This is a genomic window from uncultured Brachybacterium sp. (assembly GCF_947500705.1).
Lineage (GTDB): Bacteria > Actinomycetota > Actinomycetes > Actinomycetales > Dermabacteraceae > Brachybacterium.
In genome coordinates, this window is record NZ_CANMSY010000014.1 from 1 (window position 1) to 53,856 (window position 53,856).

Genomic DNA, 53,856 nt, shown 5'->3' on the forward strand with positions numbered 1-53,856 from the left:
GGGGTGCTGGATCGGGGGATCTTGACGCACTGGTGGGGGAGGAGCACACCCGGCTCGCTGCGCTCGGCCGGCGGTCCCCGACAAGATGCCGACGCGCTGCGCTTATTTCGCCGGAATCTTCTCGGATGCTCACCGGCTGCCCGGGCTCTCGCCTACGGCTCGACCCTTCGGGGTGCACCACCCCCACCAGCGCATCCCCCGCTCCTTGTCAGCACCCACCGAACAGCGGAACGAAGGAGCACACCATGAGCATCACCGTCTACGCCAAGCCCCACTGCGTCCAGTGCGACGCCACCAAGCGAGCCCTCAACAAGTCCGGCATCGTCTACGACCTCGTCGACCTTACTGAGGACGAGCACGCCCTCCAGCAGGTCAAGGCTCTTGGGTACGCGCAGGCGCCGGTGGTCGTCACCAGCGACGACCACTGGTCCGGGTACCGACCCGACAAGCTCAAGGAGCTCGTCTAACAGTGCGGGCGGGAGGCAACCCCTCCCGCCCGCACTGTTGCCACTAACTGCACCGCTTGCACTGTCTGCACTAGTCCGATAGGCTGGGGTCACCATCGACCAGGGAGGACAGCATGGACCGCTTCACCGCCTTCGAGGGGAACCTCGCCGCAGATCCCGAGCTCAAGGAGTTCGAGGACGGGAACGCCTCCGTGCGCTTCCGCCTCATCAACAACCCCACGCGCACTGACCGCCGCACCGGCGAGGTGGTCAAGGAGACGCCCATCGGCCAGTCCTGTGTCGCCCGCGACCCGTTCGCACGCACCATCGCCGCCAACGCCAAGAAGGGCACCCGGCTCCTCGTCTGGGGGGCCCTCAAGGCCCGCGAGTACACCGACAGGGACGGCAACCGCCGCACCGCCGAGTACCTCGACGTCAAGGCGGTCGGCGAGTCCTGGCGGTTCCTCAAGTCGTCCCCCCAGGCCGCCGCGGCTCCCGCTCCCTCCGAGGAGGCCGCCCCGCCGTGGCCGGAGGCCGCGCAGCCCGGATCGGGCTTCGCCGGCTGATCCCAGACCCAGAACGCCCCCGACCCGTGCTCCGGTCGGGGGCGTTCTGCTGTCACCACAGCGGGAGTTGATCCCGGTCGATCGGCCTAACACCATCCGCCATCACCCCATCGATGTCGGCGCCCTCCCGCGCTGCGTCGCGCAGCTCCCGTGCGCGGCCGCGGGCGCCGCGAACGTCCCGCAGCGCGCTCCCGAGCCGGTGCCGGCGAGCTGCCCACTCCCGCCGGTTCTCGCCGCTCGTGCTCGCCGAGAGGTGGGCCGGGTTCTGGCACAGCGGGTTGTCGCAGTCCCCGTGGGCCACGACGGGCGGCAGCTCGGCTCCCGGGTGTGCGATCGACCAAGCGAAGCGGTGGGCGATCACCACCAGGCCGTCGCCGATCCAGAACCTGCCGTGGCCCCTGCCTGAGATCGCCCCGGTCCACAGCCAGCATCCACCCTCGATCCGGCGGACCTTCTCGAAGTACCGGTCCCGGATGGCTGGATCGGCCGCAGCCGCGACGATGTCGAGCATAAGAGGACCCCTCACCGACTCCATTCGGCGGTGGCGAGGTCAACAGTGGCCTCGCCCTGCTCCTCGCCGTCCTGGTACAGCATGCCGTGCAGCTCGGTGCCGTCCGCAGAGGCCGGCGACAGTTGTCGGTGCACGTCTCCGTTCAGCTGGATCATGACGCCCTCGCGGACAAGCGTCGCCGCTTCGGCCTCGGCCTGCTCGTCACTCAGCTTCTTCACCGGCTTCTTCCCTTCCGTCCGCACCACACTTCGTGTCGAGATCCCCAGTCTCTCGCCGACCTCGCGCCGGTTGATCCCGAGCGCGAGCATCTCTCGCTGCAGCTCCTCGGCGCGCCGGCGCGCTTCTGCCGCGTCCTTCTCCGCTTGCTCGCGAGCCTCGGCGATTCTCGCCTCGGCCTGCTCCCGGATCTTCGCCACCTTCGCCTCGGTGGCGGCGTCGACGCCTTCGATCTCGAGCTGTGCTTCCTCGAACCGTTCCGCGATCCGCAGCAACTCCTGCTCGCGCTCGAGGAACCGATTCGCGCGCTCTCGCGCCCGCTCGCGGGCCGCGGCCGCCTTCGTGCTCTTCCGTGCCACTCCTGCTGTCTCCTTCACATCTTCCGAGTCGTGTGCTGTGCGCGGTTAGTCACCGCTTGCGCGCGGACGTTGGCCGGCGGCCCCTCCGCTTCCCTCGCTGCACTCGATCGCGCGACCGAACGCTCCGACCTCTTGGCGTTCTCGATCCGGCTGCTCACGCTCTCGAGACCAGATCCACGAGCTCGCTCGAGTCCTCGCGCGATGTGGTCGTTGATCTTGATCACGCGCTGCGAGACGACGTCCTGTTCCCAGGGCACCTCTCGCCTCCACGGAGCATCGCTTCCCATCGTCTTCCCCTCTCATCGTTCTCGACTTAGGTCAGCGCTCGGCCACCGCTGGAACGAATGTCCGGTGGTGGCTGGCGCGGGTTCTCGCGTTCGTAGAGGATCGCGCCGTCGACGCTCGTCCCGTATCGGCGCTGCGCGACCTCCCGCATCTCGCTCCTGATTGCCGCTCGGCTCCCCGGTGCGACTCCCGAGGCGTTGGCTGCGAGGCGCGCCCGCTCGAGATCGCCGGCGCTCGCGCGATCCCACCATCGAGGATCGCGAACCTGTGCGAGCGCCCTCTCGGCGCGGACGCGATCCGTTCGTTCCTGCACGCTCTCGAGCTCCCGTCGGTGCGGAGCATTGCCCGCCTTCGCGTTCGGCTTCCGACGAGCGCTGCGCTCGTCCTCTCTCAATTCATGAAGCGGGATCGCGCGCTGGCGTGCCGCAGTGCCGCGAGACTCAGCTTGCACTGCTGGTGATCGGTCAGGGTGCGGTCGAGCCCGGCGCACCGCTGCCGCTCTCTGACGAAGGCGGTCGACGTCGATCGCTCGTCTGGGCTGCTCGGGCCGTGTCTGCCGTCGGACTGGCTCATCCACTGTGGGGGTGCTCATGAAGGCCTCCTGGCCCGAGTGTACTTGCGCACTCCCGCGCGCGCGAGGCCTCGACCGCACCAGTGTCGCCATGGATCTGCCGGCCCGCACCGTCGGCCCGGATGAGCTGCGCTGCTCCCTGTGGACTGCGGATGTCTCCTAACACCACCCCCAGCCCACAGTCCACAGCGCAACTCACTGCTCATCGCTGACCACACTACGTGTGGACAGCGAGCATGCACGGCATGCGCCGATGCTTTAGGTCCGATCGGCAGATCGAGCAAGCTCGATCCAGAGGACGCTTCGCGCCTCCCCGAGGTTCGCTTCGCTCACGGCCGATCAGGACCACAGCAACGTCACACCTCTTGCATTATGAATGTCCTCGGTGTCGCTGACGCGAAGTGCGGGCTAGTATCAGCGCATGATGTCCGTGAGCAAGCTGTCCCATGGGGACGGCTATGCCTACTACTCGGCGATGACCGCGTCCGGCGATCAGCGCCGCCAAGATGGCCAAGAGCTCACGGACTACTACCTCGACTCCGGCACCCCCGAGGGCCGCTGGATCGGCAAGGGCACCGCCGCGCTCGGCGTCTCCGGCGCCGTGTCCGAGCAGCAGATGAAGGCCCTTTTCGGGGAGGGTCGGCACCCCAACGCCGACGCGATCGAGGCCTCGGTGATCGCCGGCGGCGGCTCGGCGAAGGACGCCGAGCGGGCGTCCCGACTCGGCCGACGGCCGTACAAGTACGACTCGTCGACGAGCGAGATCGGGCAGCGGATCCAGTCCGCCCGTGACGCTCAAGAGATCCGGCTGGGCCGCGAGCTCTCCGTGGACGAGATCCGCCAGACCCGGATGCGCGTCGCCTCCGAGGTCTACGAGGAACGCTTCTCCCACCGGCCGACGGACGACAAGGAACTCGCCACCTTCCTGTCCAAGGAGCTGTCCAAGGGGTCGAACTCCGTGGCCGGCTATGACCTGACCTTCTCCCCACCCAAGAGCGTCTCCGTCCTGTGGGGACTCGCCGACAAGGACACCGCCGAGGCCGTGGCGGCAGCTCATGAGGCTGCTATCGACGACGCCGTGGAGTACCTCGAGGAGCACGCCATCGGCACCCGCGCAGGCGCCGGTGGAGTCGCCCAGCTGGACGTCACCGGCATGATCGCCACCCGCTTCCGCCACCACGACTCCCGCGACGGAGACCCGCAGCTCCACGATCACGTCGTCGTTGCGAATAAGGTCTACGACGCCCACGGCGACCGGTGGAGGACTCTCGACGGCGCCGCGCTCTACCGCTCCGCCGTCTCCGCTAGCGAGCACTACAACCAGCGCCTGGTCGCCCATCTCTCCGCACGCGGATTCAGCTTCTCGCCCCGCTCCACCGGACCGGGCAAGCGGCCCGTGATGGAGGTCGACGGCATCGATCCGCGCCTCACGTCGCAGTCCGCGAAACGCTCGGCCGCGATCCGAGCGCGGACTCGCGAACTCGTCGACGCCTACGTGCGCGAGCACGGGCGAGAGCCCGACACGAAGCTGATGCACAAGCTGCGTCAGCAGGCAACCCTCGAGACCCGCACCCCCAAGGGACCGCACCGCTCCCTCGCCGAGATGCGCGAGCAGTGGCGCGCCGAGGCGGCGGAGATCATCGGCAGCACCGACGTGGAGGGGATCGCCGACGTCGCCCGGCAGGCCGCCGTCGGCTCTCGAGAGCGGGCCCTCGCGGTGCGGGACGGCCTGGACATCATCGGCGCCGGCGAGAACGTGATCGCCGAACTGTCGACCCGTCGCTCGACGTGGGCAGAGCGCGACATCCGCGCCGAGGTCGACCGCTGGGCAGCACGGAACGACGGCTGGATGCTCAGCGGATTCCAGCGCGAGGCGATCGCCCAGTACGCCCGCGACGTCGGCAGCGTCAACCTCACACCCCGCTCCGAGGCGCCGGTCCTCCCGGACCTGACCCGTGCCGACGGCACCTCCATCTACGAGCCGCGAGACCGGAACATCTACACCTCCGCACGGATGATCGACGCCGAGTACACGCTGCTCGACGCCGCCCGCGAGGAGGCCATCCCGGCAGCCGCCCCCGCCACCTTCGACGAGGTCCTCGCCCGCCAGGACGTGCCCCTCGACGACGGACAGATCGAACTCGCACGAGCCTTCGCCTGCGGAGAGCACGTGCTCGCCGTCGGCATCGGTCCCGCCGGTGCCGGCAAGACCACCGCCATGAAGCTCGCCGTCGAGACGGTCCAGGCCGGAGGCGGCCGCGTCGTCGGCCTGTCCGTCGCCGCCACCGCGGCCGCACAGCTCGAGGACGCCACGGGGGCGGAATCCACCACCCTCGCCCAGTGGCTGCACTGGCGCGGCCGCGCCCGCGAGGGCGACCCCGTCCCCGAGCGCTTCGCGCTCCGCAGCGGCGACGTCGTCCTCGTCGACGAGGCCGGGATGGCTGGCACCCTGAACCTCGAGCAGCTCGTGAGCGACGCCCGGACCGTCGGTGCCCACGTCCGCCTCATCGGCGATGACCGTCAGCTGCAGGCGGTCGAGTCCGGGGGCGCGCTGCGCATGATCGCCTCCGAGGTCGGCGCCGTCGAGCTCACCCAGCTGCACCGCTTCCGCCACACCGACGGCACGCGCAACGACGCCGAGGCCCAGGCCTCCCTCGCCCTCCGACAGGGCGATATCAGCTGGTACGAGTCCGCCGGCCGGATCCACTCCGGCCGCCACGAGGATCTCGTCGACCAGATCGTTCGCGCATGGGACGCCGACGACGCCGCCGGACGCGAATCGCTCATGATGGCCGACACCAACGTGCGGGTCGCCGAGCTGAACGGCCTCGCCCAGGAACGCCGGATCGCCCGCGGGCAGGTCGACCTCGGCGCGAGCACCGCCCTCCGCGACGGCCACGACGCCGGGATCGGGGACGTCGTGGTGACTCGGCGCGTGGACCGTACCCTCACCGTCAACGGCACCCGGGACTGCGTGAAGAACGGCGACGCCTGGACGGTGCAGCGCATCCACGACGACGGCTCGATCACCGCCGCCCGACTCACCGACGAGCGCCCCGTCCACCTCCCGGCCGAGTACGTGCGCGAGTCCACCGAACTGGGCTACGCGAGCACCGTGCACCGCGCCCAGGGCCGCACCGTCGACGTCGCCCGAGCCCTGGCCACCACCGCCACTAGCCGCGAGGGCCTCTACGTGGCCATGACCCGCGGCCGTCACTCCAACGAGCTCTTCGTCGGCACCGACGACCAGCCCCGCGACGTGGTCCTCTCGAGGATCACGCGCTCCGATCGCCGCGACGTCGCCGCCCGTGACGCGATGCTCACCGAAGCCGAGCGCGTGGACTCCCCCGCCGAGCTCGGCCGACAGCACCAGGACGTCACCAGCCGCGCCGACGAGCAGCGGTACAGCAGCCACCTCCGCGAGAGCCTCGGCGCCGACGCCGAGCGCGTGGTCACCTCCGACGCCCGCTCCGCCGTCGACGCCGCGCTGCGCAGCGCCGAGGACGCCGGCTACGACATCGACCGGCTCCTGCGCCGCCACAGCGACGTCCTCGAGCCTGACAAGGCCGAGGACCCCGGCAAGCTCCTCGCCTGGCGGCTGCGCAACGACCTCCGCCGGGGCTCCGAGCAGGCGCGCTCGGCCGAGCACAGGCCCCTGCGCGAGATGCCACGCGAGCGGCTCGTCGAGCTCAGCGCGGAGTCGGCCGAGCGCCGCGCGGCCGCCCGCGAGGCCGTCAACATCGCCGAGGCCCGCCACTCCCTCGACGCGAAGCCGATCGACCTCAAGGACCGCACGATCCCGGCCTGGACAGACCGTCCCCACGGCAGCCTCAGCGCGGGCGAGCTCTCCGACATGGTCGCTGCGGCGCGCGTCGTCGCGTCCGAGGACCAACACCAGCTGACCGACGCCCGCCGCGAGCTCCATGAGCTGCAGCGCGAGTGGAGCACGTACCGTCGCGCCGAGGTCAGCCTGCGAGACCCGCGCATGGAGACCACCGCGGCGAGGATCCAGCACGTCGAGGAGACCGTCTCCGCGCTGCGCGAGAAGCTGCGCGCCGGACACACCGACCTCACCGAGCTGCGCCGCGAACAGGGAATACGGCGAGCGATGCCCACGCGCAGCTGGGTCCTCGAGAACGTGCAGCGCGACGCCCAGCGACGCCACGGCCACACCGACCGCGAGCACATCCGTGCCCGTGCCGGCCACGTCCTGGACCTCGAGGACGCCCGCCGCATCCTCGAACGCGAGTCCACGCTAGACCGGACGATCCGCGCCGAGCAGCGACGTCGAGAGGTCGAGCCCGATCGCCCCGTGGTGGCGGCCGCCGACGGTCTTCCGCGCTGGCTGGCCCCTGACCGCGGCATGGAAGACCCGGCCCTGTCCCCGGCCTGGCGCGACCACCTCGCCGAACGCCGACGCCTCCTCGTGACGCGGCTGCGGTCCGACGGCCAAGCCCTGGCCCTCCGACGAGAGCCCTGGACGCGGGATCTCGGCCCGACTCCCGCCCAGGGCACCCCCGAGCGCGCGCGCTGGGAGGACACGGCCGGCCAGATCAAGGCCTGGCGACAGCTGCACGACTACTCCGACGAGCAGCGCGCCCTGCCCGAGCCCACCGAGGTCCCCGCGCACGACCGCGCCGACCTCGAACAGCTCCGCTCCCGGCTCGCGCCGGCGCCCGGGGCGCCGGCGAAGAGCCGCGGAGTTCCCCTGCCCTCGCTCAAGGAGCGCGTGGCCGCGCAGCGAGCGGCCGAGGGGACCTCTAGGCTCTCCGAAGGGCAAAAGCGCGCCGACGACCAGATGCGACAGCGCCTCGCGCAGCAGGCGCGCGATCGCGAGCAGGGGAAGGGACCGGTCCAGCGATGAGCGAGGTCGAGGGCGGCATCGACGAGCATCTCCGGCGCGAGGAACTGCGCGCCCGCCACCGCGATAGCGGCCTGTGGGACGACACCCTCCTGGAGCGGTACACGACCCGGCAGGATCTCGTCGCGTTCGTCGACGAAACCCATCGCGCAACCGAGGACGGTCAGGTCGGGTACTACGGCCTCAGCGCCGTGGTCTTCCACGCGGACGACCTGCCGGAGATCCGGCGCGACCTCGAGGAGATCGCAGGCGGCACGTTCTGGCACTCCAAGGAGGCCGTCAAGGACCAGCGGCTCCGCGGCCGCATCGGCGACATGAACGAGTACATCGCCGCGAAGACCGCGATGCCCGTGGTCGTCTTCGACGTCCGCGACCACGAGATCACCGAGGCGCAGGAGCGTGCCGTGCGAGATGTCTGCCTCAGAGGTGCGCTCAGAACACTCGACGAGCAGGGAATCACCGACGTCGTCCTGGACAACTTCCCGCAGGCCCAGCAGCGCAATGTCCGTCTCGACCAGGCGATCGTCCACGAGCTCCGCGAGAGGGGCGAGGTCAGCGAGCAGATGTGGATGCACCACGGGCGGATGAGCGAAGAGCACGCGCTGTGGAGCGCCGACACCGTGGCCTGGTCCGTGCAGCGCCACCACTTCGGGACGAAGGCGAGGGACTCCCAGCACGTTGCCCCCCTCAGCGGGCGCCTGCAGGAGGTGCACGCGCTGACCGGGAAGAAGCGCGAACTACGGACGGCAATGAGGGCCGACCTGGTGGGCCGTGAGGGGCAGCGAGAACGTCGCGCCCCCATCCACTCGCTCGCGCAGCGCGTCCAGCAGCTCCGCGCCCAGGGCAGCTCGCCGGTGTCCAGGCCCGCGGCGGCGCCGCGGCTGGACGCGCCGAAGGCCCCTCCGGTCCAGGGGCCGGAGGGGCCTTCACGCTCCCTCTAGGGGAGAAGCTGGGCGGCACCGGGGTTTGGCGGGCTCATCCGTCCCGCACAACCCCCCCGGCCTCCTGGGTTCACCCACTTGCGTGAGCTCCAGGCAGTTGCCGCACCGCCAGTATAGCGCCGCAGATTCACTCCGCCAAGGGGCTCGCCACCGACTCGCGGCCACGAGCAACGACCAGGCCAGCGTCGGTTCCAGATCATGTCTCGTCCTCTCCCCATGTGTCGTCGTCCTCAATCGCGCCGGAACTCTCGTCCGCTGGGAGAGGCTCGATCTCCGGCGCGTCCGGGTCCTGTCCGTCCTCGCTGGCGACCTCGAGCCCCTCCGGGAACAGATCGCGGTCAGTCGCGGCGTGCTCATCATCGGCCCTGTGACCGTTCGAGCACTTGAACAGCTTGGTGTCCTCGAGGCGCTGGAAGAACGGGAACAGGTGGTAGTCGTGGAACGCCGCCATCGCGTTGCCCTGCTCCTTGCTCTGCTCATCGGAGAGCACCGACGCGCGCCACGCGGAGCGGAGCCCCGCGAGGACGTGCACCAGCCCCGGATGGGCCGGCCAGCACTCCTGCACGCGGCGGGCGTGGGGCATGGAGTAGTTCGCGTTGAGCCAGTCCACCCAGTCCGCGAGCTCGTTCCAGGCCTGCACGCCCTGGTGTCGCGTGATCCAGTCCCGCGGGACGGGCGGCTCCTTCTCCTTCTCCTCGAGCCGCTCGAGGCGCACCTCGTGATCGGCGACCGCCTCGCCGAGCTCGTTGAGGTAGTGCTGCTCTACCTCGGTGAGGTAGGTGAAGTCGGTGTCGCCGGGGGCCGGCGTCGCATCCTCGGTCATCGTCGTCTCCTCCTCATGCCGCAGCGCGGCGTTGTCCCGCAGCGACGCGGGACTTCGCGGTGCGCTGGGTGGCCTTCTTGAGCTCGTCGCCGTCGGGCAGCTGCGTCCAGCCGGGCAAGCTGATCACGACGGCGGGAACGACTCCGGTCAGGAGCATCCCCTCTCCCACTTCGAGCCGGCCGATCTCCTCAGGACGCAGGATCCGCTTCTCCTGATCACTCACCGTCTGGTTGCCCCGGGACATGCCGTGGTCGCGGACCTGCGTGGAGAGGCCCTTCACCTCGACCATGCCGGTGAGCTTGGAGAGATCCTCGAGCTGCTCGGCGTCCTTGATCCCTCCGAGGATCAGCTGAGCGAAGGAGTTATCAACGATCATCTGGGAGCCTTCGGGGCCCCAGGTCTTCCGAGTCTGCGCACGGCCCTGCAGGCCGTAGATGATCTGGACCCCGTAGCCGCGCAGATCCGAGAGCATCTTGGGGAAATCGGGCAGCGGGCAGATGTTCGCGACCTCATCGAGCACCGCGCGCAGCGGGGGGCTCAGCCGGCCCGACTCCGTGTGCCGGGCCGCCGTCTTGGCCGCCTGGAACACCGAGTCCACCAGCACCGCGACCAGCGTGGTCACGTCGGTGGGGTCGTTGTCGTCCGCGATGATCGCCAGCGTGTCGGTCGACCGCACGAACTCGTCGGGATCGAAGGTGGGGATCTGCTCGTCCTCGACGAACTGCTGGTTGATCTTCTGCAGCGAGAGAGCGTCGAGAGCGTCGTCGAGCGTCTGGCGGATCGAGGAGACGGTGTCCGAGGCGCCGGTGACCGCCGAGCGCAGGCGGCGTGCGAGCAACGGGTCGGCGCCCGGGTGCTTGTCGAGGATCTTCAGCGCGGTGTCGTCGGTCTCGAGCTCAGCCGCCCACTTCAGCACGTCGTCGATCGAGTGGCCGCCCAGCGCGGCCGCGTGCAGGTACGACTGCAGGACCGTCCGGGCACGGCCGAGGAAGAACTCGGAGTTGGAGTCGCCACCGCCGGCTGTGTGGGAGTCCTTCTTGCCTCCCTTGACCAGCTGTCCCGCGCGAGCTCGAGCCACGACCGTGTCCTCGCAGCCGCGCAGGATGTTCCACCGCATCGACTCGGGCCAGGATACGAGGTTCAGCAGGTCGAACACCCACACCTTGCCCTTCTTCGCACGGGGTTCGGCGATCACATCCAGCAGATCCGCCTTCGTCGACGTCACCACGAGGGCACCGGGCGCGTTCAGCGCTGCCCGGCTCAGGACGCGGAACGTCTTGCCGCCCCCGGTCGGCGCAACGACCCCGAGATGCTGCTCCTGGCCGAGATGCGCCTCGACGGCACCGCGCGCGAAGGACGCGGTACCCACGCAGAACGTCCGCTCCTTCGCGGGGACCTTCGAGTTGGCGGGCCACAGCCGGCCGTCACGGTCCTCGGAGAGGATCGCTTCGCGGCCGAGCGCTCTCTTCACCTCAGCCTTCGTGGCCATGCCCTTGCCCGGTGCGCGCAGCCGCCATTTCGTCAGCAGTGCCGAGACGGCCACGATCACGACGGCGATCAGCGCGAGGAGGAGGCCTAAGAGCACGTAGGTCCAGGTGCCGCCGCCGGGGACCTCTGCCAGGCCCTGCCCACGGACCACGCCCACGAGTCCGGTCATGCTCACCTCGAAGTCGCCCCACTCCGCGGGCGTGGACAGCACCACTGCGGTGTGCCACACCCCCAGCAGGCCGGCGACGAGGATCAGCAGGAACGCCCACCAGTAGTCGGCGATCAGCAGCAGGAGCGTCGAGGGGGTCTTGTCGTAGCGACCTCGCTGAGCCATCAGGCATCTCCTTCGGTGGTGGCATCCATCGGGGACGGGAACGTCCACGCCCGGGCGAGCACGCCCTCGAGCGGGCGCACCGCCAGCAGCGTGCGGTGCTCGCGGTGTTCCCCCGCCCGCGCCCAGACGATCCGGAACGGCACCTGGTCGTCGTGGTAGGCAGGCGCCACTTCCCGCTCGATCACGGGCCCTGGACGGTCGGGGTCGGTGACCGCCGACCCGCGCAGGTAACCGCGTGTCCAGTGCGCCAGGAAGCCGGCGAGGTTCCGGGCGTTCGTCGTTCTGCGCGAGGCCGTGAGGATGTCCGAGGCGGCGTGCGCGACGTAGCGAATCGGCAGCGACGCCAGGACGGCCGGGGGCCGTAGAGGCGCTGCGACCTCCCCCAGAGACCCCTCGAGCAGCACGCCGGCACTGAGGCGGTCCTGCAGCTCGTCGCGCTCACGCAGGTCCAGTGAGCGCGTCGCCTCGTCCCGGAGCTGCTCCCACACGTCCAGGCGCAGCATCACCCCATCCAGGCGGCCGCGCCGCGCGATGTACAGCGGGGTGCGACCCGACTCGGAGGTCGGATCGAGGTAGGTCGAGGTGACCGTCGGGATTCGGGTCGAGGGCACAACTTCGGCGGCGCTCATGCGACATCACTCCCCGCACCCGCCAGGGCGAGATCCTCGGCGTCGTCCTGTTCCCCGGCCGTGAAGTCGTCACCCTGCAGCCCGACGCGCGCCTGCGACAGCAGCGCGCCGTCGGTGTCAGCCAGCTGCGCCTCAATGCTCGAGCGCGACGCGCGCATGAGCACGGCGGGCTTGTTGCCGATCTTCAGTAGGCAGCAGCCCTGCTCGAGGTTCATCAGCAGGTCGATCGACGACGGGGGCATGCCGAACAGTCGTTGGCACGCCTCGGCGTCCTCTCGGCGTGCCTGGCGGAACATCGCGATGGTGCCGGCCTCCTTGATCGTGGCGATGGCCGGCGAGTTCGCCGGCACATCGGAGAGATGCTGGTAGTTGGTCACGGTCGACAGGGCGAGTCCGCGAGACTTCTTCGTGTTCTGCTGGGACACCTTGGCGAAGGACCCGTCCACCAGGTGCCAACCCTCCTCGATCACGAAGAACGTCGGGACCGCCGACTTCTGCCGCAGGAGGGTGGCCCGCAGCCACGTGTTGATGATCGCCATGACCACCGGCACCGCCGGGCCGCTGTCCGGCAGCGCTGAGATATCGAAGACCGTCAGCCCCGCGTGGACACGGATCTCCTCACTGGTCTCCCCGTCGATCAGCCCGGCGAGCTCGCCTTCGATGCACTCCTCGAGCGCGAACCCGACGCGACGACCCCAGGTTGCGTAGTCGTCGACTCCGTAGCGTCCCAGCTGCGCCTCGACGATCTCCTCGTCCGGTTCCAGGAGGTACCTGGTGACGTCATGGATCGTCGCGACCGCGCCGCGCTCCCGCGCCCGCGTGACCGCGGCGTCCCGCGCGACCCGCAGGGCCTTGCGCTCGTCCGCGCTGAGGACCTCGCCGATCACCTCTTCGAGAATCGCCTTGAGCAGGTCGCTGTGGTTCGCCGTGAGTCGGTCGGATCCCGTGATCACCGGGTCCAGCGGGTTGATCCTCAGCCCTCCCTCTTCGCCGGTGAAGCGGATGGGCTCCACGCCAAGAGCGCGCGCCAGTGAGGCGTACTCGCCCTCGTGCTCGGAGTCTTCATCTCCGGCCGACTGCATCTTCTTGTCCACGATCACGACGCGGCGTCCCAGCATCAGGTTGCGCATCGTGACCCAGGTCTTGGAGAACGAGGACTTGCCGTACCCGACATCGCCGATCGAGACGCAGTTCGGCGATCCGATGACCTTGGACCGGTAGCCCTCGATCGGATCGTGGAAGACCGGCCAGCCGGTGATCAGGTCGTCTCCGGCGTAGAGGCCGAACGATGACGTCGGCGCCCCGGCCACTGCGAGATGCAGCGCCGAGGTCTGCGACGTCGTCGACCGCAGCATGGTGACCTGCTGGTCATAGGCTCCCAGGAAGTCGAGCCACCCCTTCCGGCGAGCCTCCTGCAGCCACGGCTCGGGAGGCTTCGTCTCTGCAGAGGAGGGCGGGGTGCCGCCCTTTCGCTTCTTCCGCTGCTTCACCTTCATCGGTGCTCTCCTCGTCTATGCCGCTCGCAAGTGGCGGCGGGGGCCTGTGGGCTTGCTGCGCTGGCGATCACGTCGGCAGCCACTTCTTCTTACGCCGGCGCACTCCGGTAGCCAGCGGCAGCGTCAGCGGCATCGCCAGGTGGTGCGCGTGGTCCTGCCAGTCGAGGTTCGAGATGTGCGACTCGGCAGCGGCCTCCTCGATCGCGTTGACCGCCCGCTCGAGCTCCTCGAGGTCGGGAGCCTGGATCGTCACGGCCAGTGCCCACTCCGCCCCGTGGACGCCCGATCCCGGCTGCAGGTCTTGCAGCCGTCGCTGCGACGCTGTCAGCTGGGCCTCGCTCGTCCCGTCCGAGACCTCCTTGGCCTTCTGCTGCACCGCCGAGCGGTCCATCGTCAGGTCGTCCCGGGCCTCGGCGCGGGCGGTCGTCGCCGGCACCACCGTCACGTGGGTACTCACGGTGCGTACCACTGCCGGGTTCACGCCCGTCAGGAGCGGCACCAGCATGTCGACCGGCAGTTCTCCCGCCGCGAACCCGTCGCGCGGCACCACGGCCGTGCGGGTGTACCACCGCTTCTGGCTCCCCTCGATCACCAGGTACCGGGAGGACTCCGAGCCGATCCACGGCAGCCACATCGAGAACCGGTCAGCGCCCTCGAGGCGATCCAACGGCTGATCGGGATCCTGCAGGCTGCGCGTCACCGCGGCGAGCCGTCGCTCGTCGAGCTCCCGGAACGAGAACCCGTTGGCGCGGCCCGCGGAGATGATCCGCCGCAGCTCGGTGGCCAGGACCACGGCCGTGCGGGCATCGGCCCGCTCCCGGTCACTGGCCTCGTTCATGTCGTCCGGGAGGACCACGCGATCGGCCGCCGCGTAGAACTCGCGACTCGCCGGCACACCGATCGTCAACCAGGTGCGGTTCTGCTCCTGCTCGCTGATCACTCCGTCCACGAGCTCGGCGTACGAACGCACGAGGATCTCCGGTGCGTTGTCCGGCAGCGCATCGATGAGCCATTGCACGTGATCGGCCGGGTCGAACGGCACGATCCGCGCCACCGGCTGCAGATGCCTCGCCAGCGAACCTTGACGTGCCATCACGGCCTGGAACTTCGCCCACCCCGCGTGGTTCCGTAGCCCCTCAAGCCCGTCGACAACACCAGACTGCTGTGCTCGGAACTCGAGCACCATCGTGAACTGGGTCTGGTCGTGGATCCGCTGACGAAGCACAGCCACACGTCCAGGATGCTCCGCCCCCGGCCACAGCTCGATCTCGAAGCCACGCAACGTCCCGACGGCAGCCGGCAGGTGAGGGACATTCCCCTCAGCGGCCTCGGCCGCCTCTCCCCCGACCGTGTCCAGCGTCTTCATCCGGCGGTTCCAGCGTCGACGCAGGGGGATCGCGAGCATCCCGACCACGGACTTGTGGCCGAAGCTCGGCCTCGGTGACCACACGAACACGGTCGTGGCCAGCAGAACAGCGCCCAGCAGGACGGTCCAGGACCAGCGCATCACCATCAGCTGCGCGACCACCAGCACTGCCAGGGTCGACCACATACCGATCCGCTCGAGGCGGTTGCGGCTGCTCCCGAAGATCGAGCGGCCCTGCAGCTCGCCACCGAGCTGCACATGCGTCACGGCCATCACTCGCTCCACTTCCGTCGATCATGCAGTGAGCTCTGCTGCTCTTCCTGCGACGGGCCCTGCGAAGGCGGTGCCGCGCTCTCCGCGGCCGTCTTCGCGGTCGCGGCAGCGGTCTGCGTGCCCCTGGCGGCCATGGCCGCCAGGATCAGTGCGCCGCCCGTGGCCGCACCGCCCGCAGCCACACCGGCCTTGCCCGCGGCACCGGCAGCACCTGCCTTGCTGGCGCCAGAGGCGCCAGCGGCACCCGCTTTGCCGACTCCTCCACCGGCAGAGCCCACCGTCGCCGACGCCGGGTTCTTCCCGCTCGGGGTGCCTGACGCCGGCGCGCTCGGGGCCGACTTCATCGTGGAGGAGGTCTTCCCCGACGGCGGCGAGCCGCCGTCTCTCCCGGCTCCCGCACCGGCGGTCTGCATACGGCGCATCCCGAGGGTCATCATCATCCCGCCGGCCGCGCCGGCGGCGGCCGACGCCGGGTTGAACCCGCCGCCGTCGACCTCCGAGCCGTCCGGCAGGAGCGGGATGAACTTGAACGCCACCCAGGGAGCCAGCCCCACCGCGAGAAGCGCCAGGATGATCATGCAGCCCTCACCGAGGGTCTGCAGCGCGTCCTGCCCCAGCAGATTCAGCGGCTTGAACGACTGGATCATCATGAACAGCACCGTGATCACGAACAGCAGCGTCGGCTTGGTGAGCATGATCCCGAGGACCAGCATGGGGACGCGCAGCGCCTTCGACCTCCACCGCGGATGGGCGAGCATCCCGAACGCGATCGCCATCCCCACCGACGTCATGTAGACCGCCATGCCCTGCGCAATGAACATCACGAACACCAAGACGGCGCCGATGAACAGGATGAACCAGAACACCAGGCCCATCAGCACACCGCCCGGCATCAGATTCGCGGTGATCGAGAAGATCGCCCCCTCGAGCACTGTCTCGTAGATATCCTCGCCACCCCAGGCAATGATCCCCCGGTTGAACGCCGCGATCATGTTCTGGACGACGTAGGCCAGCACCGGCGCCCAGACCATCGAGATGATCCCGCCCATGAGGTACTGGAAGCTCTCGCCCAACTGGTGCGCAGAGATACGGTCACGGGCCGCGTCCTTGAGCACCATGATCATCATGACCGCCGCGACGAACAGCCCGATCCCCCCGGCAGCGGCGTAAGCGTTCCGCCACCACTCGGCGCTGAAATCGGCGTTTCCGATGTTCACCAGTTCGCCCATGACCTTGTTCAGGAAGTCGACCGCACCTTCCTTGAGCATGTTCACGATGTCCTCGAACGCGCTCTGCGGATCGTCGATGAACGCCTTCGCCTTCTTGGCGGTGTCGATGACCTCCTCGGCCTGGCCGATCGTCGCGTCGTAGGCCGTCTGCGCGGCATCTCGCAGGCCGCCGATGTTGGCAGTCACCAGGGCGACACAGCCCGCCGTAGGGACGGGGCCGAGCGGCAGTAGCGCGCCGCACATGACTTGAGGCTGGATCTCCTCGAACGACGGAGCTTTCGCGATCGCTCCCTCAGCCAGCCCGACACACTTCTCCAGGAGATCCCCGTTGCCGATCGGCAACAGGTCGCACGCGAACTCTGCCGCAGCGGTGTTGCCGGCGGCGCGAGCCGCTTCCTCGTCCTCCGCAGACGGTTCAGCGAGGGCAGGACCTCCACCGATCATGACCGCCAGAAACAGAGTTAACGCCGCCACCAAAAGGCGGCGGGGGTGCTCAGCTCGCGTCTTCATAGTTCTCCCACTGGGTGTGCGTTCCCACCAGGGTCGACACCTCATCGTCCGGCTCGGTAACAGGCTCCTCAGGCAACGTGGTCGGTGCCTCCGCCTGGTCAGTTCCGCTGATCTTCCAGTCACCATCCACCCAGGCCAGCGTCGTCGAGGAGGTGGCGTAATAGAACTCGCCCTCTCCCCAGTAGTCGTAGGCGTGCACGATCTGCACGGTGGCCGACTCTTCCTCCGTGCACTCAGCAACGGTGAAACCGCCCCAGTCGGGACGGATCGAACCGCGGGGGCTCTTTGCGTCACCAAACTCTTCGAGCATCTCTCGCGTGCTCTGGACTGAACTTTCCTGGTACTCGCCGGTGGTCAGCTCCTCGGTGAGCGCAACGTATTCCTCTTGGCTCAGCTCTCCGGAGGTGGCCTTCGTGTAGTCCAGTCCGACGAGGTAGTTGGTCGCGGCCTCGACCGCTCCCTTGCAGGTCGGCTCGTACCCCACGGGCACGGAGGGATCATGCTCGGAAGCTGCCGAGCCGCCTTCCCCGACCGTGACCTTGAGGTCGTCCCGAATCACGGGCTGACTCGACGGGGGCGCGGACGACGTCGTCGCCCCGCCCGCTGGCGGCTCCTCGTCGTCGGAGAACAGCAGCTGCGCCCCGAGCACGCCCGACAGTGTGAGCAGCACCAGAACGGCCACCGAGAGCACCGCGATGACCGGCCCCCGGCGGAGCCGGTGCCGGTCCTGCTGCTCGTCCCGGAGCTCAGACATCACTCACCGCCCTGCACGGTGCCCACGATGAACAGGATGGCGGCGAAGATGATGCCCAGCGCCGCACAGGCGCCGAACGCGATGAGCGCGACCTTGAGCTGCCCCGCAGCCTCGGTCATCTCCTCGCTGCGGTTGGAGTGGCGCGCGACGGCCCACTTCCCTGTGCCGATGAGCGCGCCGATCGCACACCCTACGAACGCGAGGGCCCACAGTCCGCCGAGGACCAGGGCCACGAGGCTGTTCACCTCCGCGCCGAAGATATCCAGGCTGGGAGTCACTCCCTCAAACGGGTTCATGTCAGTTTCCTTCCGTGGTGGGTGATGCGGTCAGGTAGGGGTTGTCGATATCCGCCAACGTCCGGGAAACGGTCGCTCCCAGGCGCAGGAATGCTCGCTGCGTGGGGGCAGCGAGACGATCGAAGGACAGCCGTGAGCCGGCGTCGATGTGCGAGTCGTACGGGATCTCGAGCACGTCAGCGGTGTTCTCCTCGAACCATTCCCGCCACTTCGGTGCGTTCTCACGATCGACCGCGGCGCCGCGCACGTGAGAGATCACCGTGACCGCGTTGCGGACCAGGTCGTCGCGGCCCATCTCGTGCAGCTGCACGATCATCTGCTGCGCGGAGCGAACGTGGTCGTATGACCAGCGCAGGGGGATCACCAGCACGTCAGCGGTATCAGCGGCCGCGGTCCAGTTCGGGGCCAGCAGTGAGTTGCCGGTGTCGACCACGATCAGCTGATAGAAGCGCGAGAGGATCGCGTGCAGCCTCATGAACTCGTCGTGGCCGATCATCCGCATACTGCGGGAGTCCTCCGCGGAGGCGAGCACGTCGAACTTGCCCACCTGCTGGTGGCGCAGGAACCGGCCCAGATCGCCCGTCCCTCCACGCCCCGTCTCGAAGAGCTCCGCGCTGTCCAGGAGGTCGACCGCCGTGGTGGGGAACCGCCCTGCTGCGGTGCGCAACCCCAGCGTGCCCTGGTTCTCGTTGTTGTCCCAGGCGACAACCCCGCCGCCGCGATGCTCACCGAGGATCGCGGCGAGCAGCGCCACCACGGGAGTCTTTCCGGCCGAGCCCTTGTGGTTCGCGACCGCGACCGTCATGGGGCGTGAGAGCTGCAGGCCCGCGTCCCGCTCGTCGTCGAGCCGCGACAGCTCCTCCTTGCCCGGACGCAGCTTCACCAGACCGAGGGTGGCCAGCGCGAGGCGGCGACGCCACCCCTCCGACGCCACCAGTCGGTGGTCACCGGCAGGGGCCACCTCGAGGGCGGCGTATGACGGCTGATTTGTGCGCTCGCTCACGCCTGTGGAAGTCTGCGTGGCATCTGAACGATTCGGGGGAATCGAGGGGGAAGCGGGCCCCTTCGTCGCATCCGCTCGGTCCTCCCGCGACTCTGCCGTCTCCGCCTCCGCGGGGGTGGCCGCACCAGGGAGGTGCCCGGACTGTTGAAGAAGCTCATGGGCAGCGCTCTGACGACGCTCGTAGCTCCCGCCCTGCCAGTCGTTCACCGTAGCCCCCTGTAGTTACGTCTCATCATGCTTCCATAGTCTCGCATGTTCCCGTAGCATGCAAGCATGCGGAAACTTGCACAACCTCAGTTCGATCGGGCGATGCGCCGCGACTGGCCGATGATGATGGACGCCACCGACATCGCCGAGTTCACCGGATGGACGAAGCTGACGATCCTGAACTGGATCAAGGAAGGGCAGCTCACCGGAGCGCTGACGCTCTCGGACGCCCCGAAGTCGACCGTCCTGATCCCCCGCGAGCTCGTCTTCGCACAGCTCGACCCTCGCCAGGGCCTCAGCGCACAGGGGTGATGGCAGCGTGAAGAAGGTCCTCGCACTCGGCGTCGGGGGAGTCATGCTCCTCGGCGTGACCGTCGTCGGCGCTGCTGTGCTCGACGAACAGGACGTCACAGCGGCATGCCTCCCAGGTGGCGCAGCGGTCACCGTCAACGTCGACGGCCTGCCCGAGGAGATCGCCGGCTACAGCGGCGACGCGCTCCACAACGCCGCAGTCATCGCCCAAGTCGGCGAGGAGCTGGGAGTCGGAAAGCAGGGACAGCTCATCGCCCTGATCACCGCGATGCAGGAGAGTCAACTCGGTAACAACCCCAGCACCGCCAGCCCCGACGAGAACGGCGACGCCGGTGTGTTCCAGCAGCGACAGCTGGATGGTTGGTACGGCTCCCTCGAAGAGGTCAACGATGTCTCCTACGCCGCGACGGCGTTCTACAACGGCGTGACGGCCGAGAGTGCCGGCGACTACGGCTCGGTGGGCGGTGGCACTGGCTACGGCCACATCCCTGGCCTGACGGATATCTCCGGGTGGGAGTCCATGCCCCCTACCGAAGCAGCTCAGGCCGTGCAGCGCTCGGCCCATCCCGACGCCTATGCCGAGCACCTCGACGAGGCGGAAGCAATCCTCGAGGGACTGGCGAACGCGAACGTCAACGTGGACAGCGCCAGCGCCAGCGACGCTGGGGGCGCTAGCGACGCCGGCGGCGACTCCTGCGCCGCCCCCGCCGTCGAGGCCACCGGAGACGCCGCGGAGGCCATCGCACGCGGCCGCACCCTGCTCGGGACGCCCTACGAGTTCGGCGGTGGAGGCAAGCACGGACCTGACACCGGCATCGACTGCAGCGGCTTCGTGCTCTTCGCCTTCGGGCTCGACTCCAACGAGATCGGCCGCACGGCCCAGGCCCAGTTCGACAGCCTCGCCTCCACCAGCGTTCCCCCCGACCAGATCCAGCCCGGCGACCTCATCTTCTACGCCAAGGGACGCACCGGCACCGTCGGGTCTCCCGACGCCATCAGCCACGTCGCGATCTACAGCGGCGACGGGAAGATGATCGAGTCCACCCGCTACAACGGCGGCACCGAGCCCGGCGTGCAGGAGATCGATGCCCAGGTCGAGGACGGTCGAGGCTTCGTCGATGTGCGCCGTCTCCCCAGCACCTCCGAGGAGGCCGCATGATCCGCCGACGCCTCCCGCACGTCGCCGCCACCGCGCTTCTCGTGCTCGCGGCAGGGTGCACCCCTTCCGAGCCGACTCCGACGACGCCCCCGCCGGCGCCGACCGAGTCCACCCCGGACGAGCCGGACTGGACCTATAGCACACCTTCCCCGACCAGCGATGGCCCCGACGACATCCCGGACGACAGCCTCATCGACGAGGAGGCCGACCAGGACGCACGAGAGGGCGCGGCCGCGGCCGCGACCGTCACCGCAGAGATCTGGGTGCAGGGTTCGACTCTCGATCAGCGTGAGTGGCAGGAGCGGCTCATGGAGACCCTGACTCCGATCGCGCAGGACTCGTACCGCGACCGCTGGTGGGGTTACCGAGTCGCCGAGACCGAGCTCACCGGCGAACCCGAGATCGTCGCCGCAACGATGGCCAGCGCCACCGTCACGATCCCCACCAACGCCGGCGACCTCACCCTCACCGTCACCCGTCTCACCCCCACCGACCAATGGCTCACCAGCGGCATCGAGCCCGCCACCACCGAGCAGTGACCCTAGGAGACATGCGATGACCGACGCCCAGATCACCATCAACCACGACGGCACCGGATCCGTCACCGTCGACGGCGGGACCACGACGATCGCCGCCTCGGGCGCCGCCGAGGCGCGCCGGGAGGCCATCGCGCGCATCGCCAAGCGCGCGGCCGAGCTCGGCCGCCCACTTCCCGCGACCGCCGCCGAGAACGGTCGCAGCTGGCCCCTCCTCATCGCCCCTGACGGCACCGTCTCCCCGCGCACCCTCGAGACGGTCATCGAGGCTCAAGAGCCCCAGGAAGACCTCGACGTGACACGGCCCCGCGCCGCCAGCTCGATCTCTGCCCCGGCCGCACCAGCAATGCCGCCCGCCGTCCCGGAGCAGCCGCGGTCAGCTCCGGACGCCGAGCCCAGCACTCCCGCTTCTTCCGTCCCAGAGCAGCACGGCGACTCTGACCAGGCACCGACTTTCGCGACCGCACACGCCACCCCGTCTCCCGAGATCACAGACCCCATCGAAGCAGACCCCCGATGGGCTGAGACTGCTCAGCAGCCGGCAACCCTCGGGATCCGAGGAAGCCTGAACAAGATGGGCCTCACGCTCACCCCCGGCGCCGCCGAGCTCGAGCAGCGCCGCGCCGCCCTCCGTGAGCAGATCGCACTCGAGGAGAAAGAACGCCTGGCCGCAGAGGAGCGCGCACGCACCGAGGCAACCCAGGAGAGCCGCCGCGCCGCCCGCGAGCGAGAGGCCGCAGCCAAGGACAAGGCACAGCGCGTGATCATCCAGACGACCTACGGGGAGCCCAAGACGATCGCCTTCATGAACGAGAAGGGCGGCGTCGGGAAAACGACCGACACCTACTGCATCGGCGCGACCATGGGTCGGATCCGAGGCGGCGATGTCATCGCGTGGGACGCGAACGAAACCCGAGGCACGCTGGGATTCCGCGCCCAGAAGGACAGCCACACCCGTAGCGTGGTCGACCTCCTCGAGGAGGCCGCCGACGACTTCACCACCGTCCAGGGAAGCAAGCGAGCCACCCTCACGCGCTACACCCGTGGACAGGGCGACAACCTCTTCGGCGTCATCGCCTCCGACCAGTCCAGGGACCGCCAGGACCTCGTCGACGGCGACGCCTTCGTCCAGGTGCACGAGATCCTCTCGCGCTTCTACTCCCTCATCCTGATCGACACCGGCAACAACCACCGCGTCTCGCACTTCACCTCAGCCCTCGAGGCCACCGACCAGCTCGTCATCCCCGTCTCCGCCGGTGCCGACGGCGCCTACGCCGCCGAAGTCATGCTCGACAACTTCACCAGCCTCGGACACGCCGAGCTCGTGAAGAACGCAGTCGTGCTGCTCCATGACTCCGCCACCCGTCGCGGCGATGCCGGAGCGATCGCACAACGCTTCGAGGACCGGGTCCGCGCGATCATCCCGATTCCCTTCGACTCCGCCCTCGACACCGGCGACGAGATCGACTACGACGTGCTCGCGCCCGCAACGCGGGCCGCCTACCAGGAAGCCGCCGCCGCCATCAGCGAAGGCCTCGCCAGCACCACGAAGGAGTGACGTCATGATTAGAAACCCATGGTCGCCGCGGTTCGCATGGCACCGACGCCCGGGCGGGAAATTCGACGGATTCGGGCGGGTCATCTTCCTGGACCCCACCTACCCAGACGTCTACTTTTCCACCACGCCCCGACGCGAGCAGTTCACAACGTGGCTCGGCGAGGAACGCGCCGCCATACTGCGCGCGACCCCACTCGACGGTCTCACCAATCAGCTCACGTGGCGCATTGCCGCACGCATGGCCCGACGCATCGAAGACTGGCCAGTCAGGACGTCGCTGGTCAAGGCGATGCGCGGCAACATTTCCTATCTGTACGGCTGTTTGCACATGGCCATCGAGGACGAGGAGCGGTGGGCGCGCACGGAGGGCCGGGAGCCCGATCGCCGTGCATGGGCGGATGAGCAGGGTGAGGTCGATACTTCCGAGCAGGCTCTCACTGCTCTCGCGCACGCCCGGGACCTTCCCGACGATGTCCCGGAGGAGTATCGACGCACGATCGCAGGGATCGCCTTCAGCACCGCCGACGAACTCCGCCACGACATCGCGGATCGCCACGGAGATTCCAGCGCCGCACAGCTCGCACGGCACGCGTACGCCGTCGGGGTCCTCCACGATCCCGACAACTGGTGGGAGTGCCGCCGAGACGTCCACGACGTCGTCGCCATGCTCCGGAACCGCGTCCGCACCATCATCCCCAACCCCACGAAGGAGTGACCTCATGACGCTCATCCGCATGACCGACATCAACCTCGACGCCAACGTGCTCGTCAACACCGACCACATCGTGCGCGTCGTCCCGAGACACGGGCCTCGCGGCCACGCCACCTCGGCACTCATCCTCCGCCTCACGCTCACCACAGGCGACCCGATCGACTGCTTCCCGCTTGACCCCCACGGCGGATTCGACTCCGCCGTCGACGACGAAGCCACCGCGATCACCAACATGCAGCGGGCCGTGCAGCACATTCGCTCGCACCCCGAGCTGCCACAGGGCGCAGCATCGTGAGCGCCCCTCCCCACGTGCTCAGCGCGCCCCTGCGCGCTGCCCACGAGACCGCCAGGACCAGCACCGCGCCCGCGCCCGCGCTCCGCGGCGCCGGCCCGGGGCCCGCCCCCGAAGGGACGGACCCCTCAGCCTCACTGCTGCTTGATCCGGTCCGGCCGGAACCCCGCCCAAGCGTCTCCGCCTGGGGTCAGCACGACCGGCGCCTGCATGAAGCCCGCCGCCTGGAACGCGGCCCGCTGCTCGTCGGTCACGTCCTCGAGGGACACCTCCACGAAGGCCAGGCCGGCCTTCGCCAGCGCCCGCTTCGTCGCGGTGCACGGACCACAGTCGGGACGGGTGTAGATGGTGACGATCTCGCTGTTCATGGTGGCTCTCCTGCCTGGGCTGTCCGGGTGGTGGCAGGACACAGAGGCCGCCTCGATCAGGCGGTGGAGCACCCACAGGGCCGCAGCGCAGCGGAGGACCCGGGCAGCCCCAAGGGAGAGAAGTTCTCCGGCGAAATAAGGGAGCTTGCGACCGCGTCGGAGAAGTTCTCGCCCGCCGCGGGCCGAGCGCAGCGAGCCGGGTTGCGGAACCGCCCGAGGTGGCAGCGTGGTCTGTTCACCGCCCAAGCCCTGGCAGGAGCCCGCACACCGCGATCGTCCATCACCGCACGGACCCCCAGGCACCCACTCCGCCGCAGCGGCATGAATAGGCACTGACCATGGACCCCCAGCACCACGCACACGCCGGCCAGCGCGCCACCGTCCACGAACTCGTCGATGCCCTGCTCGAGCACGCACGCTCTGAGCACCCAGACATCACCGAATGGAGCGTGACCCTGAGCCAGAGCGAGAGCCTGCTCGTCCCCCGAGACTCCGACAAGCTCTTCCGCGTCATCGACGGCATCCCCGGCTACTACAACGGCCACGTCTACCGCGACGCCCTCATCCGAGGCGTCCCCGGATGGCCGGCCGACTGGATCGCCCTGACTACCCTCGCCAGCGATGCGACCTACTACGGCCACCTGCTCGACGGCGCGATCAGCGCTCACAGCCCCTGGGAGCGCGAGTCATGACCACGACACGCCGCGCCACACAGTTCCCGGAACTCGCTCGCCTGTGTAGTGTTCTTGACATGACCCAGAGCAGACGCCCAGGCCGCCCCAGCAAGGGGGAGCGAGCCGATATCAAGGTCCGCATCCCCGCGGAGCGCCGCGACAAGCTGTTCGCTTACGCGGAGCTGGTGGGCCGTCCAGTCACAGACCTCGCTGCGGAGCAGCTGGTGCCGTGGATTGACGCTCTCGACCTTGAACAGGCTCGCAGTGGTGGCGCACAGCAGAGCCTCAGCATCGACCGAAGAACCGCGTAAAAGACTTCGCCCCCGAACCTGTTGGCGCAGGTGCGAGGGCGATTCAGAAGTCTTCGGGAGTCAGTTACCGCTGACGACCCGGGGCGAACCAGTAAGGAGGTCCATTCACTTGATGCCCCCAGGATACGGGGGTCGCGTCGTCGTAGGCAAGTACGACACCACCGGTGTGTCTCGCGCCGCCTCCGACGCCACCCTCTCCCCCACCGACACGTGGCGGCTGTGCCTCGAGCTGCTGAACCAGCGACCGTTGATCCGCCTGGCAGAGCGGCGCAGCACGAGCGTCGCCTTCCCCCGACGACTCGGCCGAAGGGTCGAGCGGTTCACCGACGCGCCGCCCTCGCAGCCCGTCGCGGTCCACGTCTACGACGCCCAGGGCCGCACCCGGTTCCTCCCACTGGACTTCGACGCTCACGACCGCACCGGGGATCAGATCGTCGCCGTCGAGAACGACCTCGCCGTGGCGACCTCGCTCCTGGACGAGTGCGGCTTCATCTACCTCGTGGACCGGGCCCACGGCGGCGCGCACATCTACGTCCTGCTCGAGGACCCCATCGGCGCCCAGGAGGCGCACTCGCTCGTGCTCGCCCTCGGTTGGCGCCTCCCCACCCTGGACCTCAAGCCGACGAGCAACGTCAGCGATGGGCTGATCACCATCCCCGGCAGCGCCCACAAGCGCGGCGGCCACCGAGAGCTCGCGCACGACGCCGACTCGGCGCGCGCGATCGCCGCCGGCCCCCACTCCCCCGCCAGAGCCCTCACGCGCCTCCGTGCGGCCCTGGCGGACGAGCTGCGCGCACTCCTCGAGGAAGACCGTGAACGCGGCGCAGAGCGCCGCACACGGGCGCGTGAAGCCGGCTCCGCCGATCCGATCGCCGACGCGATCACCGACGAGGAGATCCGCGCCGTGCTCGTGCGCGGCATCGGCCGCCACATGAGCACCACGTGCACCGACCTCGCCCAGCGCGGCGACTGGCGAGCCCACGGCTACCCCAGCGCCTCCGAGGCCCGCCGCGCGGTCCTCATGTCCGCGATCGCCACGGGCCTCACCGAGACCGACGTCCGCGCTCGCATGCTCGGCGAGGAGCCCCAGTGGCCGGGCCTCCGCTCCCTGCTCGAGCACAAGGGCCTCGACCGCCTGCGCGACGAGTACGCCCGCGCGGCCGCCGAGATCGCCCGCCGCGAACGCCAGAAAGCCGGCCGAGTCATCGTGACCAGGGACGATACTGCCGTCAGCTCTGACACTAGCGCCAATACACACACCCGGGGCGGGGGGGATTCCCCCTCGGTGCACGACACGTACGGCGTGATCCGCGCATGGATCACGCTCGTGGAGCGCTACGCCGCCGGCGAGTACCCCGGAGCTCAGGGCTGGGACTACCAGATGGCACTGCGCGCCCTCGGCCAGGCCGCCAGCACAGTCGGATCCACTGTCACCGCCATGGGAGTTCGCTGGCACTCCGTAGCCCTCGGTGACTCCCGCACCGGTGCTGCCGCCCTCCTGCGCACTCTCGCGGCCGAGGACGACCCGTGGGTGGTCCTCGTCGCCCGCGGCCGCGGGATCTACGCCGATCAGTACGAGCTGCGCATCCCCGACCGGCACGCCTCCCTCGTCGAGGAGCTGCGCTGGCGGCCCGGGAAGACCCAGGCCGTCCGCCCCGTGTTCACGGTGCTCGGCAAGGCCACCGGGCTGCTCTTCGAGGCCGTCGAGCGCGGCGCCACCTCACGCGCGCGCATCGCCCTGGTCACCGGCCTGAGCGCCGACGCCTATCGCGACGCCCGCGACACCGCCCTCGCCTACGGGCTGATCACCGGCAACGACCGCGACGGCTACGAGCTCGCCGCCGACGACGCCCGCCTCGAGCTCCTGGCGCAGCAGCTCGGTGCCATCGAGGCCCGCGTGCGCCGCATCCACCAGCACCGCCGCGAGCGAGCTGCCTACTGGGCCAAGCTCGAGCAGCTCCGCCGCGAACGACCCTGGATCCGCGTCGTCCGCGACGTCGACGAGACCGACCCCGAGGTCGAGGAGACTCTCGCCCAGATGTACCTCGACTCTCTCGACGAGCCACCGGGGCAGGCCCGGGAAGCGGGCTAGCACCCCCTGCACTAAACGCACTCTCGCCACCACTTGCACTGTATGCACTAGTGCAGTTAGGGTGCGGAGTGCTGATAGTGCACAAAGTGTATTTCCTCGACAGGAGGACCCATGCCCATCCCCACGCGCCTGGCGATCGATGGACTCTCCGTCCGCGCCTATGGCCGCCTCGACCTTCTCGAGGCCCGGCTGGTCCACATCCTCGGATCTCTGGACCCCACCCCTCACGGTGCACGCGTCGCCGAGCACGCTGCGCTGGCCGTTGTCGAGCACAGCGACAGCTGCGTGCTGCTGCACGACGGCCCCGGCATCCCCGGCGCCGCGCTCGATGCGCTCACCCTGAGCGCCCCCGACCGCGCAGTCGTCATCGCCCGGCGCGGCGTCACCCCATGGCACGAGACGCTCGCCTCGAGCGGGGCCCTGGTGCTCGAAGGACCCACCAGCCGCCTCCTCGCGCATCTCGCCGACGCGGCGCTCGTCATCGAGCAGGCGCACTCCGCCCTTCCCCACTCGCCACGCATCGCCTGCGTGCCCGGTCCGATCCTGACCGCCGGCACCGCAGGCTCCAACGCGCTCCTGGTGCGGCCCGACGTCGAGATCGTCCCCGAGCTCGACCAGTGGGCGCGGCGCCTCCACTACACCGCGCAGCGGCCCCGTCAGTACAAGATCGCGGACTAGTCATCCCTTGAATGCACTAATCGCGGCACGCACACTACCTGCACTGTCGATGGTGCGTGCATCGCTCTCCACCTGCCCGTGCGTGCTGTGCACCGCCTGCACGGTTCGCACTAGTGCACACAGTGATATAACCTGTTTCCATCGAGAGGAGCCCCATGGCCGTCTACACCTGCGCCCTACCCAAGGGCGGGTCCACGAAGACCAGTACCGCAGCCGAGATCGCCCTCGCCCTGACGCGCCGCGGCTTCCGAGTCCTCGCCATCGACCTCGACCAGCAGGGCAACCTGTCCACCCGCCTGGGGATCACCCCGGAGACGCCCATCGAAGCGACCGCCGCCGAGGTGCTGGATGCCTCCGCCACCCTGCGGGAAGCGGCCGAGCCCGCGCCGACTGCGCAGGGCGTCGACGTGATCGTCGGAGCCCACGACCTGACCGCCCTTGAGGAGCAGCCGCCGCCGGACCTGGTCACCAGCCTGCGCGACATGCTCCCGACGGTGGGGGACCGGTGGGACCACGTCGTCATCGACACGCCCCCGAACGTCGGCGCCCTGACCATGGCGGGACTCGCCGCCGCCGACCACGTGATCGTCAGCCTGCAGGCCGCCACCGAGGCCTACGACCAGCTCGACCGCCTCGAGGCCGTGATCGCCGAGCGCTTGACGCGCCGCATCCGCCCCGGCCTGCAGATCAGCGCTGTCGTCCCGGCCATGGTCGACTCCCGCCGCCTGCTCGATCGGGAGATCCTCGAGCTCCTCGCGCAGCGCTACGGCGATCGCGTCACGCCGCCGGTGCGGCAGGCCGTCGCCGTGCGCGACGCCTACACCGCCGGCATGGGCGTGAGCGTCTACGACCCCGACAGCGCGGTCGCCGCCGACTACCGCGCCGCGACCGATCACCTGCTCAACCTCACGATGGGAGCCCACTGATGGCCAAGCCCAAGCGACGCAGCCTCTCCGAGCGCAACGCGGAGGCGATCGCCGGCGCCGTCGACAACACGTCGACCCGTGAGGACGGGGGAGCGGAGCAGCCCCCCGCGCCCCAGTCGCCCGCACCGGCTCCGGCAGACCGCCCCGCAGCGGTGAGCCCCGCGCCGCCGGCCTCCGAGGAGCCCACCCGCCGCAGCAGTGTCTACCTCACGCCCGACGATCTTCGCGACGTGCGCTCGGCGTACATCGTCGACTTCGACCACCGGCCCGGCTCGCCGGGAAGCTTCGGCCTGTGGGCCGCCGGCGCCATCGGCGAGCTCGCCGCCCTCACCGTCGAAGAGCGCCAGGCCGTTCGAGAGATCCTCGGCCCCGCAGGTGCCGGCGCGAACCGCTCACAGCAGCTCCTCGTCCCCGACGACGTCGCGGGCGCCGTCGGGGACGCCATGCGTCAGGACCGGCTCGCCGGCGTCGTCGACCGCTCCCGCAGCGTCTTCTACAGCTACGCCCTGCGCTGGCAGGCTCGGGAAGCAGCCCGCCGCGCCGGAATGGACCAGCTGCCCGAGCCTCCGGCTCGCCTGCCACGATTGGATCTGCGATGAACGCCGCCGACAACGCCGACGCACGACGGAGCGTCGTCGAAGACGAGCTCTCCCTCCTCCTGCTCGATCCCTCGCACGAGGACAGTCGAGGCGAGGCCGCTCGCGCGGACCTCAACGACGTCCCTGACGAGCTGCGCTAGAGCACAGACCCTCCGCCTTGCGGAGCCGGACCGCTGCGCGGGGACGGAATGCACTATGTGCATCGTTCGCACTTCGGCTCGCAGTGCGAACGATGCATTGCGCAGTGACCAGCCAACCCTGCCACGTCGCCAGATCGGTAGGGGGGGAGAGGTGCGCAGTGTGCTCCATGCCGAGGTGACGGGCCCCCGGGGTGCTGGATCGGGGGATCTTGACGCACTGGTGGGGGAGGAGCACACCCGGCTCGCTGCGCTCGGCCGGCGGTCCCCGACAAGATGCCGACGCGCTGCGCTTATTTCGCCGGAATCTTCTCGGATGCTCACCGGCTGCCCGGGCTCTCGCCTACGGCTCGACCCTTCGGGGTGCACCACCCCCACCAGCGCATCCCCCGCTCCACGTCAGCACCCCTCGCCAGGGGACCCGCCGAACAAGGAGCACACCATGACTACTCGCAACCTCACTGACCGCGTCCTCGAGACGCTCGACGGACACACCCTGGTGGAGACCCCCTGCTGCACCTTCTGCGGCCACGCGGGCTCCATCACCCTCACCGACGAGGAGTTCGCCGACCTCGAGGCCGGCGCCGCCATCCAGGACGCCGCCGGACGACTGCCCCGCGCGGTCCGCGAGCAGTTCATCTCCGGGATCCACACGGAGTGCTGGGACTCCCTCTTCGGGGACCTCGAGGACTGACCAAGCGGAGCCCTTCCAGGAGGGCTCCGCTCTGTCCTGAAACGGAACTCGCGTGGCTCGTGCTGTCTGTGGAGCACTCCGTGCTCCGCGGAACGGCGCGAGCGGCTTCGCCACTGTCGCACGCACCGTGCTTTCTTGCCTGCTGAGGCCCCGCGCTGCGGGCGGTGTTCTGCGGCGGTCAAAGCTCCGCCTTCGCTCCGCTTCCCGCCACGTCGGCGGGGCTTCCAGCGTGGTTACCAAGCTGCTGCTGCAGGCCCTCTCAGTCTACTCCGAGAGGGGACCCCGAGTGTCAACCCACGTGCAGGTCATGAGCCACTTTTTACCCTCGCAAGCTCGGGCGAAAAAGTCGCCCAAGACCTGCACTCTTCGGGGTTGACACCCACCCCGCTTCGGAGTCCCCAAAGGGGAGGTCCCGCAACAGCGGGGTCGCCAGGCGCTACCGCGCCAACAACCGAAGGAGCACACCATGACCCAGACCAATCTCACGCCCGCGCAGTTCGCGGCCTACACGCTCGCATCGCTGATGGAGCCGCTGCCTCGCGGCTTCATCCTCGTCAGCACCGGCAGGGGCGGTCTGTCCGCCATCTCCGGTGTCGATCCCGACGCCGAGTACCCGGCCGTTCCGCCCGCGCACGAGTACTCGCAACTGGTCGGGCACGAGGTGGTGCTCACGGTCGTCAACGAGAGCGGGCTCAAGGCCGCGGTGCAGGACGTCGAGACCGTCGTCCGCCGGCTTGACGGGATCAACATCGCCGCCACCATCCTCGCCTCGGGCGAGTACCTGATGGACCTCGAGACCAAGCGCACCACAACGCTCGAGGCCGCCAGTGCATCGCTGCCGGCCTCGCTCGGCCGACCCACCGAGCTGCGGCGGTGGGCACCGGTTCGCGGCCTCGCCTTCGAGCCGATCGAGCCGAACGTCGGCGCGGTCGACACCGAGACGGTCGTGGACGCATGGGTCCACACCGTCGTCACCGGGCGTCGTCCCGACCAGGCACTGGTCGGGCAGATCGCCGCGGCGATCAGCGACTCGTCTACGCGAGACCAGTTGCTGCTGGCCGTCGCCCGGCTCGGGTTCGACGAGCTCGACGACGCCAGCGCCGACGAGGACGTCATGGCCGCGCTGCTGGGCGGACGCGGTCGCCCGCTGGGCGAACAGCTCGTCACCGGAGCACTCGCGGCTCAGTACGTGGCCGCTCACACCACCGACATGCAGGCGGCCGCGCTGCTGTACGCGCAGTCCAGCCTGCTGCTGTGGAGCGAGGCCCGCGCTCGCGCCGCACTGCACGCGGCCGAGACCGCGCTGCTGTACGACCGCTCGTGCTCGCTCGCGAACACGGCACACGCGCTCGTGAACACCCTGATGTACCCGGACTGGTTCACCGGCTGAGCCGGCAACGCGGGACGGGCCTCCCCGGTCCGTCCCGCAGTGCCCGCCCCCTCCGGGGCGGGCACCTCCGTGCTGCGCACGCCCTCGCGCTCCGCGCGAGCAGGGGGGAGGGGCGACCCGTGCTGCCTTGCGAGCATTATGCGCAGACGCTCCGCGCCTGCGAGCTGTCGCTGCGGGCAACCCTGGCCGCCCCTCCCCAAGGCACTCGCTCCGCTCGTACGCACCCTCTGCACTACGCGCACTAGACGCACTATCCCTGTGACCGCCCCGGCGACCACAGCCATCGCACACTTCCGGGCAACGGCTCGCGCCGCCGCCTAATGGCGCCCGGCTCCGCCGGCCACTCACCTCGAGGCGCCGACTACCGCCTCGAGGCCCCTTAATTCTCCCCGTCCTCCTGGGCTTTCCACTGTGCACGCTCCTCGCTGCGCGCAACCCCGCTGCGCGGGGCCGGCTGCACCGGGAACTTCCCGACGCGCTGCGCTTATATCGCCGAGAACTTCCCGCCTTGCCGCCCTCCGGGTGCACTCCGCTCGATCACTGCGCCGTTCAAAAGCACCAGGAGGACGGGGAAAAAATGATCCCGGCTCCACACCACGAAGGAGCCCCACATGAGCACCAACGACACCACCACCCACACCGCCGAGGTGCTCGAGATCGGCAACTACATCCACGAGATGGGCCACCGGCCCGTGTGCTCGTGCGGATGGGTCGACCGCCTGTACCCGATGGGCTACCTGGACACGGCCCGGGCCGCCGCCGCCCGGCACACCGCCCGCGAGCACTGACCCTCCCCAATCCCCGCGCTACAGCCGAAGGAGCACACACCATGACCCCCACGACCCTTGACCGCGGTCTCGCCCTGACCGTCGCCCTCCGCCTCGACAGCCCCCACGAGCAGTGCGCCGCGTGGATCGAATCAGCCGACCGCGTCTGCGGCCGCGACGCGATCCGGCCGTGGCTGTGCAAGCGGCACGAGACCGTCGCAAAGCGCCGTCTCGAGAAGGAAGTCGCCCAGGAGAAGGCTCAGGCCGAGAAGGCTCGTCAGCGCGCCGAGAAGCAGCTCCCCGCTCGCGAGGCACGCCTCGCCCGGATCGACGCCCGCCTCGACCAGATCGACCCCTTCCGCGCAGACGGCAACGCAGACACGGCCGCCATGTGCGCACCGCTGAGCCAGCGCCTCCCCTCCGACACCCGGATCGCGGAGCTCGCCCGGCTGCACCGCGAACGCGACGCCCTGGTGCGCACCCTTCGCACCCACTGATCCTCGGCCCCAGGCACCCGCCCCGGCCCACCTCGAAAGGACACCACCCATGAGCACCAACGACACCACCACCGCCGCCGACCTCCGCGCCGCCCGCGCCGGACTCCACACGGCACGGGAAGCAATGCAGGCCACCCGCGCCGCCCACGACCTTCTGGAACGCGCCGAGCACGCGCTGCTCGACCTGGCCTCCACCTGGGACACCCATCGCGCCTGGCGACTCGCTCGCCTCATCCAGCGCTACAGCGACCGCGCCTTCGCCATCGGCCGCCGGCTCGACGCTCCACACGACGCCCTCCGTCGCGTGATCGACCTGAGCCCCTCCGCCGCCCGGAACGCCCGCAGCGTGGCCCGCTCCAACGGCGTCGACGTGACGGCGGATGTCGATCACTGGTCCTACCCGATCCGGTGACCACCCACCGGGCCGGGGCCGTCGCGCCCCGGCCCGGGCCGCCCGAACGGAACTCGCTGCGCTCGTGCCCTGCCAGTGCCGCACTCCGTGCCGCCGATGCACTCCGTACAGCTCGGGCACTGCCCCGATGGGCAGCACCCTGACGGCCGCCGGCTCCGCCGGCCCTCACCGATCCGGGCCCGCCCGGATCGGCCCTCCATGTTCCCCGTCCTCCTGGGCTTTCCACTGTGACCCCTCCGCCACTGCGCACAACCCCGCTCCGCGGGGCCGGCCACGACCAAAAACTCCCCGACGCGCTGCGCTTATTTCGCCGGGGACTTTCCGGCCTCGCCGCCCTCCGGGTGTGCTCCGCGGCTCCGGGGTCCGTTCACAAGCACCAGGAGGGCGGGGAAAACGATCCCGTCCACTGGCCGAAAGGAGCACACACCATGACCACCATCGACAGCACGCGCACGCTCGTGCACGTTGACCCGACCAGCATCGTGCTGGACACCAACGTCCGCGCCGACGCCCGCCTCGACAAGGCCTTCCTCGCCTCCATCCGCGACCACGGCGTCATGCAGCCCGTCGTCGGGTACCGCGACGACGACGGAGCCGTACACGTCCTGCAGGGGCAGCGCCGCACCCTCGCCGCCGTCGAGACCCAGCGCGAGACCATCCCCGTCTATCTCGCCGACACCCCGGACGAGGCCGGACGGATCATCACGCAGATGATCGAGAACGACCAGCGCACCGGCTTCACCGACGCCGAGCGCGCCGACGGCTACGAGCAGCTGTCCCTGCTCGGCCTCTCCGCTTCCCAGATCGCCAAGCGCACCCACAGCCGCAAGGAGAGCGTCGAACAGGGCCTCGCCGCCCGCAAGAGCCAGACCGCCCGCGACCACCTCGCCTCCGGACTCACCATCGAACAGGCCGCAGTCCTCGCCGAGTTCGACGACGACGAGGAGGCCATCGACTCCCTCGTCCAGTCCGCCCAGCGCGGCGGTTTCGAACACACCGCCTCCCGCCTCCGCCAGCGGCGCGAGGCCGCACGCGCCGTCGCCGCCGAGGTCGACCGCCTCACCGCCGAAGGCATCACCGTCCTGGACGAGACCCCGTGGGACTACTACTACGACGGCCGCGGCGCCGCCGCCCCGCTCCGTGCCCTCGACGCGGACGAGGAGCAGCACACCACCTGCCCCGGCCACGCAGTCATCGTCACCGCCACATGGGCGGGGGAGGCCCAGACCCAGGAGGTCTGCACGGACTGGAAGGCCAACGGACACAAGAACCACGAGGCCGCCGCCGGAAGCAGCGGCCCCCTCAACGAGGACGAGAAGGCCGAGCGCCGCCGCGTCATCGAGGGCAACAAGGAATGGCGCGCCGCCACCGACGTGCGACGCGACTGGCTGCGCACCTTCACCCAGCGCAAGAGCGCCCCGAAGGATGCCGCCGCCACCCTGGCACGACTCCTCGCCCAGGCCCCCAGCCGCGTCCACGACGGGATGAACGACCGCAAGGGCATCACCACCGACCTGATGGGGGAGGGATGGAGGACCAGCGCCCCGGCCAGCAGTGCCCGCGCCAGCGTCTACGCCCTCACCATCGCCCTCGCAGGCATCGAGGTCATCTACGCCGACGTGCAGACCTGGCGGAACATGACCGACACCGACCTCGACTACCTCGCCGTTCTCGTCGCCTGGGGCTACACCCCCTGCGACCTCGAACAGGGCCTGCTCGACGCCCGCACCGAGCAGTGACCCCCGGTCCGCCCCGCCCCGCGCGGGGCGGACCGCCCTCGGCGGGACCGCCGAGCCGAGCGGCCGCGCCGTCCCGGCGCGCAGCACCCTCCCCACGACGCACAGCGTCGAGCGGCGAACCCGGCGCCGGTGGACGGAGCCACCGCACCGGCCGCCGGCCCCTACGGCCGGCAACGGCCGCGGCCGCCCCGCAGACGGGCCGGCCGCGACTCACTCTCTGCACTCCGCGCACCATGTGCACTGCCTGCACTAACGATGCGGCGGCTTCCCGCCGGCGGAGCTTGCCTCCTTCGCCCTGCCCGGGGTGCTGGATCGGGGGATCTTGACGCACTGGTGGGGGAGGAGCACACCCGGCTCGCTCCGCTCGGCCGGCGGTCCCCGACAAGATGCCGACGCGCTGCGCTTATTTCGCCGGGATCTTCTCGGGTCCTCGCCGGCTGCCCGGGCTCTCGCCTACGGCTCGACCCTTCGGGGTGCACCACCCCCACCAGCGCATCCCCCGCTCCACGTCAGCACCCCCGAACAACAGGACGAAGGAGCACACCATGACCCCCGAGATCAGCAGCTACGACCGCCTCCTCGAGATGGAGGCTCGCCAGCGCCAGGACCCGTTCTGGGGCCACATCCACCGCCAGCTCGACGAGATCGAGGCCGCCAAGCCCACCACCAGCGCCGAGGTCCTCCGCCTCCTCGACAGCACCAGCACCCAGAGCGGGTTCTTCCACGGCGGCATGGACCGCGAGCTCCTGGGCTCCCTCACCATCGCCGGCTGGGAGGTGACCGAGTACAACGCCGCCTACTACTGGACCGCGCAGCACCCCGCCACCGGCGAGAGCCTCGAATACATCGAGGGCGACGTCTACAACCGCACCGACCGGTGAGCCGGACCCGGGCCAAGGGCCCGGGTCCCTCACCCAAGCGGCGCCCGGCTGCGCCGGGCACTCCACCCCTACAGCGCACTCCGTGCTCTCGAGCATCGCCGCATCCGGCGACCCTCTGACGGCGACCGGCTCCGCCGGCCCCTGCGCACGCCCCGCGACCCGTCGCGGGGCGCATCCCTCATTCCCCGTGTCCTGGGCTTCTCACTATGACCCCTGCGCTCCTCCGCACAACCCCGCTGCGCGGGGTCCGGGCAGCCGACAACTTCCCGACGCGCTGCGCTTATCTCGCCGAGAACTTCTCGACCACCCGGCCCTCCGGGTGTGCTCCCTCGCTCCGGGGCCCGTTCAAAAGCACCAGGGCACGGGGAAAAAACGACCGGGCCACCCACCACACCGAAGGAGACACCCATGGACGAGAACACCACCCACTGCCACAGCTGCCACCGCGACATCCCCGCCCTCAGCGAGTTCTACGGCGGCGGCCGCGACCTCACCGCGCACCAGCCCGACTGCCCCGAGCTCGCCGAGGCCCTCGCCGACCTCCGCAACCGCTGACCCTCACCACCAAGGAGCACACCATGACCGACCAGACCCTCACCATCCACGGCCGCCAGGTCACCGCCCGCGGCAACCTCGACCTCCTCGTCGCCCCCGGCCGCGTCCTCATCACCGGCAGCCGCGCCAGCACCCCCTACGGCGAGACCGTCGCCCGCAGTGCCGCCGAGATGCTCAGCCAGCGCGGAGCGATCCTCATCGCCAGCACCGCCTACGGCATCGACGGCACCGCCGTCCGCGCCGCCCGCCCGGACCGCACCGTCCTCGTCCAGGCCGCAGGCCTGAACCGCCCCTACCCGCGCGGCAACGCCCACCTCGCCCACCACGTGCAGGACCAGGGCGGCCTCCTCCTCACCGTCGCCACCGACCCTGACGCCGGCCCCACCCGCTGGGACCTCCTCGACGCCGCCGCCCTCCGCGGCGCGATCGCCCACCATGCCCTGTTCGTTGAGGGCGCGCACCGCAGCACCGCCTACGGAGCTTCCCTCACCTGCCCCTCCGTCTGGGCCGTCCCCGGACCGCTCACCAGCGCCGCGAGCGCATTCCCGCTCCGTCTCCTGCGCGAGGGTGCCCGACTCTGGACCGAGGACCCCGCCGACGCCGACCTCATCGCCACCGCCAACAACACCACCCACCCCTACCGAGGCGAGCACTCCTGTCCCGCGTCAAGTAGTTGGCAGGATTTCCTTGGTTTTGAATGTCGGGGTGGTGGGGTCGGCCAGGCCCAGGTGCACCTCCTTGGGCCGGTTCCATGAGATGGCCTCGTGGGGCCGGAGCTCGTTGTACTCGATCCGGTAGTCCTCGGCCCGCTCGGCGAGCACGATCGCGTCGTCGATCTCGTCCAGGTAGAGCCGTTCGTACTTCAGCGTGCCGAAGCCGCGTTCACGGGACCCGTTCTGCCCCGGGGTCTTCACTCGGGTGCGCACGTGGTGTAGCTCGGGGTGGGCGGCGATGAAGGACTCGAAGCGGAAGGACCGGAACGGCCCGCCGTTGTCCGTCACGATGGTCACCACGGGCAACAGCTCACCGGTCTCGGGATCGACCGGGCAGGCCTCGACCAGCGGGTGACCGAACATGGCCTCGTAGTCGGCCAGGGCCAACTCGATCGCGTCGATCGCGTCGTGCTGGTTCCCGGTGGGCGAAACGTGGAAGGGGTGCTCGTACTTGGACCAGTAGTCCCGGCACCCGGCCAGCCGCCAGGTCCCTCCGGTGGTGGTCTCGAACTCGCTGAAGTCCAGCTGCCAGACTTGGTTCGGACCGGTCGGCTCGGTGGCGAACGCGGCCTTGCGCCGCTCGGCCAGCTTCCGTCGCTCCCGTGGGTACTGCGCGGGCAGAATCAGCCCCTCGTCGCGAAGGATCCGCAGCACGGTCGCCTCGGAAACCACATGCCCGTCGTGGCGGACCATCGCCCAGATCTTCCGATGCCCCCACGCCGGATGGGCCAACGCGTGCTTGACCACCAGTTCCCTGGCGGCCTGCCGTGCCGGTTGCGGCCACGGTCCCTTCACCGCCGTCCCGGTGCGGGCCTTGGCCTGCCAGCGGCGCCAGGTCCGCTCGGGCATGTCGAAGAGCTGGCAGAACCTCGCGGTCGACATGCCCGCTTCCACGCGGATCACCTCGAGGTCCTCGAAGGGCCCAGCCGGCCCTCCGCGGACTTCTTCCACACCCTGGCCTCCAGGTGTGCCTCGCCCAAGGCCTGGGTCAGCTCGGCGACCTCGGCCTCCAGCTGTTCCTCTCGGGAGGATGGTCCGGACCTGCCGGCCACCAGGGCGGTCTTGCCGGCTTCCAGGAACTCGGCCTTCCACCGTCCGATGGACTGCTCACTGACTTTCTCCTTGCGTGCCGCTTCGGCGATGGACATCTCGCCGGCCAGCACGCTCAGCACTATCCGGGTCTTCTTCTCCGCCGGAATCGAGGGTGGTCTACCCATGTCTGACTCTCCTTCAGGACCTACATAACGGCCCTGCCACTAAGTCTGACGCGCGACAAACCGAGCCAGCAACGCGATTGGAGGGACGCCGAACTGCTCCACGAACAGGCCCCCGAGCCGTGACCGCGACAGGTGTGCATCCTGTGCGAGTTCGGCCAAGGTCCACCGGTGAGCGAGATCAGCCCGCATCCGGATGACCGTGTCACGGATCTCTGTCCTGGCAGGGCCGAGGCCAGAGCGCTCTGTGGCCGTCATCGGGCAGCTCGCTTCGCTGTCCACAGCACGGGCATTTCAGGCTTGCTCGTTGGGTCGCGGTGAGTCGGTACGCGGATGGGCTGACCCCGATGATGGCGGTGAACTGTCGTGCGGCGTGGCCGCGGTTGCGCCACCCGACTCGTGTCATGGCGACACCGATCGGAAGGTCGGTTTCGACCAGGAGCTCGGCCAGCCGGTGGGCCCGAACATGAGCGAGGTACCGCATGGGCGGCATCCCGAAGCTTTGGCTGAAGGCCCTGCCCAGTTGTGACGTGGACAGGTGCACGAGGTTGGCGAGGTCACGAAGTCGCCAATCCCGTCCGGGGCCTTGAGCGAGGAGCCGTGCTGCATGGTGTGCGGCTGTCTCGGTCGGGCACACATGGCTGGGTGTGATCTCGTCAGGGCAGACTCGCCACGAGGGTTCGATGCTCATCGCCGCCGCCCTCCTGAGGACGACTGCGTGCGGCGGGGCGGTGGCGAGGAGCCCGTGGTCTTGAACAAGTCCACCCATGCCTCGACGGGCAAGTCTCTCGGCAGTCCGGCGGCTTTCACGCCGTGGCCCCTCAGCCACGCCTGTGCCGCCTGTGGCGAGCCGAGCGAGGTGTTGCGTGCGAGGATCTGGGCGAGCCCGCGTCCGGGACCGGTGTAGACGCGGTGGACCAGGGCGTGGAACTGGCGTCGCTCGGACGGAGTCAGCAGCGGGTGTTCGCGGCGGTGGATGGTGAGGATTCCACCGTCGACGCCCGGACGTGGGGTGAACGCGCGAGCGGGAACACGACTTTGCAGCGTGAACTCGTACCAGGGCGCCCATTGCGCGGTCATCATCGTGGCACCGCCAACGCCTGCTCTGCGCCGCGCAACTTCCCATTGCACGAGCACGATGGCATCGGTCCATGCCGGGGCGTGCAGGATGCGTCGCAGCATGGCTGTGGTCTGGTGAAACGGCAGGTTGCCGACGAGCACATGCGCAGACGTGGGAAGCCGGTAGGTCAGGAAGTCGTCGGCGACGACCTCCGCGTGCGGTGGGAGTCGTTGGGTCAAGCGTCGGGCGAGCCGGGTGTCGATTTCGACGGCTGTCACCGGTCGCCCGAGCTTGGCCAGCGGCGAGGTGAGTGCTCCGTCACCGGGGCCGATCTCGATGATCGGGCCCTCGGTGGTGGCCACGAGCCGTGTGATCGTGGCGATAGTGGATGGGTCAGTCAGGAAGTTCTGGCCGTGCTCATGACGGCCACCTCGATAGGTAGGCACTGTTTGCTCCGTGGTTGTTGCGGAGCCGGGCACGCTGAAAGAGCCGCCCGGCCGTGATCACCGGGGGCGGGAGCAACAACCTGTGGAGGGTGCTCGCCGCCGTTAGCGGCTGCGCAGACGCAGCGAAGCAGTGCCGTAAACCAACATGCCAACCAGAGTAGGCGACCCCACCGCCACTCGGCGACCCAATAACCCGTCCATGCGACAAAGACGCGCAGATCCGTATCACCACCGGTCAGAACCAGCTCGCAGGCCGTTGGTGCACGATGTCCCACGTCAAGTAGTTGGCAGGATTTCCTTGGTTTTGAATGTCGGGGTGGTGGGGTCGGCCAGGCCCAGGTGCACCTCCTTGGGCCGGTTCCATGAGATGGCCTCGTGGGGCCGGAGCTCGTTGTACTCGATCCGGTAGTCCTCGGCCCGCTCGGCGAGCACGATCGCGTCGTCGATCTCGTCCAGGTAGAGCCGTTCGTACTTCAGCGTGCCGAAGCCGCGTTCACGGGACCCGTTCTGCCCCGGGGTCTTCACTCGGGTGCGCACGTGGTGTAGCTCGGGGTGGGCGGCGATGAAGGACTCGAAGCGGAAGGACCGGAACGGCCCGCCGTTGTCCGTCACGATGGTCACCACGGGCAACAGCTCACCGGTCTCGGGATCGACCGGGCAGGCCTCGACCAGCGGGTGACCGAACATGGCCTCGTAGTCGGCCAGGGCCAACTCGATCGCGTCGATCGCGTCGTGCTGGTTCCCGGTGGGCGAAACGTGGAAGGGGTGCTCGTACTTGGACCAGTAGTCCCGGCACCCGGCCAGCCGCCAGGTCCCTCCGGTGGTGGTCTCGAACTCGCTGAAGTCCAGCTGCCAGACTTGGTTCGGACCGGTCGGCTCGGTGGCGAACGCGGCCTTGCGCCGCTCGGCCAGCTTCCGTCGCTCCCGTGGGTACTGCGCGGGCAGAATCAGCCCCTCGTCGCGAAGGATCCGCAGCACGGTCGCCTCGGAAACCACATGCCCGTCGTGGCGGACCATCGCCCAGATCTTCCGATGCCCCCACGCCGGATGGGCCAACGCGTGCTTGACCACCAGTTCCCTGGCGGCCTGCCGTGCCGGTTGCGGCCACGGTCCCTTCACCGCCGTCCCGGTGCGGGCCTTGGCCTGCCAGCGGCGCCAGGTCCGCTCGGGCATGTCGAAGAGCTGGCAGAACCTCGCGGTCGACATGCCCGCTTCCACGCGGATCACCTCGAGGTCCTCGAAGGGCCCAGCCGGCCCTCCGCGGACTTCTTCCACACCCTGGCCTCCAGGTGTGCCTCGCCCAAGGCCTGGGTCAGCTCGGCGACCTCGGCCTCCAGCTGTTCCTCTCGGGAGGATGGTCCGGACCTGCCGGCCACCAGGGCGGTCTTGCCGGCTTCCAGGAACTCGGCCTTCCACCGTCCGATGGACTGCTCACTGACTTTCTCCTTGCGTGCCGCTTCGGCGATGGACATCTCGCCGGCCAGCACGCTCAGCACTATCCGGGTCTTCTTCTCCGCCGGAATCGAGGGTGGTCTACCCATGTCTGACTCTCCTTCAGGACCTACATAACGGCCCTGCCACTAAGTCTGACGCGCGACACTCCGACCTCCTCAACCACCGCCATCACGCCGCATGACCACCGGGGGCGGGCGGGATCCTCCCGGATCCCGCCCGCCCCCGGCACACTCGACACGTCCCCTTCGACCAGGAGCCCTTACATGGCCACCACCCCGCTCCCGCTCCGAGCGCTTCTCACCGTCGCCGCCCTCGCAGCTCTCACAGTCGCCTGCACGCCCCGCACCCCCACCGAGCCCACGCAGGACATCACCGCCGTCGACTACGTCCTGGACGGCGACACCATCGAGGTCACCGGCGCCGCCGGCAGCAGCCAGCGCGTACGCCTCCTCGGCATCAACACCCCCGAGGTGCCGCACGACGACGAGCCTGGCCAGTGCGGGGGAGAAGCCGCCGCCGAGCAGCTGCGCACCCTGCTTCCCGAAGGCACCACCGTGCAGCTCGTCAGCGACCCCAAGGCCGACGACGAAGACCGCTACGGCCGACTCCTGCGCTACGTCGAGCTCGAGGACGGCACCGACGCCGGCGCCGCCCTCATCGCCGCCGGCTACGCCTACGCCTGGGCACCCTCGAGCGAACCCGCACCAGCGCGCACGGCAGACTACGAGGCAGCCACTGCCACGGCCCGTGACGCCGGTGCCGGCTCATGGGGCACCTGCCCCGACCTCGACCAGAGCAGGTGACCATCCATCACAGCGACAACGACATCTTTCCTCTCCGCTCGCTGGCCAGACATAAAGCACCTGTGCTCGAAAGGAACCGGACATGACCGCTGCCACCCCCTTCCACCCCCAGGCGTCCACCGCAGCCGCAGAGCACGCCGTCGCCCACATGGCCGACGTCCTCACCTTCGACGCCATCGACGTTCCCGAACCTACCGAAGCCATCCTCCGATCCCTCGAGAACATGCTCGGCAATCTGGCCAGCATCAACCGCCGTCTGGCCAGCATGTACACCACCACCAACGGCGGTGACCCCGACCTCAACGGACTCGACACCGCCACCGCCCAAGCGCTCAACGAGGTCACAGCTCACTGCGAAAGCGCCGCCGAACGACTCTCGGCCGCAGCCGACAGCGAACAGCAGATCACCCGCATTTTCGGCACTCGGTCATAAGGCGTGTCCCGGCTCGAACACAGCAGAGGGAGGGGCCGCCTCGCCAGCCGACCCCTCCCGCCCACTCACCGCCGGTGCCGTCCGCCACGACCCCGACGGCCCCGGCCCCGCTCCACCTCGAGCAGCCGCATCGCGGCCGCGCAGAGGTTGAGCATCGCCGTCACCAGTGCCACCGCCATGACCAGCGCCTCCGCGATCTCCCGATCCACCTCCTCCCCGCCGAGTGGGCGTGCCACCCTAGCGCCGGCCACCCACGCTCGACCGACCAACGCGGCGCGCCACACCCTTGACCCAAGACCGCGGCCTACGCTCGCCAGCGCGACGCCATCCGCGCCGCCCTCGCCGCCGGCATGACCCAGGTCGCCGTCGCCCGCCGCACCGGCCTCTCCCAGGGCCGCATCGCCCAGATCGCCACCACGTGACCACACACCGCAAGGTTGGTCCGGAATGATGAAGCATCACAGGAAGGGTAAGCACCATGAGCCAGCAGATCCCCCCGATGGATCGGGCGTCCGCGCGACGCTTCGGCGCGGACGCCATCAACGGCTACCGCGCACGCCGTAGCGGCCAGGGGTGCATCGCGCTCGAGGTGCTCACCGTCGTCGTCACCGCCGCGATCCTTACCCACTTCGCCACCGACCTGTCGACGCCGACGGTCATCGGCCTGGCGATCCTCGCCTTCATCGCCGGCAACATCTTGTTCCTGCTGCCGATCGTGGGGGTCCTCGCGAGCATCCTGGTCTCACTGTTCTGGGGCAAGCTCGTCTTCGACCTCCTCACCGCCTACGGCAACCTCTTCCTGGGAATCGTCGGCGGGCTCGTCGTTGGGCTGCTCTCCCTCGCAGTGCATCTCAGCTCGCGGACCTGACCAGCGAACGGGAGGGGCCGCCTTGCCCGCCCCGTCCGCGACTGGCCTCCAGCAACTAGACGACGGACCCGTCCGTACGCACCTATCCGCCGTACCTCTGTAGCTCTCGATCCAAGGCTGCCACCGCCCACTGCGGTGGCCGGCCCTCGCCCCGATTCATCAGCTGGGCGGTCAGCCCGTTCATGAAGACGTGCAGGTGGTCCAGGGTGACGACGTCGCCCCGGACACCGAGCGCGCGGAGCGCCTGTGCGCACACGTCCCGGATGGTTCCGTCGACCTCGCGCCAGGTCGGCTGCAGGGCCGGCTCCGTGAGCGCGCACGCGCTCAGGGCCAGCAGTACCGACGCCTCGAGGCGTCGGTTCGCGTCGAGCGGCAGGAGACAGGAGAGCAGGGCCCGAGCCCGCTCCGGCCCCGCCTCGAGCTCCTCGGGCAGTGCGTTGACCCGGGCGCGGATGCGCGGGGCGAGTGCCTGCAGCGCTCGCTCACGCACTACCGCCTGGGAAGGCATGGTGTACCTCATCGAGCTCACCGCCACCTCCGCCTCATCGGCGAGGGCCTTCACGGTCAGCGCAAGCACACCCTCCCGGGCGATCACTCGCCAGGCAGCCGCAATCACCTTGTCATCACGGGCGCGAATGTTCTCTGCATTGCTCACGCCCTATCGTTTCACCAGCGAGCCACGATCAGCACGCAGCAACCAACCTTGAGTGTCAGGGCTGCCTGACCTAGCCTGTCAGGAAGGCTTGACAGGAGGTTCTGGCAATGGGATGGATCATCGACGTGCCCGGCGCCGAGGTGCACGAGGGCCATGTGGCCATGCTCGGGCCGGACGGACGCGGATCTGGGGGTTCGAGCGGCGAAGGGGCTCTTTTCTCGAACCCCCGCTGGTCATGGGGTTCCGACGAGCCCGTCGACATCGTCGTGCCTTGGTCCGAGATCATCGGGTGGCGCGTTCAGTGCGAATGCGGCTGGCGCGGCACGACATGGCGGCGCGAGGATGCGCGCACCGACGACCCCACCGAAGAGGACGTCTTCCCCGAACACATGCTGCTGCCCGACGGGCGCACGCTCGAGGCTGCCGGTCACGCCGAATGGAGGGAGCACGTGCAGCCCCTCGTCGCGACCGCGGCTGTGCGCTCTGCCGCCGCAGCTGTCAGGGACGCGGAAACAGCCCTCGCCGAGGCGGTCGCTGCAGCGCGCACAGCCAATCCGCCGGCCACCTGGGAGCAGATCGGGCGCGCGGCCGGGATCAGTCGGCAGAGCGCCCATGAACGATGGGCACGGCACCGATGACCGAGGACAACCACGCCAACGCATCCCACCGCGGGCGAGCGGCGCTCCTGGCGGTCTTCGCTCTCCTGTGGCTCGGCGTGGCCATCTGGACGATGGCGAAGGGCAACCCGCTCGAGGCCGCCGGCCATTCACTCGTCGCAACCCTCGCTACCGTCGTCGCCCTACTGGTCAGCAATCCGACCCGGCCACGAACGACCCAGCGTCGGCTCTTCCTCACCGCAATGACGCTCGTCCCGATCACCCTGGGAATCTTCGTCGCCTCACTCCTCCTCTGACCCCTACCCCACCGGACCACAGGCCCCGGACCGGGCTGGAACCGGCAGCCGACCCTCGACGGTCGGGGACGCCCCTGTCGGGTACGGCTTCCCCCGTACCCCTCCTCCGCGAGAATGAAGCTGACCCTGCCGCCGAGCGGCAACCTCACGACCCCACGGTCCTTTGCATCTTCGAACTTTCCAGCACGCGCCCACCGGGTGCTGACCTCAACCACGCAGACAGCGCCCCCACCAGCCCTCGAGGGCAAGGACGCTTACGTCCGCGGCAGCCATGACCCGATTGACCGTGAAGGGGGGCTCAACTAGGCTTCGCTCGATGCAGTCCGAGGAGAAGCGCACATGACATACGAGGTCACCGTCCAGGCCGCCCGCACGCCCCAAGGGTGGGACCTCACGCTCGAGGGTGAAGATGCCCCCATCGCCCGAGTCCGCACGCTTGACAAGGCGCGCCCCGTGATCCTCGAGCAGCTCGCCGCCACCGACCCCAGCGCCGATCACTCCGGCTCCACGCTCGTCATCCTCCCCGCCGCGAGCGACCTCGGTACCGACATTCGCGCCGCCCGGACCGCCACCCTCGAAGCCGCAGCCGCCCAGGAGGCCGCCGCACGCGCCACTCGAGACCTCGTGATCCGCCTCGATGCCGCCGGCTACCGCTCCGCCGACATCGCCGGCCTCCTCGGTGTCAGCCGCTCCCGCGTCTCCCAACTCCTCCACGAGGGCCGCGCCGCGACCTGACTCGAACAGACGGTTTAGCCCCCCTTGACTCTGAGAGTTAAGGGGGGCTAATCTGCCTGCATGGACGAGATCACGAACCCCCTCACCGACGAGACCGACTTTCTCTCCGACGACCCGTGGGCGCAGGAGCTCGACCGCCAGGCCGAGCGCCGGCCCGCCGCGGCCGAGGCCGACTTCGACGACGAGCCCTACCTGGACCTGGAGGGCTGACCCGTGAGCACCGACGTCTACGCCGCGATCTTCCCGATCCATCACCCCGCCCCCGAGAGCCGGTACTACCGCGCCGCGCTCAACCAGCTCTCCAGCATCGTCCCGGACACCATCACCATCGCCGGCGAATGGACCGGCCACACCTGGACGGACCCCGCCGGCAAGCAGTGGTGGGTCATGAGCGCCCCCGCCGAGGGCCAGGACCGTGCTGACGCGCTCCCCGCCCTGCACGCCGCAGCCGAGCGCATCCACCCGGCCCTGCACACCTGGACCCAGCCGCACAGCCGCCCCAAGCCCGACCGCCTCGAGCGCCTCCGAGGCCTCCTCGCCACCGGCACCGCCGTCGAGGACGCGATCCGCGCCTGCGGCTGGGCCCGCACCCAGACCGCCGGCGCCGCCGCCCGCCGCGCAGGGAATATCACCCTCGCCCGCACCCTCGAGGAGGTCGCGTGATGGCCCTCGTCGACCGCGAGAAGATGACCGACGCGACCGGCGCCGTCCACCTCTACCGGCCGGTCCCGAACAACACCCCGGGCGTCCCGCCGGAGTACCCGCACCCCGACGCGATCCACCATGCGCGCACGTCCGGGCGAGGCCTGCACCCGTGCTTCCACCTCCGCCCCCTCGCCGAGGATCTCGCCTACTACGAGGAGCGCGGCGAGGAGCCGGACATGCCCGTCGACGGCGACCAGACCGCACGCTGGCGCGCCCTGCAGTGCTGGGACGACCAGATCGGCCGCCAGCCCGATAAGAAGAAGTTCACCGGCACTGAGCCGTGCGAGAACCCGGAGTGCCCGCACCCGAAGCCGCACTGCGCCGGCCAGTGGTTCAGCGACGACTGGCCCCGCTTCCGGGACATCGCCCACGTCCTCTACCCGGGCGGCAGGGTGCCGTGGCCGCTCGGCTACCGAGGCCCCCGCATCTACAGCGGCGGCTGGGACCAGTGGCAGCCGTTCAAGGACTACGCCCCCGAACCGGAGCCCGAGACGGCACCCGTGCCGGAGCCCGCGCCCGAGCCGGAGCGCACCCCCGAGGCTCCCGCGCAGACCCCCGTCCAGCTCGACCTCTTCGACGTCCTGGAGGCCCTCTCGTGAGCACCCCGACCCGCCCCACCGTCCTGGACTACCTCCTCCGCGCCGGCGACGCCTTCATCGAGACCCTCGAGCTGTACGGCCCGACTGTCACCACCGCCGACGAGGCCCGCGCCCAGCGCCTCACGGGCTCTGTTGCAAAAATCGTGAAGCTTGAGCATGCTTGGCGGAGATTGGACGGACGGAACGATGACGGATTTCAAGTGGCGCCATTTCCAGGGTGATGTGATCCTGTGGGCGGTGCGCTGGTATTGTCGCTATCCGATCAGCTATCGCGACCTTGAGGAAATGCTGGCGGAACGCGGCATTTCGGTCGACCATACGACGATCTATCGCTGGGTCCAGTGCTACGCCCCGGAGATGGAGAAGCGGCTGCGCTGGTTCTGGCGGCGTGGCTTTGATCCGAGCTGGCGCCTGGATGAAACCTACGTCAAGGTGCGGGGCAAGTGGACCTACCTGTACCGGGCAGTCGACAAGCGGGGCGACACGATCGATTTCTACCTGTCGCCGACCCGCAGCGCCAAGGCAGCGAAGCGGTTCCTGGGCAAGGCCCTGCGAGGCCTGAAGCACTGGGAAAAGCCTGCCACGCTCAATACCGACAAAGCGCCGAGCTATGGTGCAGCGATCACCGAATTGAAGCGCGAAGGAAAGCTGGACCGGGAGACGGCCCACCGGCAGGTGAAGTATCTCAATAACGTGATCGAGGCCGATCACGGAAAGCTCAAGATACTGATCAAGCCGGTGCGCGGTTTCAAATCGATCCCCACGGCCTATGCCACGATCAAGGGATTCGAAGTCATGCGAGCCCTGCGCAAAGGACAGGCTCGCCCCTGGTGCCTGCAGCCCGGCATCAGGGGCGAGGTGCGCCTTGTGGAGAGAGCTTTTGGCATTGGGCCCTCGGCGCTGACGGAGGCCATGGGCATGCTCAACCACCATTTCGCAGCAGCCGCCTGATCGGCGCAGAGCGACAGCCTACCTCTGACTGCCGCCAATCTTTGCAACAGAGCCCATGTGATGGCGACGCACGACACCGCTCCGTGGATCGGTCGAATGCGTGTGCTGCGCAAAAACCCAGAACCACGGCCAGGAATGCCCGGCGCGCGGATACTTCCGCTCAAGGGCGTCGGGAAGCGCAACGCCGCTGCGGCCCTCGGCCTGGTCCTTCAGCCACCATGCCCGTGCACGCGACAGCTGCTCGCGCAGGCTGGGTGCCAAGCTCTCGGGTAACATCAAGGCCCGATCCTTGGAGCCCTTGCCCTCCCGCACGATGATCGTGCCGTGATCGAAATCCAGATCCTTGACCCGCAGTTGCAAACCCTCACTGATCCGCATGCCCGTTCCATACAGAAGCTGGGCGAACAAACGATGCTCGCCTTCCAGAAAACCGAGGATGCGAACCACTTCATCCGGGGTCAGCACCACCGGCAAGCGCCGCGACGGCCGAGGTCTTCCGATCTCCTGAAGCCAGGGCAGATCCGTGCACAGCACCTTGCCGTAGAAGAACAGCAAGGCCGCCAATGCCTGACGATGCGTGGAGACCGAAACCTTGCGCTCGTTCGCCAGCCAGGACAGAAATGCCTCGACTTCGCTGCTGCCCAAGGTTGCCGGGTGACGCACACCGTGGAAACGGATGAAGGCACGAACCCAGTGGACATAAGCCTGTTCGGTTCGTAAGCTATAATGCAAGTAGCGTATGCGCTCACGCAACTGGTCCAGAACCTTGACCGAACGCAGCGGTGGTAACGGCGCAGTGGCGGTTTTCATGGCTTGTTATGACTGTTTTTTTGTACAGTCTATGCCTCGGGCATCCAAGCAGCAAGCGCGTTACGCCGTGGGTCGATGTTTGATGTTATGGAGCAGCAACGATGTTACGCAGCAGGGTGACGGTGTTCGGCATTCTGAATCTCACCGAGGACTCCTTCTTCGATGAGAGCCGGCGGCTAGACCCCGCCGGCGCTGTCACCGCGGCGATCGAAATGCTGCGAGTCGGATCAGACGTCGTGGATGTCGGACCGGCCGCCAGCCATCCGGACGCGAGGCCTGTATCGCCGGCCGATGAGATCAGACGTATTGCGCCGCTCTTAGACGCCCTGTCCGATCAGATGCACCGTGTTTCAATCGACAGCTTCCAACCGGAAACCCAGCGCTATGCGCTCAAGCGCGGCGTGGGCTACCTGAACGATATCCAAGGATTTCCTGACCCTGCGCTCTATCCCGATATTGCTGAGGCGGACTGCAGGCTGGTGGTTATGCACTCAGCGCAGCGGGATGGCATCGCCACCCGCACCGGTCACCTTCGACCCGAAGACGCGCTCGACGAGATTGTGCGGTTCTTCGAGGCGCGGGTTTCCGCCTTGCGACGGAGCGGGGTCGCTGCCGACCGGCTCATCCTCGATCCGGGGATGGGATTTTTCTTGAGCCCCGCACCGGAAACATCGCTGCACGTGCTGTCGAACCTTCAAAAGCTGAAGTCGGCGTTGGGGCTTCCGCTATTGGTCTCGGTGTCGCGGAAATCCTTCTTGGGCGCCACCGTTGGCCTTCCTGTAAAGGATCTGGGTCCAGCGAGCCTTGCGGCGGAACTTCACGCGATCGGCAATGGCGCTGACTACGTCCGCACCCACGCGCCTGGAGATCTGCGAAGCGCAATCACCTTCTCGGAAACCCTCGCGAAATTTCGCAGTCGCGACGCCAGAGACCGAGGGTTAGATCATGCCTAGCATTCACCTTCCGGCCGCCCGCTAGCGGACCCTGGTCAGGTTCCGCGAAGGTGGGCGCAGACATGCTGGGCTCGTCAGGATCAAACTGCACTATGAGGCGGCGGTTCATACCGCGCCAGGGGAGCGAATGGACAGCGAGGAGCCTCCGAACGTTCGGGTCGCCTGCTCGGGTGATATCGACGAGGTTGTGCGGCTGATGCACGACGCTGCGGCGTGGATGTCCGCCAAGGGAACGCCCGCCTGGGACGTCGCGCGGATCGACCGGACATTCGCGGAGACCTTCGTCCTGAGATCCGAGCTCCTAGTCGCGAGTTGCAGCGACGGCATCGTCGGCTGTTGCACCTTGTCGGCCGAGGATCCCGAGTTCTGGCCCGACGCCCTCAAGGGGGAGGCCGCATATCTGCACAAGCTCGCGGTGCGACGGACACATGCGGGCCGGGGTGTCAGCTCCGCGCTGATCGAGGCTTGCCGCCATGCCGCGCGAACGCAGGGGTGCGCCAAGCTGCGGCTCGACTGCCACCCGAACCTGCGTGGCCTATACGAGCGGCTCGGATTCACCCACGTCGACACTTTCAATCCCGGCTGGGATCCAACCTTCATCGCAGAACGCCTAGAACTCGAAATCTAACGTCCGTTCGGGCATCGAGGTCCATGTCGGGGTGGGACGGGCCCGTGGCTTCAAGATCACTTGCAGTCCGACCGCGATGTCTTGGTTGCGCGAGAGGTTGTCGATATGGCTCTGTTGCAAAAATCGTGAAGCTTGAGCATGCTTGGCGGAGATTGGACGGACGGAACGATGACGGATTTCAAGTGGCGCCATTTCCAGGGTGATGTGATCCTGTGGGCGGTGCGCTGGTATTGTCGCTATCCGATCAGCTATCGCGACCTTGAGGAAATGCTGGCGGAACGCGGCATTTCGGTCGACCATACGACGATCTATCGCTGGGTCCAGTGCTACGCCCCGGAGATGGAGAAGCGGCTGCGCTGGTTCTGGCGGCGTGGCTTTGATCCGAGCTGGCGCCTGGATGAAACCTACGTCAAGGTGCGGGGCAAGTGGACCTACCTGTACCGGGCAGTCGACAAGCGGGGCGACACGATCGATTTCTACCTGTCGCCGACCCGCAGCGCCAAGGCAGCGAAGCGGTTCCTGGGCAAGGCCCTGCGAGGCCTGAAGCACTGGGAAAAGCCTGCCACGCTCAATACCGACAAAGCGCCGAGCTATGGTGCAGCGATCACCGAATTGAAGCGCGAAGGAAAGCTGGACCGGGAGACGGCCCACCGGCAGGTGAAGTATCTCAATAACGTGATCGAGGCCGATCACGGAAAGCTCAAGATACTGATCAAGCCGGTGCGCGGTTTCAAATCGATCCCCACGGCCTATGCCACGATCAAGGGATTCGAAGTCATGCGAGCCCTGCGCAAAGGACAGGCTCGCCCCTGGTGCCTGCAGCCCGGCATCAGGGGCGAGGTGCGCCTTGTGGAGAGAGCTTTTGGCATTGGGCCCTCGGCGCTGACGGAGGCCATGGGCATGCTCAACCACCATTTCGCAGCAGCCGCCTGATCGGCGCAGAGCGACAGCCTACCTCTGACTGCCGCCAATCTTTGCAACAGAGCCGCCTCACGGACTACGCCGACCGCTGCGCCCGCCGCGCCGCCCAGACCGCCGGCCGCGACCCCGCCCTCCTCGAGGGTGCCGTCGAGGTCCGAGACATGGCCTCCCGCACTCAGATCCTCCTCAACGCCATCCACCACACCCACGCGACCGCCGTACTGTCTGGCCGCTCTGGAAGGATGGCCGCACGGCTCAACCAGGGAGCAGAACGATGACCATTCAAGACATGGTTGATGAAATGAACGAACGTGGGACGTTCTGGTGGATGGTCCACACGCTGAACCGCCTACCCATCCCCGACTGGCTGTTCCTGGTCATGATGATCGTCGCGGCCCTGACCCTCGTTGTCGGGCTACTCAAGGTGCTCGACGTCATGGAGGAGCAGCGCGACCAGGACTTCAAGGCCCGAGCCGCGCGCCTCGGATACATGAAAGCGGACGGACGTGCCTCGGGCTCCAACGAGGACACTGCACCGTAAACGGTCGTTTGTGGCACAGCACCGCTGTCATGGTGGGGTATACCTCCGAGTGCAGATCTGTCACGAAACTGCCGATTCGGACCTTGCGTGACGGGGAATCCTACGGTGCCGTAGCTGTCACGCAGGGTGGTGCTCAATGTGGCAGATGTGTCTGGTTGAGGTGCCACGAACTCGTGCAACAGCCCACGCGTGCACCGCTCACGCCGTACTCGATGACGGCGACTCCGGGCGAGCAGCGCGGGTATTTGAAAGGTCAGTCCCAGGTCAGAGGGTCGAGGTGGAGGTGAAACTCGAGTCGATCTGTGTCGATCGGATGCCCGTACCGGGCGAGAAGGGCTTCTGCCAGGGCGTCGGCGTGTTCGGGCCAGGTGTCTTGGGCGTTCGCGAGCAGGAGCGAGAGGTCTGCGTGTCGGTCAGCGAGCCCGAGACGTCCAAGGTCAACGAATCCGACGACTTCTAGGGTCTCGGGGTCAACCATGATGTTTGGCAGGCACAGGTCTCCATGGCAGACCACGCGATCTGCCAGCTCCTGGTCGAGGCGTAGCGGAAGTTGACGGGATAGATCGTCGAGCAGCTCACGGGGGGTGCTGGTGAGCTGTTCGGGCCGTAGGAAGTCGCGGTTGACCGCATCGCGGGAGACCACGTCGCGGGCCAGAGAGAACATCTGGTCTACGCCCCGGTCAAATGGGCAGTCGGCCGGGTCGGTCTGGTGCATCATGCGGACGGCGTCGATGATGTTGAGCCAGACTGAGCGCGCTCGCTTAGCGTCGACGCGGTGCGCGGAAATGCCCGTGACGGCACTGGTGACCAGTCGCGCTCCGGACCCGTCAGTCTGCCAGGACCGGACCGCTGGCCCAGGAATGCCGTTCGCGCTGGCCCACTCGCAACGATCCCGCTCAGCCATGAGCTCAGCTACTCGACCACGAGCAACCAGCTTGGCGTACTGGAGGCCGTCTGCTCGAGCGAACACCCGGGCATGAGACTCGCCGGCGCCAACCTCTTTCCAGCTGTCGCTGCCAAAGGACTCAAGATCGTCAGCGGGAACCGAGTTCATGCTCGCACCCTATCGACCGTCGGTAGTGACCGAGTGGGACAACCTTGTCGCATAGGTGCTAGAAGGCGATCGTCCCGATGGGGTATATCCAGTGCGACAGATGTGTCGCAAAAGTGCGCACTCGGGTCCTATTGGGAACCGTAAACGACGGTCCGGTAACTGTCCTGCTGTGGTGCCCCAGATTGGTACCTACCTCGCGACGGCGCGAGTGACTCCTTCCCGCGCATCAGTCCCTACTGCCACAACTAGAGCTACGGGATTAGCTCATTCTTTTCCAAAATCCCTGACATAGGTTTCGTGCCGAACCATCACGGTACCGTGCTTATGGTTGGAAGTGCGCTCTAGTCGATAGGTGGACGGAATGGGGTCGAGGAATGTGTCGCACCCATAGTGTCCTGGAATATTGCTTATTAGCAATGTATCCGGGAGGGCGGCAGCGAGTGCCTGGGAATAGATTTCCGCACCACCAAACACGAAGATCGACTCGACGTCTGACATCTCTCCGCACACCCTCAGTGCTTCATCGACGGAGGTGGCAACACCAACTGGCTCCCCAATGCTCCGAGAAGTAATTACGAGGCTGTGGCGGCCTGGGAGGGGGCGCCGGTGAGGGGGTAGGGACTCATATGTCTTTCGCCCCATAATGAGCGCATTGATCATGTCCGGAGAAGATGTTCTAAGCGTGCGCTGCGCTGTGTATTTAGCCTCCCCTGGGATCTTCCAGGGCATTGAACCTCTTAGGCCGATGCCACGATCGTTATCGATCGCGGCGATCAGGATTACTGGCTTCATGTGACGAGCATACCGTCTGGTTCCCGTTCGTCTCCTTCAAATCCATCCTACTCGGGACCAGACGCTTCCAGAAGTGTGCGGTGCATGGGCGCTGGGAGCTTGCTCGCATGGTGTCGGAGGAGGAGTGGACGCCCGAGGTGATCGCGCAAGCAGA

The 53,856-nt window shown here is 68.6% G+C and carries 64 protein-coding genes and 2 pseudogenes; 43 read left to right on the forward strand and 23 right to left on the reverse strand.

From position 1 onward, the window contains the following. Positions 1–245 precede the first annotated feature (245 nt). Positions 246–467 (forward strand): glutaredoxin-like protein NrdH, encoded by a 222-nt coding sequence (gene nrdH, locus Q0937_RS16820; protein ID WP_299306009.1) that lies wholly within the window; start codon positions 246–248, stop codon positions 465–467. 113 nt (positions 468–580) lie between these two features. Further along, a complete protein-coding gene (locus Q0937_RS16825) occupies positions 581–1,012 on the forward strand; it encodes a single-stranded DNA-binding protein (protein WP_299306011.1) in 432 nt (143 codons plus the stop codon). A 52-nt stretch (positions 1,013–1,064) separates the two neighbouring features. Here Q0937_RS16825 and Q0937_RS16830 read toward each other — a convergent pair whose 3' ends face one another. Both Q0937_RS16830 and Q0937_RS16835 read right to left on the reverse strand, forming a co-directional pair. Further along, complete coding sequence (locus Q0937_RS16830; protein WP_299306013.1) at positions 1,065–1,538, reverse strand: hypothetical protein; 474 nt, start codon at positions 1,536–1,538, stop codon at positions 1,065–1,067. After that, positions 1,535–2,098, reverse strand: a complete 564-nt coding sequence (locus Q0937_RS16835) for a hypothetical protein (RefSeq protein WP_299306014.1) — start codon at positions 2,096–2,098, stop codon at positions 1,535–1,537. The genes Q0937_RS16830 and Q0937_RS16835 overlap by 4 nt, the downstream gene beginning before the upstream one ends. A gap of 1,277 nt (positions 2,099–3,375) precedes the next feature. Here Q0937_RS16835 and mobF point away from each other — a divergent pair. Next, on the forward strand, positions 3,376–7,818 hold the full coding sequence (gene mobF, locus Q0937_RS16840; RefSeq protein WP_299306016.1) for a MobF family relaxase: 4,443 nt from the start codon (positions 3,376–3,378) through the stop codon (positions 7,816–7,818). Then, positions 7,815–8,756 carry a hypothetical protein gene (locus Q0937_RS16845; RefSeq protein ID WP_191457155.1) on the forward strand — a complete coding sequence of 314 codons (942 nt, stop codon included), beginning with the start codon at positions 7,815–7,817 and terminating at the stop codon, positions 8,754–8,756. Before mobF ends, Q0937_RS16845 begins: the two co-directional genes overlap by 4 nt. Positions 8,757–8,952: 196 nt before the next feature. Here Q0937_RS16845 and Q0937_RS16850 read toward each other — a convergent pair whose 3' ends face one another. The 9 genes from Q0937_RS16850 to Q0937_RS16890 all read right to left on the reverse strand — a co-directional run bounded on the left by Q0937_RS16850 (position 8,953) and on the right by Q0937_RS16890 (position 18,957). Continuing rightward, a complete protein-coding gene (locus tag Q0937_RS16850) occupies positions 8,953–9,579 on the reverse strand; it encodes a hypothetical protein (protein ID WP_299306020.1) in 627 nt (208 codons plus the stop codon). Positions 9,580–9,592: 13 nt separating this feature from the next. Continuing rightward, a complete protein-coding gene (locus Q0937_RS16855; protein ID WP_299306022.1) occupies positions 9,593–11,401 on the reverse strand; it encodes a type IV secretory system conjugative DNA transfer family protein in 1,809 nt (602 codons plus the stop codon). Next, the gene (locus tag Q0937_RS16860; RefSeq protein WP_299306024.1) at positions 11,401–12,030 is read right to left on the reverse strand and encodes a hypothetical protein; all 630 of its coding nucleotides are present in this window, start codon (positions 12,028–12,030) and stop codon (positions 11,401–11,403) included. The genes Q0937_RS16855 and Q0937_RS16860 overlap by 1 nt, the downstream gene beginning before the upstream one ends. Continuing rightward, positions 12,027–13,526: an ATP-binding protein gene (locus Q0937_RS16865; RefSeq protein WP_299306026.1), complete on the reverse strand. Its 1,500-nt coding sequence runs from the start codon at positions 13,524–13,526 to the stop codon at positions 12,027–12,029. The genes Q0937_RS16860 and Q0937_RS16865 overlap by 4 nt, the downstream gene beginning before the upstream one ends. Positions 13,527–13,593: 67 nt before the next feature. Next, positions 13,594–15,165, reverse strand: coding sequence for an SCO6880 family protein (locus Q0937_RS16870; RefSeq protein ID WP_087483172.1), 1,572 nt, complete (start codon positions 15,163–15,165; stop codon positions 13,594–13,596). Continuing rightward, complete coding sequence (locus tag Q0937_RS16875) at positions 15,165–16,838, reverse strand: hypothetical protein (RefSeq protein ID WP_299306032.1); 1,674 nt, start codon at positions 16,836–16,838, stop codon at positions 15,165–15,167. Before Q0937_RS16875 ends, Q0937_RS16870 begins: the two co-directional genes overlap by 1 nt. Before the next feature lie 49 nt (positions 16,839–16,887). Beyond that, a complete protein-coding gene (locus Q0937_RS16880) occupies positions 16,888–17,658 on the reverse strand; it encodes a hypothetical protein (RefSeq protein ID WP_299306033.1) in 771 nt (256 codons plus the stop codon). Next, entirely contained in the window at positions 17,658–17,954 is a 297-nt protein-coding gene (locus tag Q0937_RS16885; RefSeq protein ID WP_087483175.1) for a hypothetical protein, read from the reverse strand. Before Q0937_RS16885 ends, Q0937_RS16880 begins: the two co-directional genes overlap by 1 nt. A 1-nt stretch (position 17,955) precedes the next feature. Continuing rightward, positions 17,956–18,957, reverse strand: coding sequence for a ParA family protein (locus Q0937_RS16890; RefSeq protein WP_299306036.1), 1,002 nt, complete (start codon positions 18,955–18,957; stop codon positions 17,956–17,958). Positions 18,958–19,230: 273 nt separating this feature from the next. On the opposite strand from Q0937_RS16890, the gene Q0937_RS16895 reads away from it, so the two are divergent. From Q0937_RS16895 to Q0937_RS16920, 6 genes are read left to right on the forward strand one after another with little or no spacing between them, the layout of a single operon-like run. Further along, positions 19,231–19,476 (forward strand): hypothetical protein, encoded by a 246-nt coding sequence (locus Q0937_RS16895; protein ID WP_138983810.1) that lies wholly within the window; start codon positions 19,231–19,233, stop codon positions 19,474–19,476. A 7-nt stretch (positions 19,477–19,483) separates the two neighbouring features. Further along, positions 19,484–20,635, forward strand: coding sequence for a C40 family peptidase (locus Q0937_RS16900; RefSeq protein WP_299306041.1), 1,152 nt, complete (start codon positions 19,484–19,486; stop codon positions 20,633–20,635). Then, positions 20,632–21,174 carry a hypothetical protein gene (locus Q0937_RS16905; RefSeq protein WP_299306043.1) on the forward strand — a complete coding sequence of 181 codons (543 nt, stop codon included), beginning with the start codon at positions 20,632–20,634 and terminating at the stop codon, positions 21,172–21,174. Before Q0937_RS16900 ends, Q0937_RS16905 begins: the two co-directional genes overlap by 4 nt. Positions 21,175–21,190: 16 nt before the next feature. Beyond that, positions 21,191–22,729, forward strand: coding sequence for an AAA family ATPase (locus tag Q0937_RS16910; protein ID WP_299306044.1), 1,539 nt, complete (start codon positions 21,191–21,193; stop codon positions 22,727–22,729). A gap of 4 nt (positions 22,730–22,733) precedes the next feature. After that, positions 22,734–23,444 carry a hypothetical protein gene (locus tag Q0937_RS16915; RefSeq protein WP_299306046.1) on the forward strand — a complete coding sequence of 237 codons (711 nt, stop codon included), beginning with the start codon at positions 22,734–22,736 and terminating at the stop codon, positions 23,442–23,444. A gap of 4 nt (positions 23,445–23,448) precedes the next feature. Beyond that, the gene (locus tag Q0937_RS16920) at positions 23,449–23,736 is read left to right on the forward strand and encodes a hypothetical protein (RefSeq protein WP_299306048.1); all 288 of its coding nucleotides are present in this window, start codon (positions 23,449–23,451) and stop codon (positions 23,734–23,736) included. A 131-nt stretch (positions 23,737–23,867) separates the two neighbouring features. Here Q0937_RS16920 and Q0937_RS16925 read toward each other — a convergent pair whose 3' ends face one another. Beyond that, positions 23,868–24,101, reverse strand: coding sequence for a glutaredoxin domain-containing protein (locus Q0937_RS16925; protein WP_010552472.1), 234 nt, complete (start codon positions 24,099–24,101; stop codon positions 23,868–23,870). A gap of 338 nt (positions 24,102–24,439) precedes the next feature. Here Q0937_RS16925 and Q0937_RS16930 point away from each other — a divergent pair, with 338 nt between their 5' ends. The 16 genes from Q0937_RS16930 (at position 24,440) to Q0937_RS17005 (ending at position 37,208) form a co-directional block, all read left to right on the forward strand. Further along, positions 24,440–24,793 (forward strand): hypothetical protein, encoded by a 354-nt coding sequence (locus Q0937_RS16930; RefSeq protein WP_299306051.1) that lies wholly within the window; start codon positions 24,440–24,442, stop codon positions 24,791–24,793. A 59-nt stretch (positions 24,794–24,852) separates the two neighbouring features. After that, entirely contained in the window at positions 24,853–25,086 is a 234-nt protein-coding gene (locus tag Q0937_RS16935) for a hypothetical protein (RefSeq protein ID WP_087483182.1), read from the forward strand. A gap of 112 nt (positions 25,087–25,198) precedes the next feature. Further along, the gene (locus tag Q0937_RS16940; protein ID WP_299306053.1) at positions 25,199–27,178 is read left to right on the forward strand and encodes a hypothetical protein; all 1,980 of its coding nucleotides are present in this window, start codon (positions 25,199–25,201) and stop codon (positions 27,176–27,178) included. Positions 27,179–27,289: 111 nt separating this feature from the next. Then, a complete protein-coding gene (locus Q0937_RS16945; RefSeq protein ID WP_299306055.1) occupies positions 27,290–27,856 on the forward strand; it encodes a hypothetical protein in 567 nt (188 codons plus the stop codon). 155 nt (positions 27,857–28,011) lie between these two features. Continuing rightward, entirely contained in the window at positions 28,012–28,782 is a 771-nt protein-coding gene (locus tag Q0937_RS16950; RefSeq protein ID WP_010552413.1) for a ParA family protein, read from the forward strand. Beyond that, positions 28,782–29,381, forward strand: coding sequence for a hypothetical protein (locus Q0937_RS16955; protein ID WP_299306058.1), 600 nt, complete (start codon positions 28,782–28,784; stop codon positions 29,379–29,381). Before Q0937_RS16950 ends, Q0937_RS16955 begins: the two co-directional genes overlap by 1 nt. Beyond that, positions 29,378–29,521 carry a hypothetical protein gene (locus tag Q0937_RS16960; RefSeq protein ID WP_170931753.1) on the forward strand — a complete coding sequence of 48 codons (144 nt, stop codon included), beginning with the start codon at positions 29,378–29,380 and terminating at the stop codon, positions 29,519–29,521. Before Q0937_RS16955 ends, Q0937_RS16960 begins: the two co-directional genes overlap by 4 nt. Before the next feature lie 439 nt (positions 29,522–29,960). After that, positions 29,961–30,212 (forward strand): hypothetical protein, encoded by a 252-nt coding sequence (locus tag Q0937_RS16965; RefSeq protein ID WP_299306061.1) that lies wholly within the window; start codon positions 29,961–29,963, stop codon positions 30,210–30,212. Between the two features lie 466 nt (positions 30,213–30,678). Beyond that, entirely contained in the window at positions 30,679–31,602 is a 924-nt protein-coding gene (locus tag Q0937_RS16970) for a hypothetical protein (RefSeq protein ID WP_299306063.1), read from the forward strand. Between the two features lie 611 nt (positions 31,603–32,213). Continuing rightward, positions 32,214–32,390: a hypothetical protein gene (locus tag Q0937_RS16975; protein ID WP_299306065.1), complete on the forward strand. Its 177-nt coding sequence runs from the start codon at positions 32,214–32,216 to the stop codon at positions 32,388–32,390. Between the two features lie 41 nt (positions 32,391–32,431). Further along, positions 32,432–32,866: a hypothetical protein gene (locus tag Q0937_RS16980; RefSeq protein ID WP_299306067.1), complete on the forward strand. Its 435-nt coding sequence runs from the start codon at positions 32,432–32,434 to the stop codon at positions 32,864–32,866. Between the two features lie 49 nt (positions 32,867–32,915). Continuing rightward, entirely contained in the window at positions 32,916–33,278 is a 363-nt protein-coding gene (locus tag Q0937_RS16985) for a hypothetical protein (protein ID WP_299306069.1), read from the forward strand. A 428-nt stretch (positions 33,279–33,706) separates the two neighbouring features. Beyond that, entirely contained in the window at positions 33,707–35,017 is a 1,311-nt protein-coding gene (locus Q0937_RS16990; protein ID WP_299306070.1) for a ParB N-terminal domain-containing protein, read from the forward strand. A gap of 545 nt (positions 35,018–35,562) precedes the next feature. Continuing rightward, complete coding sequence (locus Q0937_RS16995) at positions 35,563–35,898, forward strand: hypothetical protein (RefSeq protein ID WP_299306072.1); 336 nt, start codon at positions 35,563–35,565, stop codon at positions 35,896–35,898. A 408-nt stretch (positions 35,899–36,306) separates the two neighbouring features. Next, positions 36,307–36,453 carry a hypothetical protein gene (locus tag Q0937_RS17000; RefSeq protein WP_168165391.1) on the forward strand — a complete coding sequence of 49 codons (147 nt, stop codon included), beginning with the start codon at positions 36,307–36,309 and terminating at the stop codon, positions 36,451–36,453. A gap of 23 nt (positions 36,454–36,476) precedes the next feature. After that, entirely contained in the window at positions 36,477–37,208 is a 732-nt protein-coding gene (locus Q0937_RS17005; protein ID WP_299306075.1) for a DNA-processing protein DprA, read from the forward strand. Here Q0937_RS17005 and Q0937_RS17010 read toward each other — a convergent pair. The 6 genes from Q0937_RS17010 to Q0937_RS17030 all read right to left on the reverse strand — a co-directional run bounded on the left by Q0937_RS17010 (position 37,119) and on the right by Q0937_RS17030 (position 41,427). Beyond that, positions 37,119–38,069 carry an IS3 family transposase gene (locus Q0937_RS17010; protein ID WP_299306077.1) on the reverse strand — a complete coding sequence of 317 codons (951 nt, stop codon included), beginning with the start codon at positions 38,067–38,069 and terminating at the stop codon, positions 37,119–37,121. The two genes, Q0937_RS17005 and Q0937_RS17010, sit on opposite strands and share 90 nt — an antisense overlap. Further along, positions 38,066–38,383: a helix-turn-helix domain-containing protein gene (locus Q0937_RS17015; RefSeq protein WP_010080477.1), complete on the reverse strand. Its 318-nt coding sequence runs from the start codon at positions 38,381–38,383 to the stop codon at positions 38,066–38,068. Before Q0937_RS17015 ends, Q0937_RS17010 begins: the two co-directional genes overlap by 4 nt. Positions 38,384–38,585: 202 nt before the next feature. Continuing rightward, on the reverse strand, positions 38,586–39,149 hold the full coding sequence (locus Q0937_RS18055; RefSeq protein WP_363323245.1) for a helix-turn-helix transcriptional regulator: 564 nt from the start codon (positions 39,147–39,149) through the stop codon (positions 38,586–38,588). Next, entirely contained in the window at positions 39,068–39,886 is an 819-nt protein-coding gene (gene erm / locus Q0937_RS17020) for a 23S ribosomal RNA methyltransferase Erm (protein WP_299306113.1), read from the reverse strand. Before erm ends, Q0937_RS18055 begins: the two co-directional genes overlap by 82 nt. Before the next feature lie 276 nt (positions 39,887–40,162). Then, entirely contained in the window at positions 40,163–41,113 is a 951-nt protein-coding gene (locus tag Q0937_RS17025; protein ID WP_299306077.1) for an IS3 family transposase, read from the reverse strand. Next, positions 41,110–41,427, reverse strand: coding sequence for a helix-turn-helix domain-containing protein (locus Q0937_RS17030; RefSeq protein ID WP_010080477.1), 318 nt, complete (start codon positions 41,425–41,427; stop codon positions 41,110–41,112). Before Q0937_RS17030 ends, Q0937_RS17025 begins: the two co-directional genes overlap by 4 nt. A gap of 177 nt (positions 41,428–41,604) precedes the next feature. Here Q0937_RS17030 and Q0937_RS17035 point away from each other — a divergent pair, with 177 nt between their 5' ends. Together Q0937_RS17035 and Q0937_RS17040 are read left to right on the forward strand one after the other, a co-directional pair. Continuing rightward, positions 41,605–42,144 carry a thermonuclease family protein gene (locus Q0937_RS17035; RefSeq protein ID WP_299306082.1) on the forward strand — a complete coding sequence of 180 codons (540 nt, stop codon included), beginning with the start codon at positions 41,605–41,607 and terminating at the stop codon, positions 42,142–42,144. Between the two features lie 82 nt (positions 42,145–42,226). Next, positions 42,227–42,577, forward strand: coding sequence for a hypothetical protein (locus tag Q0937_RS17040; RefSeq protein ID WP_299306084.1), 351 nt, complete (start codon positions 42,227–42,229; stop codon positions 42,575–42,577). A 65-nt stretch (positions 42,578–42,642) separates the two neighbouring features. On the opposite strand, the gene Q0937_RS17045 is transcribed toward Q0937_RS17040, so the two are convergent. Beyond that, positions 42,643–42,786 (reverse strand): hypothetical protein, encoded by a 144-nt coding sequence (locus Q0937_RS17045; protein ID WP_299306086.1) that lies wholly within the window; start codon positions 42,784–42,786, stop codon positions 42,643–42,645. A gap of 114 nt (positions 42,787–42,900) precedes the next feature. Between Q0937_RS17045 and Q0937_RS18060 the strand changes: the two are divergent. Next, positions 42,901–42,999: pseudogene (locus tag Q0937_RS18060) on the forward strand (hypothetical protein); the annotation flags it as partial. Between the two features lie 56 nt (positions 43,000–43,055). Further along, on the forward strand, positions 43,056–43,445 hold the full coding sequence (locus Q0937_RS17050) for a hypothetical protein (RefSeq protein ID WP_299306088.1): 390 nt from the start codon (positions 43,056–43,058) through the stop codon (positions 43,443–43,445). Positions 43,446–43,527: 82 nt separating this feature from the next. Here Q0937_RS17050 and Q0937_RS17055 read toward each other — a convergent pair whose 3' ends face one another. Further along, positions 43,528–44,100, reverse strand: a complete 573-nt coding sequence (locus Q0937_RS17055) for a TetR/AcrR family transcriptional regulator (protein WP_299306090.1) — start codon at positions 44,098–44,100, stop codon at positions 43,528–43,530. 107 nt (positions 44,101–44,207) lie between these two features. Between Q0937_RS17055 and Q0937_RS17060 the strand changes: the two genes are divergently transcribed. The 8 genes from Q0937_RS17060 (at position 44,208) to Q0937_RS17095 (ending at position 48,003) form a co-directional block, all read left to right on the forward strand. Then, complete coding sequence (locus Q0937_RS17060; protein WP_299306092.1) at positions 44,208–44,738, forward strand: hypothetical protein; 531 nt, start codon at positions 44,208–44,210, stop codon at positions 44,736–44,738. Then, the gene (locus Q0937_RS17065; RefSeq protein ID WP_299306094.1) at positions 44,735–45,013 is read left to right on the forward strand and encodes a hypothetical protein; all 279 of its coding nucleotides are present in this window, start codon (positions 44,735–44,737) and stop codon (positions 45,011–45,013) included. The genes Q0937_RS17060 and Q0937_RS17065 overlap by 4 nt, the downstream gene beginning before the upstream one ends. 339 nt (positions 45,014–45,352) lie before the next feature. After that, the gene (locus Q0937_RS17070; RefSeq protein WP_299306096.1) at positions 45,353–45,748 is read left to right on the forward strand and encodes a hypothetical protein; all 396 of its coding nucleotides are present in this window, start codon (positions 45,353–45,355) and stop codon (positions 45,746–45,748) included. A gap of 60 nt (positions 45,749–45,808) precedes the next feature. Next, complete coding sequence (locus Q0937_RS17075) at positions 45,809–45,958, forward strand: hypothetical protein (protein WP_299306098.1); 150 nt, start codon at positions 45,809–45,811, stop codon at positions 45,956–45,958. Between the two features lie 3 nt (positions 45,959–45,961). Beyond that, the gene (locus Q0937_RS17080) at positions 45,962–46,411 is read left to right on the forward strand and encodes a hypothetical protein (protein ID WP_299306099.1); all 450 of its coding nucleotides are present in this window, start codon (positions 45,962–45,964) and stop codon (positions 46,409–46,411) included. Further along, complete coding sequence (locus Q0937_RS17085; protein ID WP_299306100.1) at positions 46,411–47,052, forward strand: hypothetical protein; 642 nt, start codon at positions 46,411–46,413, stop codon at positions 47,050–47,052. Before Q0937_RS17080 ends, Q0937_RS17085 begins: the two co-directional genes overlap by 1 nt. Further along, positions 47,049–47,273 (forward strand): hypothetical protein, encoded by a 225-nt coding sequence (locus tag Q0937_RS17090; RefSeq protein ID WP_299306101.1) that lies wholly within the window; start codon positions 47,049–47,051, stop codon positions 47,271–47,273. The genes Q0937_RS17085 and Q0937_RS17090 overlap by 4 nt, the downstream gene beginning before the upstream one ends. Continuing rightward, positions 47,239–48,003 carry an IS6-like element IS6100 family transposase gene (locus Q0937_RS17095; RefSeq protein WP_001389365.1) on the forward strand — a complete coding sequence of 255 codons (765 nt, stop codon included), beginning with the start codon at positions 47,239–47,241 and terminating at the stop codon, positions 48,001–48,003. The genes Q0937_RS17090 and Q0937_RS17095 overlap by 35 nt, the downstream gene beginning before the upstream one ends. 54 nt (positions 48,004–48,057) lie before the next feature. Here Q0937_RS17095 and intI1 read toward each other — a convergent pair. Next, positions 48,058–48,813: pseudogene (intI1, locus tag Q0937_RS17100) on the reverse strand (class 1 integron integrase IntI1); the annotation flags it as partial. 101 nt (positions 48,814–48,914) lie between these two features. Between intI1 and sul1 the strand changes: the two are divergent. The 5 genes from sul1 to Q0937_RS17125 all read left to right on the forward strand — a co-directional run bounded on the left by sul1 (position 48,915) and on the right by Q0937_RS17125 (position 51,856). Next, the gene (gene sul1 / locus Q0937_RS17105) at positions 48,915–49,766 is read left to right on the forward strand and encodes a sulfonamide-resistant dihydropteroate synthase Sul1 (RefSeq protein ID WP_000946487.1); all 852 of its coding nucleotides are present in this window, start codon (positions 48,915–48,917) and stop codon (positions 49,764–49,766) included. Between the two features lie 127 nt (positions 49,767–49,893). Further along, entirely contained in the window at positions 49,894–50,394 is a 501-nt protein-coding gene (locus Q0937_RS17110) for a GNAT family N-acetyltransferase (RefSeq protein ID WP_000376623.1), read from the forward strand. A 168-nt stretch (positions 50,395–50,562) separates the two neighbouring features. Then, entirely contained in the window at positions 50,563–51,327 is a 765-nt protein-coding gene (locus Q0937_RS17115) for an IS6-like element IS6100 family transposase (RefSeq protein WP_001389365.1), read from the forward strand. Positions 51,328–51,368: 41 nt separating this feature from the next. After that, positions 51,369–51,593 (forward strand): hypothetical protein, encoded by a 225-nt coding sequence (locus Q0937_RS17120; RefSeq protein ID WP_299306106.1) that lies wholly within the window; start codon positions 51,369–51,371, stop codon positions 51,591–51,593. Beyond that, a complete protein-coding gene (locus Q0937_RS17125) occupies positions 51,590–51,856 on the forward strand; it encodes a hypothetical protein (RefSeq protein ID WP_299306108.1) in 267 nt (88 codons plus the stop codon). Before Q0937_RS17120 ends, Q0937_RS17125 begins: the two co-directional genes overlap by 4 nt. 253 nt (positions 51,857–52,109) lie before the next feature. On the opposite strand, the gene Q0937_RS17130 is transcribed toward Q0937_RS17125, so the two are convergent. Next, complete coding sequence (locus Q0937_RS17130) at positions 52,110–52,910, reverse strand: aminoglycoside 3'-phosphotransferase (protein WP_299306110.1); 801 nt, start codon at positions 52,908–52,910, stop codon at positions 52,110–52,112. Between the two features lie 264 nt (positions 52,911–53,174). Next, on the reverse strand, positions 53,175–53,702 hold the full coding sequence (locus tag Q0937_RS17135) for a dihydrofolate reductase (protein WP_082943283.1): 528 nt from the start codon (positions 53,700–53,702) through the stop codon (positions 53,175–53,177). Positions 53,703–53,856 lie beyond the last annotated feature (154 nt).

Excerpts from the sequence above, each read along its gene's own strand:
- Q0937_RS16970 (WP_299306063.1), top strand. The coding sequence starts at position 30,679 with ATGACCCAGACCAATCTCACGCCCGCGCAGTTCGCGGCCTACACGCTC.
- Q0937_RS16965 (WP_299306061.1), top strand. The coding sequence starts at position 29,961 with ATGACTACTCGCAACCTCACTGACCGCGTCCTCGAGACGCTCGACGGA.
- Q0937_RS17125 (WP_299306108.1), top strand. The coding sequence starts at position 51,590 with ATGACCATTCAAGACATGGTTGATGAAATGAACGAACGTGGGACGTTC.
- Q0937_RS16930 (WP_299306051.1), top strand. The coding sequence starts at position 24,440 with ATGGACCCCCAGCACCACGCACACGCCGGCCAGCGCGCCACCGTCCAC.
- Q0937_RS16885 (WP_087483175.1), bottom strand. The coding sequence starts at position 17,954 with ATGAACCCGTTTGAGGGAGTGACTCCCAGCCTGGATATCTTCGGCGCG.
- Q0937_RS16825 (WP_299306011.1), top strand. The coding sequence starts at position 581 with ATGGACCGCTTCACCGCCTTCGAGGGGAACCTCGCCGCAGATCCCGAG.
- Q0937_RS17130 (WP_299306110.1), bottom strand. The coding sequence starts at position 52,910 with ATGAACTCGGTTCCCGCTGACGATCTTGAGTCCTTTGGCAGCGACAGC.
- Q0937_RS17065 (WP_299306094.1), top strand. The coding sequence starts at position 44,735 with ATGACCGAGGACAACCACGCCAACGCATCCCACCGCGGGCGAGCGGCG.
- Q0937_RS16910 (WP_299306044.1), top strand. The coding sequence starts at position 21,191 with ATGACCGACGCCCAGATCACCATCAACCACGACGGCACCGGATCCGTC.
- Q0937_RS16985 (WP_299306069.1), top strand. The coding sequence starts at position 32,916 with ATGAGCACCAACGACACCACCACCGCCGCCGACCTCCGCGCCGCCCGC.
- Q0937_RS16995 (WP_299306072.1), top strand. The coding sequence starts at position 35,563 with ATGACCCCCGAGATCAGCAGCTACGACCGCCTCCTCGAGATGGAGGCT.
- Q0937_RS17085 (WP_299306100.1), top strand. The coding sequence starts at position 46,411 with ATGGCCCTCGTCGACCGCGAGAAGATGACCGACGCGACCGGCGCCGTC.
- Q0937_RS17060 (WP_299306092.1), top strand. The coding sequence starts at position 44,208 with ATGGGATGGATCATCGACGTGCCCGGCGCCGAGGTGCACGAGGGCCAT.
- Q0937_RS17135 (WP_082943283.1), bottom strand. The coding sequence starts at position 53,702 with ATGAAGCCAGTAATCCTGATCGCCGCGATCGATAACGATCGTGGCATC.
- Q0937_RS16980 (WP_299306067.1), top strand. The coding sequence starts at position 32,432 with ATGACCCCCACGACCCTTGACCGCGGTCTCGCCCTGACCGTCGCCCTC.
- Q0937_RS16990 (WP_299306070.1), top strand. The coding sequence starts at position 33,707 with ATGACCACCATCGACAGCACGCGCACGCTCGTGCACGTTGACCCGACC.
- Q0937_RS16960 (WP_170931753.1), top strand. The coding sequence starts at position 29,378 with ATGAACGCCGCCGACAACGCCGACGCACGACGGAGCGTCGTCGAAGAC.
- Q0937_RS17015 (WP_010080477.1), bottom strand. The coding sequence starts at position 38,383 with ATGGGTAGACCACCCTCGATTCCGGCGGAGAAGAAGACCCGGATAGTG.
- Q0937_RS16925 (WP_010552472.1), bottom strand. The coding sequence starts at position 24,101 with ATGAACAGCGAGATCGTCACCATCTACACCCGTCCCGACTGTGGTCCG.
- Q0937_RS16940 (WP_299306053.1), top strand. The coding sequence starts at position 25,199 with ATGCCCCCAGGATACGGGGGTCGCGTCGTCGTAGGCAAGTACGACACC.
- Q0937_RS17095 (WP_001389365.1), top strand. The coding sequence starts at position 47,239 with ATGACGGATTTCAAGTGGCGCCATTTCCAGGGTGATGTGATCCTGTGG.
- Q0937_RS16955 (WP_299306058.1), top strand. The coding sequence starts at position 28,782 with ATGGCCAAGCCCAAGCGACGCAGCCTCTCCGAGCGCAACGCGGAGGCG.
- Q0937_RS18055 (WP_363323245.1), bottom strand. The coding sequence starts at position 39,149 with ATGGGTGGACTTGTTCAAGACCACGGGCTCCTCGCCACCGCCCCGCCG.
- Q0937_RS17030 (WP_010080477.1), bottom strand. The coding sequence starts at position 41,427 with ATGGGTAGACCACCCTCGATTCCGGCGGAGAAGAAGACCCGGATAGTG.
- Q0937_RS17005 (WP_299306075.1), top strand. The coding sequence starts at position 36,477 with ATGACCGACCAGACCCTCACCATCCACGGCCGCCAGGTCACCGCCCGC.
- Q0937_RS16855 (WP_299306022.1), bottom strand. The coding sequence starts at position 11,401 with ATGGCTCAGCGAGGTCGCTACGACAAGACCCCCTCGACGCTCCTGCTG.
- sul1 (WP_000946487.1), top strand. The coding sequence starts at position 48,915 with ATGTTACGCAGCAGGGTGACGGTGTTCGGCATTCTGAATCTCACCGAG.
- Q0937_RS16945 (WP_299306055.1), top strand. The coding sequence starts at position 27,290 with ATGCCCATCCCCACGCGCCTGGCGATCGATGGACTCTCCGTCCGCGCC.
- Q0937_RS17070 (WP_299306096.1), top strand. The coding sequence starts at position 45,353 with ATGACATACGAGGTCACCGTCCAGGCCGCCCGCACGCCCCAAGGGTGG.
- Q0937_RS16915 (WP_299306046.1), top strand. The coding sequence starts at position 22,734 with ATGATTAGAAACCCATGGTCGCCGCGGTTCGCATGGCACCGACGCCCG.
- Q0937_RS17000 (WP_168165391.1), top strand. The coding sequence starts at position 36,307 with ATGGACGAGAACACCACCCACTGCCACAGCTGCCACCGCGACATCCCC.
- Q0937_RS17110 (WP_000376623.1), top strand. The coding sequence starts at position 49,894 with ATGGACAGCGAGGAGCCTCCGAACGTTCGGGTCGCCTGCTCGGGTGAT.
- Q0937_RS16880 (WP_299306033.1), bottom strand. The coding sequence starts at position 17,658 with ATGTCTGAGCTCCGGGACGAGCAGCAGGACCGGCACCGGCTCCGCCGG.
- Q0937_RS17115 (WP_001389365.1), top strand. The coding sequence starts at position 50,563 with ATGACGGATTTCAAGTGGCGCCATTTCCAGGGTGATGTGATCCTGTGG.
- Q0937_RS17035 (WP_299306082.1), top strand. The coding sequence starts at position 41,605 with ATGGCCACCACCCCGCTCCCGCTCCGAGCGCTTCTCACCGTCGCCGCC.
- Q0937_RS16905 (WP_299306043.1), top strand. The coding sequence starts at position 20,632 with ATGATCCGCCGACGCCTCCCGCACGTCGCCGCCACCGCGCTTCTCGTG.
- nrdH (WP_299306009.1), top strand. The coding sequence starts at position 246 with ATGAGCATCACCGTCTACGCCAAGCCCCACTGCGTCCAGTGCGACGCC.
- Q0937_RS16875 (WP_299306032.1), bottom strand. The coding sequence starts at position 16,838 with ATGATCGGTGGAGGTCCTGCCCTCGCTGAACCGTCTGCGGAGGACGAG.
- Q0937_RS16860 (WP_299306024.1), bottom strand. The coding sequence starts at position 12,030 with ATGAGCGCCGCCGAAGTTGTGCCCTCGACCCGAATCCCGACGGTCACC.
- Q0937_RS16920 (WP_299306048.1), top strand. The coding sequence starts at position 23,449 with ATGACGCTCATCCGCATGACCGACATCAACCTCGACGCCAACGTGCTC.
- Q0937_RS16935 (WP_087483182.1), top strand. The coding sequence starts at position 24,853 with ATGACCCAGAGCAGACGCCCAGGCCGCCCCAGCAAGGGGGAGCGAGCC.
- Q0937_RS16865 (WP_299306026.1), bottom strand. The coding sequence starts at position 13,526 with ATGAAGGTGAAGCAGCGGAAGAAGCGAAAGGGCGGCACCCCGCCCTCC.
- Q0937_RS17075 (WP_299306098.1), top strand. The coding sequence starts at position 45,809 with ATGGACGAGATCACGAACCCCCTCACCGACGAGACCGACTTTCTCTCC.
- Q0937_RS16845 (WP_191457155.1), top strand. The coding sequence starts at position 7,815 with ATGAGCGAGGTCGAGGGCGGCATCGACGAGCATCTCCGGCGCGAGGAA.
- mobF (WP_299306016.1), top strand. The coding sequence starts at position 3,376 with ATGATGTCCGTGAGCAAGCTGTCCCATGGGGACGGCTATGCCTACTAC.
- Q0937_RS16950 (WP_010552413.1), top strand. The coding sequence starts at position 28,012 with ATGGCCGTCTACACCTGCGCCCTACCCAAGGGCGGGTCCACGAAGACC.
- Q0937_RS16975 (WP_299306065.1), top strand. The coding sequence starts at position 32,214 with ATGAGCACCAACGACACCACCACCCACACCGCCGAGGTGCTCGAGATC.
- Q0937_RS17040 (WP_299306084.1), top strand. The coding sequence starts at position 42,227 with ATGACCGCTGCCACCCCCTTCCACCCCCAGGCGTCCACCGCAGCCGCA.
- Q0937_RS16895 (WP_138983810.1), top strand. The coding sequence starts at position 19,231 with ATGCGGAAACTTGCACAACCTCAGTTCGATCGGGCGATGCGCCGCGAC.
- Q0937_RS16870 (WP_087483172.1), bottom strand. The coding sequence starts at position 15,165 with ATGGCCGTGACGCATGTGCAGCTCGGTGGCGAGCTGCAGGGCCGCTCG.
- Q0937_RS16850 (WP_299306020.1), bottom strand. The coding sequence starts at position 9,579 with ATGACCGAGGATGCGACGCCGGCCCCCGGCGACACCGACTTCACCTAC.
- Q0937_RS17050 (WP_299306088.1), top strand. The coding sequence starts at position 43,056 with ATGAGCCAGCAGATCCCCCCGATGGATCGGGCGTCCGCGCGACGCTTC.